The organism is Gimesia fumaroli (genome assembly GCF_007754425.1).
Lineage (GTDB): Bacteria > Planctomycetota > Planctomycetia > Planctomycetales > Planctomycetaceae > Gimesia > Gimesia fumaroli.
Genome location: NZ_CP037452.1, coordinates 6,112,835 through 6,170,505, shown reverse-complemented (window position 1 = coordinate 6,170,505; position 57,671 = coordinate 6,112,835). Strand labels below are relative to the sequence as shown.

At 49.6% G+C, this 57,671-nt stretch carries 45 protein-coding genes and 2 tRNA genes (2 of these 47 running past the window's edge); 23 read left to right on the top strand and 24 right to left on the bottom strand.

What is annotated here, in order from left to right; genetic code table 11:
- The 7 genes from Enr17x_RS23360 to aroB all read right to left on the bottom strand — a co-directional run.
- Nucleotides 1-39 carry the start of a PQQ-binding-like beta-propeller repeat protein gene (locus Enr17x_RS23360; protein ID WP_232100830.1) on the bottom strand. Its footprint begins 1,275 nt before the window's first position, so 39 of the gene's 1,314 nt are visible here — the first part of the coding sequence; its start codon is at nt 37-39; its stop codon lies off the left edge, out of view.
- A 282-nt stretch (nt 40-321) separates the two neighbouring features.
- Nucleotides 322-636: a DUF167 domain-containing protein gene (locus Enr17x_RS23355; protein ID WP_145312087.1), complete on the bottom strand. Its 315-nt coding sequence runs from the start codon at nt 634-636 to the stop codon at nt 322-324.
- Nucleotides 637-645: 9 nt separating this feature from the next.
- Complete coding sequence (locus Enr17x_RS23350; RefSeq protein ID WP_145312086.1) at nt 646-1,356, bottom strand: YggS family pyridoxal phosphate-dependent enzyme; 711 nt, start codon at nt 1,354-1,356, stop codon at nt 646-648.
- 136 nt (nt 1,357-1,492) lie between these two features.
- Complete coding sequence (locus tag Enr17x_RS23345) at nt 1,493-1,900, bottom strand: PilZ domain-containing protein (RefSeq protein ID WP_145312085.1); 408 nt, start codon at nt 1,898-1,900, stop codon at nt 1,493-1,495.
- A gap of 194 nt (nt 1,901-2,094) precedes the next feature.
- Nucleotides 2,095-2,688 carry a response regulator gene (locus Enr17x_RS23340; RefSeq protein WP_145312084.1) on the bottom strand — a complete coding sequence of 198 codons (594 nt, stop codon included), beginning with the start codon at nt 2,686-2,688 and terminating at the stop codon, nt 2,095-2,097.
- A 40-nt stretch (nt 2,689-2,728) separates the two neighbouring features.
- Nucleotides 2,729-3,118, bottom strand: coding sequence for an Hpt domain-containing protein (locus Enr17x_RS23335; protein ID WP_145312083.1), 390 nt, complete (start codon nt 3,116-3,118; stop codon nt 2,729-2,731).
- A gap of 343 nt (nt 3,119-3,461) precedes the next feature.
- Entirely contained in the window at nt 3,462-4,634 is a 1,173-nt protein-coding gene (gene aroB / locus Enr17x_RS23330) for a 3-dehydroquinate synthase (protein WP_145312082.1), read from the bottom strand.
- 216 nt (nt 4,635-4,850) lie between these two features.
- Between aroB and mfd the strand changes: the two genes are divergently transcribed.
- From mfd to Enr17x_RS23310, 4 genes are all read left to right on the top strand, one after another.
- Nucleotides 4,851-8,192, top strand: a complete 3,342-nt coding sequence (gene mfd / locus Enr17x_RS23325; protein ID WP_145312081.1) for a transcription-repair coupling factor — start codon at nt 4,851-4,853, stop codon at nt 8,190-8,192.
- Nucleotides 8,193-8,376: 184 nt separating this feature from the next.
- Nucleotides 8,377-9,630, top strand: coding sequence for a peptidylprolyl isomerase (locus tag Enr17x_RS23320; protein WP_145312080.1), 1,254 nt, complete (start codon nt 8,377-8,379; stop codon nt 9,628-9,630).
- A 397-nt stretch (nt 9,631-10,027) separates the two neighbouring features.
- The gene (locus tag Enr17x_RS23315) at nt 10,028-15,028 is read left to right on the top strand and encodes a hypothetical protein (RefSeq protein WP_145312079.1); all 5,001 of its coding nucleotides are present in this window, start codon (nt 10,028-10,030) and stop codon (nt 15,026-15,028) included.
- Nucleotides 15,029-15,297: 269 nt separating this feature from the next.
- The gene (locus Enr17x_RS23310; protein ID WP_232100829.1) at nt 15,298-15,927 is read left to right on the top strand and encodes a peptidylprolyl isomerase; all 630 of its coding nucleotides are present in this window, start codon (nt 15,298-15,300) and stop codon (nt 15,925-15,927) included.
- Between the two features lie 22 nt (nt 15,928-15,949).
- On the opposite strand, the gene Enr17x_RS23305 is transcribed toward Enr17x_RS23310, so the two are convergent.
- Nucleotides 15,950-16,372: a GNAT family N-acetyltransferase gene (locus Enr17x_RS23305; RefSeq protein WP_145312078.1), complete on the bottom strand. Its 423-nt coding sequence runs from the start codon at nt 16,370-16,372 to the stop codon at nt 15,950-15,952.
- A gap of 361 nt (nt 16,373-16,733) precedes the next feature.
- Between Enr17x_RS23305 and Enr17x_RS23300 the strand changes: the two genes are divergently transcribed.
- A complete protein-coding gene (locus Enr17x_RS23300) occupies nt 16,734-17,153 on the top strand; it encodes an FKBP-type peptidyl-prolyl cis-trans isomerase (protein WP_198000756.1) in 420 nt (139 codons plus the stop codon).
- Nucleotides 17,154-17,213: 60 nt separating this feature from the next.
- Nucleotides 17,214-17,756 (top strand): inorganic diphosphatase, encoded by a 543-nt coding sequence (locus Enr17x_RS23295; protein WP_002647797.1) that lies wholly within the window; start codon nt 17,214-17,216, stop codon nt 17,754-17,756.
- A gap of 91 nt (nt 17,757-17,847) precedes the next feature.
- Here Enr17x_RS23295 and Enr17x_RS23290 read toward each other — a convergent pair whose 3' ends face one another.
- The 5 genes from Enr17x_RS23290 to Enr17x_RS23270 form a co-directional block, all read right to left on the bottom strand.
- A complete protein-coding gene (locus Enr17x_RS23290; protein WP_145312076.1) occupies nt 17,848-19,053 on the bottom strand; it encodes a PDZ domain-containing protein in 1,206 nt (401 codons plus the stop codon).
- Between the two features lie 153 nt (nt 19,054-19,206).
- Nucleotides 19,207-19,872 (bottom strand): hypothetical protein, encoded by a 666-nt coding sequence (locus Enr17x_RS23285; protein WP_145312075.1) that lies wholly within the window; start codon nt 19,870-19,872, stop codon nt 19,207-19,209.
- Complete coding sequence (locus Enr17x_RS23280) at nt 19,859-20,389, bottom strand: RNA polymerase sigma factor (RefSeq protein ID WP_145312074.1); 531 nt, start codon at nt 20,387-20,389, stop codon at nt 19,859-19,861. Before Enr17x_RS23280 ends, Enr17x_RS23285 begins: the two co-directional genes overlap by 14 nt.
- A 395-nt stretch (nt 20,390-20,784) precedes the next feature.
- A complete protein-coding gene (locus tag Enr17x_RS23275) occupies nt 20,785-21,603 on the bottom strand; it encodes an NIPSNAP family protein (protein WP_145312073.1) in 819 nt (272 codons plus the stop codon).
- Between the two features lie 62 nt (nt 21,604-21,665).
- On the bottom strand, nt 21,666-23,336 hold the full coding sequence (locus tag Enr17x_RS23270) for a CocE/NonD family hydrolase (RefSeq protein WP_232100828.1): 1,671 nt from the start codon (nt 23,334-23,336) through the stop codon (nt 21,666-21,668).
- Nucleotides 23,337-23,715: 379 nt separating this feature from the next.
- Between Enr17x_RS23270 and Enr17x_RS23265 the strand changes: the two genes are divergently transcribed.
- Nucleotides 23,716-23,788, top strand: a tRNA-Thr gene (locus tag Enr17x_RS23265).
- Between the two features lie 888 nt (nt 23,789-24,676).
- Here the strand turns inward: Enr17x_RS23265 and Enr17x_RS23260 are convergent.
- From Enr17x_RS23260 to Enr17x_RS23250, 3 genes are all read right to left on the bottom strand, one after another.
- Complete coding sequence (locus tag Enr17x_RS23260; protein ID WP_145312072.1) at nt 24,677-25,111, bottom strand: hypothetical protein; 435 nt, start codon at nt 25,109-25,111, stop codon at nt 24,677-24,679.
- An 82-nt stretch (nt 25,112-25,193) separates the two neighbouring features.
- Nucleotides 25,194-25,646, bottom strand: a complete 453-nt coding sequence (locus tag Enr17x_RS23255) for a DUF695 domain-containing protein (RefSeq protein WP_145312071.1) — start codon at nt 25,644-25,646, stop codon at nt 25,194-25,196.
- 200 nt (nt 25,647-25,846) lie between these two features.
- Nucleotides 25,847-26,083, bottom strand: a complete 237-nt coding sequence (locus tag Enr17x_RS23250) for a PF20097 family protein (protein ID WP_145312070.1) — start codon at nt 26,081-26,083, stop codon at nt 25,847-25,849.
- Between the two features lie 108 nt (nt 26,084-26,191).
- Between Enr17x_RS23250 and Enr17x_RS23245 the strand changes: the two genes are divergently transcribed.
- The 3 genes from Enr17x_RS23245 to Enr17x_RS23235 all read left to right on the top strand — a co-directional run bounded on the left by Enr17x_RS23245 (nt 26,192) and on the right by Enr17x_RS23235 (nt 28,511).
- On the top strand, nt 26,192-26,479 hold the full coding sequence (locus tag Enr17x_RS23245) for a hypothetical protein (RefSeq protein ID WP_145312069.1): 288 nt from the start codon (nt 26,192-26,194) through the stop codon (nt 26,477-26,479).
- A 764-nt stretch (nt 26,480-27,243) separates the two neighbouring features.
- Nucleotides 27,244-28,005, top strand: coding sequence for a hypothetical protein (locus Enr17x_RS23240; RefSeq protein WP_145312068.1), 762 nt, complete (start codon nt 27,244-27,246; stop codon nt 28,003-28,005).
- Nucleotides 28,005-28,511 carry a hypothetical protein gene (locus Enr17x_RS23235; protein ID WP_145312067.1) on the top strand — a complete coding sequence of 169 codons (507 nt, stop codon included), beginning with the start codon at nt 28,005-28,007 and terminating at the stop codon, nt 28,509-28,511. The genes Enr17x_RS23240 and Enr17x_RS23235 overlap by 1 nt, the downstream gene beginning before the upstream one ends.
- Nucleotides 28,512-28,762: 251 nt before the next feature.
- Here Enr17x_RS23235 and Enr17x_RS23230 read toward each other — a convergent pair whose 3' ends face one another.
- Together Enr17x_RS23230 and Enr17x_RS23225 are read right to left on the bottom strand one after the other, a co-directional pair.
- Entirely contained in the window at nt 28,763-29,110 is a 348-nt protein-coding gene (locus Enr17x_RS23230; RefSeq protein WP_145312066.1) for a hypothetical protein, read from the bottom strand.
- A gap of 220 nt (nt 29,111-29,330) precedes the next feature.
- Nucleotides 29,331-30,125 carry a ZIP family metal transporter gene (locus Enr17x_RS23225; RefSeq protein ID WP_145312065.1) on the bottom strand — a complete coding sequence of 265 codons (795 nt, stop codon included), beginning with the start codon at nt 30,123-30,125 and terminating at the stop codon, nt 29,331-29,333.
- 366 nt (nt 30,126-30,491) lie between these two features.
- Here Enr17x_RS23225 and Enr17x_RS23220 point away from each other — a divergent pair, with 366 nt between their 5' ends.
- On the top strand, nt 30,492-33,068 hold the full coding sequence (locus Enr17x_RS23220) for a DUF1592 domain-containing protein (protein WP_145312064.1): 2,577 nt from the start codon (nt 30,492-30,494) through the stop codon (nt 33,066-33,068).
- A 36-nt stretch (nt 33,069-33,104) separates the two neighbouring features.
- A complete protein-coding gene (locus Enr17x_RS23215) occupies nt 33,105-34,448 on the top strand; it encodes a DUF1552 domain-containing protein (protein WP_145312063.1) in 1,344 nt (447 codons plus the stop codon).
- A 17-nt stretch (nt 34,449-34,465) separates the two neighbouring features.
- On the opposite strand, the gene mgtE is transcribed toward Enr17x_RS23215, so the two are convergent.
- Together mgtE and Enr17x_RS23205 are read right to left on the bottom strand one after the other, a co-directional pair.
- Nucleotides 34,466-35,857: a magnesium transporter gene (gene mgtE, locus Enr17x_RS23210; protein ID WP_145312062.1), complete on the bottom strand. Its 1,392-nt coding sequence runs from the start codon at nt 35,855-35,857 to the stop codon at nt 34,466-34,468.
- Nucleotides 35,858-36,197: 340 nt separating this feature from the next.
- The gene (locus tag Enr17x_RS23205; RefSeq protein ID WP_145312061.1) at nt 36,198-39,254 is read right to left on the bottom strand and encodes a redoxin family protein; all 3,057 of its coding nucleotides are present in this window, start codon (nt 39,252-39,254) and stop codon (nt 36,198-36,200) included.
- A gap of 372 nt (nt 39,255-39,626) precedes the next feature.
- Between Enr17x_RS23205 and Enr17x_RS23200 the strand changes: the two genes are divergently transcribed.
- The 5 genes from Enr17x_RS23200 (at nt 39,627) to Enr17x_RS23185 (ending at nt 43,352) form a co-directional block, all read left to right on the top strand.
- On the top strand, nt 39,627-41,492 hold the full coding sequence (locus Enr17x_RS23200) for a hypothetical protein (protein ID WP_145312060.1): 1,866 nt from the start codon (nt 39,627-39,629) through the stop codon (nt 41,490-41,492).
- Nucleotides 41,493-41,649: 157 nt separating this feature from the next.
- Complete coding sequence (locus Enr17x_RS23195; RefSeq protein WP_145312059.1) at nt 41,650-41,817, top strand: helix-turn-helix domain-containing protein; 168 nt, start codon at nt 41,650-41,652, stop codon at nt 41,815-41,817.
- Between the two features lie 150 nt (nt 41,818-41,967).
- The gene (locus tag Enr17x_RS30290; RefSeq protein ID WP_261343397.1) at nt 41,968-42,093 is read left to right on the top strand and encodes a hypothetical protein; all 126 of its coding nucleotides are present in this window, start codon (nt 41,968-41,970) and stop codon (nt 42,091-42,093) included.
- A 444-nt stretch (nt 42,094-42,537) separates the two neighbouring features.
- Nucleotides 42,538-42,924, top strand: a complete 387-nt coding sequence (locus tag Enr17x_RS23190; RefSeq protein WP_145312058.1) for a type II toxin-antitoxin system HigB family toxin — start codon at nt 42,538-42,540, stop codon at nt 42,922-42,924.
- Nucleotides 42,921-43,352 carry a helix-turn-helix domain-containing protein gene (locus tag Enr17x_RS23185; protein ID WP_145312057.1) on the top strand — a complete coding sequence of 144 codons (432 nt, stop codon included), beginning with the start codon at nt 42,921-42,923 and terminating at the stop codon, nt 43,350-43,352. The genes Enr17x_RS23190 and Enr17x_RS23185 overlap by 4 nt, the downstream gene beginning before the upstream one ends.
- Nucleotides 43,353-43,492: 140 nt before the next feature.
- Here Enr17x_RS23185 and Enr17x_RS23180 read toward each other — a convergent pair.
- Nucleotides 43,493-43,566: transfer RNA gene (locus tag Enr17x_RS23180), tRNA-Val, on the bottom strand.
- Nucleotides 43,567-43,750: 184 nt separating this feature from the next.
- Here Enr17x_RS23180 and Enr17x_RS23175 point away from each other — a divergent pair.
- From Enr17x_RS23175 to Enr17x_RS23150, 6 genes are all read left to right on the top strand, one after another.
- The gene (locus Enr17x_RS23175) at nt 43,751-44,728 is read left to right on the top strand and encodes an NAD-dependent epimerase/dehydratase family protein (RefSeq protein WP_145312056.1); all 978 of its coding nucleotides are present in this window, start codon (nt 43,751-43,753) and stop codon (nt 44,726-44,728) included.
- Nucleotides 44,729-44,900: 172 nt separating this feature from the next.
- Nucleotides 44,901-45,224 carry a hypothetical protein gene (locus tag Enr17x_RS23170; protein WP_145312055.1) on the top strand — a complete coding sequence of 108 codons (324 nt, stop codon included), beginning with the start codon at nt 44,901-44,903 and terminating at the stop codon, nt 45,222-45,224.
- A 118-nt stretch (nt 45,225-45,342) separates the two neighbouring features.
- Complete coding sequence (locus Enr17x_RS23165) at nt 45,343-46,953, top strand: CehA/McbA family metallohydrolase (RefSeq protein ID WP_145312054.1); 1,611 nt, start codon at nt 45,343-45,345, stop codon at nt 46,951-46,953.
- A 118-nt stretch (nt 46,954-47,071) separates the two neighbouring features.
- Nucleotides 47,072-48,820, top strand: coding sequence for an amidohydrolase (locus tag Enr17x_RS23160; protein WP_145312053.1), 1,749 nt, complete (start codon nt 47,072-47,074; stop codon nt 48,818-48,820).
- A 264-nt stretch (nt 48,821-49,084) separates the two neighbouring features.
- Nucleotides 49,085-50,365 carry a serine--tRNA ligase gene (gene serS / locus Enr17x_RS23155; protein ID WP_145312052.1) on the top strand — a complete coding sequence of 427 codons (1,281 nt, stop codon included), beginning with the start codon at nt 49,085-49,087 and terminating at the stop codon, nt 50,363-50,365.
- A 309-nt stretch (nt 50,366-50,674) separates the two neighbouring features.
- The gene (locus Enr17x_RS23150) at nt 50,675-53,812 is read left to right on the top strand and encodes a tetratricopeptide repeat protein (protein WP_145312051.1); all 3,138 of its coding nucleotides are present in this window, start codon (nt 50,675-50,677) and stop codon (nt 53,810-53,812) included.
- A 22-nt stretch (nt 53,813-53,834) separates the two neighbouring features.
- On the opposite strand, the gene Enr17x_RS23145 is transcribed toward Enr17x_RS23150, so the two are convergent.
- The 3 genes from Enr17x_RS23145 to Enr17x_RS23135 form a co-directional block, all read right to left on the bottom strand.
- On the bottom strand, nt 53,835-54,143 hold the full coding sequence (locus Enr17x_RS23145; RefSeq protein WP_145312050.1) for a putative quinol monooxygenase: 309 nt from the start codon (nt 54,141-54,143) through the stop codon (nt 53,835-53,837).
- Between the two features lie 100 nt (nt 54,144-54,243).
- A complete protein-coding gene (locus tag Enr17x_RS23140; protein ID WP_145312049.1) occupies nt 54,244-54,651 on the bottom strand; it encodes a thioesterase family protein in 408 nt (135 codons plus the stop codon).
- A gap of 45 nt (nt 54,652-54,696) precedes the next feature.
- A protein-coding gene (locus Enr17x_RS23135) for a S8 family serine peptidase (RefSeq protein ID WP_145312048.1) crosses the window boundary here: on the bottom strand, nt 54,697-57,671 show its 3' portion. It continues 757 nt past the right edge of the window; only the last 2,975 of its 3,732 coding nucleotides appear in the window; its start codon lies beyond the right edge, outside the window; the stop codon is at nt 54,697-54,699.

Genomic DNA, 57,671 nt, shown 5'->3' with positions numbered 1-57,671 from the left:
GGCTCCCATGAGCAGGCGAACGGGCATTGAATAACTCATAGTCAAATAGTCCTTTTGTGAGATCTTGTAGACCAGGTGGGGAATTAAATCGAGATTCTCGCAGGCACTTTCTGTATGTGGGCTTTCAGAAAACAAAGCGAGGGCCTCTTGGGGAAAGATACGGACGCATTACTGATGATTATATGAGCCCGTTCATGTCGCTGCAATCTACGGTTGAAAATTCCTGATCAGGACGCCATTGGTTCGTGCTTCAGCTCAGCGCCCCAACAGTGGAATAGAGTCTATGAGGACTCCGTTTTAGACCGATCCCGGCTAGCGAAGTTAACCAGATTTGTTCAGGGCATCCCGAATTTTTTGATGCAGTTCATCGGGCGTGATTTCGGTGATGCGGAATACTTTCAGCCCCGCCGTTTCCCCTTTATGCAGTTCGATTTGTGAACGTCTGAGGTTGAGGCCGTCCTTGATCACTTTCAGCAGTGCTTTGTTCGCTTTGCCTTTTTCCGGAGCCTGCGTGACACAGACTTTCAGTCTGCCGTCATGGATTCCGTCAATCCGGTTCTTGCTGGATTTAGGCTGTGCCCGCACGGGAAGCAGAACGGCTGTACCATCAAATTCAAGCTGTAAGTCTGTGGTCACGTCGTGTACTCAACTCCCGGATTCTAATCCTTCATACAAGGCACTGCCGATTCGGATTAGCGTAGCCCCTTCTTCAATGGCAACTTCGAAATCTCCACTCATACCCATCGAGAGCTCGTGCAGAGAGATCTGCGCGGGGGAGATCACCTGGAGTTGGTCGCGAAGCTGTGATAATTCTCGAAAGACAGGGCGAGCCAGTTCAGGGTCGGCTGTATGTGGTGCCATCGTCATCAGCCCCTCTAACTTAACGTGAGCGTGATCGCACAGGGAACTCCAGTTGGATACGAGTTCCTCGCGAGAGAATCCTTTTTTATTGGTTTCGCCGGCAAGATTGACCTCGATCAGTACTCGTGGTTGTAAATTAGATTCTGCGGCAATACGATCGATGGTCGAGAGTAGCTTCAGGGAATCTACCGAATGAATCAGGCTGCTGTGCTGGACCGTCCGTCTGACTTTATTACGTTGCAGTGGGCCGATGAAATGCCAGTGTAGATCAGCGGGGAGAAGAGAAGCCCGTTCTTCCAGTTGCGGAGTGCGGCTTTCACCCAAATGAGTACATCCCAGTTCTAATAACGCGTGGACCCATTCCAGGCGGGCATATTTTGTCACTGCAATGAACGTGACTGATTCCGGGGAACGATGTGAGCGCTGGCAGGCCGCATTGATGCAGCTTTGAATCTTGGAGTAGTTTTTGTGAATGATACCAGTCTGGTCGTCCATTCCCGGGTTTTCCACAGTTGGGGACACACGTCTCTTGTCCGTTGATCAGGATAGAATGTCTCGTAAAAAGAAGCAGACAATCATACGTTGATATTTTGTCTGAAATCAACAGACAGCAAGGAAAGAGGGAAAGGTCTTATGCGATCACTTTTCCCTGGAACCGGACCCCATATTCCCAGAAGTGTTCTTCTTCGATTTCCTTTTGTCTGACGATCTCTGCTCGGAACCACGTAACTTGATCGCCCTGGACGGGAATACCCACGTGAATGTTTTTCTGATAAATCGGCAAGGGATAAATGAAAGACAGACCAGATTGCGAAATGGAGCGGGACCAGACTTTGATTGAATTGACTGTGCCCTCTTCGGCATACTCCTCATCGGGAATGGAGATCCAGACGATTCCACGGAAGTCTTTGCGTTCGTGCGCACGCTTATTTGAGTAATGGAGGTTCATTCGTCTATCGAGACGATCCAATGAATCCAATACGCGCGAAATCGCACGGTTCTGCTTCTCTGAATATTGTTCCAGGTTAATCAGGCTCATTCGCCGCGTCCAAATAAAAGTTGTCAGGTTGAATACGATTTTCAACCAAGATGGTTTGGTTTCCTGTTAAGGTCAAGGTTTGTATAGATCTCTGATATTGGAACTATAGGTCTCGTTTAAAACGAGTCAAATCCCTCCAGTAGACAAATCAAAGTATTTGCATTTGTTCGTTCGATGTTGTGTTTTGTAAACGTTTAATTTTCAACGGTTTCCAGCTTCTCCAGAAAATTCTGCAGACTTGTCACTTCTTCATTTAAGCATTCAATAAACTGCTCTGCGGCGCCCCCATTTCCAGAGTCAATGATTTCTTTGACGGCGTCTTTCAACTTTTGAGTTGGAGTAAACAGATCCAGAGATTTCCCACTGGAGGCAGTGCTGGGGGCTCCCATGGCCATGTCTTTTAAGGTGGCTTCAAGTTCATCCTGATCGAGTGGCTTAAACATGATCTTCGACACGCCTAACTCTTTCGCCAGTTTCAGACGTTGGACATCTTTATCCTGCGAGTTTTTTTCCATACGTAACGCGGTCATCAGAATGAACTGGGGTGGATCGAGTTGTCCTTCGTCGGTAAAACGTTCCAGATTCTGTGCTTCCTGAAAGAGGTCCACTCCATCCATGCCGCGCATCATCAAGTCTGAGACCACGATGCTAATGTCATTGTCGGTCTTTAAATAGTTTAAAGCTTCGTAGCCAGATGTAGCCGAGCAGGCGGTATAGCCAAACTTTTCAACAAGGCGTGAATGGAAATGGCATGTGTAACCAACATCATCTACAACTAAGATCTTCATTTTATTGCCTTTGGGTTAAACCTACATGCGCTGACGATGATCAAACATTGCTACACTCTTGCGCCATCAATGTCTTTAATTCAGCAATGAGTTGTGAAATTTCTTTTTCAAGTGAATTGTATTTGATCTGAGATTCATCCAGTTGTTCTGACTTCCCATCATTCTCCAATGCTTGTAGCAGGAGGTAGGGCTCCAGTTTGGTATAGTTTCCAACGGTTCCCTTACAGGCGTGTGCCGCTTCTGCCAGCTCTTGAGAATCATTATTTTCAACGGCCTGCTTAATATCATTCATCTGCTGCGGGACATAGCTGAAGAACAGTTCGATCATTTCAGCGAGGAATTCCACATCCCCCACCGCCATATCCAGAACCTGCTCCCGGTTAATTAAACGCCATTGCCCGTCAGTAGAAGCCAAGTCTAAGCTTGTCATGGATCGATACCTTTTTCCTGTGATAAACGCGTCAAAAATGATTAAATCTGAAGCACGATCATCGGATTGACAGCGCAAACTCTTACATGAAAGAATTAAATCAGCAGGCTTAGAATAAAGGTTAGGTTCTATTTTTGAGAGAAACCAACGCTGATCATCAACAAGGCGAATTGGAGGGGGTTTTTATATCGGTTCTGACAGGTATACCGGTTGATAGAGTGGAAGGGACCTGGAAATAAGGAAATTCTGTATGTAGGTAGGTATTAATACACTGTTCGTGATTTGAAAATTGAGGTGAATGACCTACGCTCAAATTCAGTCATTTTCTATAAGGAATCGAGACTTAGATTTGAAAGTCATCATTGCGGGCTTTGGTTTGTGCTAATTCTTCAAGCACTTCTCGTACAAGTGACTCCGAAATATCTTTGAAGACTTCCACCCGTCCGATACAGGTGGGAAGAACAAATCGCAATTTACCACCAACGGTTTTCTTATCCAGTTTCATGCGGTCGATGATTTCATCGGTTTCCAAACAGGTTCCTTCCGGCAATGAAACTGGTAATCCCAGAGCCTGGAGGAGCTCAATCTGGCGTTTTGTGTCTGAATGAGGGATCAAATTCAGCTTTTCAGCCAGGTAACTGGCGTAGACCATCCCAATGGAGACCGCTTCGCCGTGCATCAGCTCTCCGTAGCCACAGAGCGCTTCAAATGCGTGGGCAAAGGTATGACCATAATTCAAAATGGCCCGTAAGCCGGTCCGTTCATACTCGTCCTGTTCGACCACTTCCGCTTTTAACTCACAGCTTCGGGCAATGACGGTTCGCAGTGCGTCAGGCGATCGTTGATTCAGTGCTTCAATATTCTGTTCCAGGTATTGAAAGAATTTGGAATCCAGAATGACGCCATATTTTACGATTTCTGCAAGTCCGCTTCGATAATCCCGTTCGGGAAGCGTTTCGAGCGTTGAGGTATCAATGAACACGCCCAGTGGTTGATAAAAGGCGCCGATGAGATTTTTCGCCTGTGGATGATTCACGCCGACTTTTCCTCCAACGGAACTGTCAACATGTGCCAGCAAGGAGGTTGGTACTTGAACAAAAGGTAGTCCACGGACATAGGTGGCAGCAACAAAGCCCGCGGCATCCCCGGTCACGCCTCCCCCAACTGCGATGAGAACGGTCTGGCGATCTGCCTTCAGCTCCACCAGTCGGTCGTAAAGACTGGAAATTACGGCCAGAGATTTCGATTTCTCACCAGATTCAATGACCGCGGTTTCCCATTTCCAGCCCTTTGTTTTAAGACTGTTTTCAATTTTGGGGGTATGTAATGTCGACAGGTTCCGATCGGTGACAATGAATGCGGTTTTGTTGCCTTCCTTCACGGAATTCCGGAATGCCGGGTTATTGTTCATCCAGGTTTCCAGTGTTTCTGCGAACTGGTCGAACTGGTCACTCACAACGGAAATATGATAACTGCGCGGCCCCAGAGCAACATTGACATCGTAACTATCAGACACGTTGTTTCCCTCTTTATGGTAAAATCAGGCAAGTCTGTACGCCGTTCTTATGAAATCGGTCTTCCATTCCGCCTTGTAATCAGTGACTCAAGTCCTTCTATCCTAGCTTTGCGCTGCCTTGAAGTCACGCCGGATGGTCTGGAAAACGTGACGCAATCATGTTTTTCGAGTTGAGCACGTGACAATTTCACACTGCTTGCTAAAATTATTTTGAACATGACCAAACCAATCGACAGTCAGATTCAGTCGATGCAGGATCTGGTTCCCGTTTTAAGCCGAAGCGAAGGATTCGCCGCTGTGGTTGCGGCTCTCCAGTCAGGTCAAAGCGGGACAATTGATGGAGCCTGGGGAGGATCGTGCGCGCTGACTGCAGCGACGATTGCAGAAACAGTGAAATCTCCTGTTTTAATCGTCCTTCCTCGCCTGGGAGAAATCGACGAATTCAGTGGCGACCTTACCAGTTTTCTGGGAAGAAGCCCGGATCTGTTCCCTGCTTGGGAAACCTTACCTGACGAACATGATGTCGCGGACTCGGTTTTTGGTGGTCGCCTGAGGGTACTGAATCAACTGGTACCACTCGATCAGAATGCGGATAGTATCCCGCCGGTGATTGTGACTTCGTTTCCCGCTTTACTGCAGCCTGTTCCCAGTCGTCAAAAACGTCGCGAAGCAACTCGCAGGATTCGGGTGGGGGATGAAATTGACACAGATCCCTTCATGAGTTGGCTTATCGAGCGTGGATTCGAACGGACAACGGCAATTGAACTGCCGGGCGAATTCAGTATGCATGGCGGCATTCTGGATATTTTCTCTCCCGATGCCACGCTTCCTCTGCGAATTGAATTTTTTGGCGACGAAGTCGAGTCGATCAGACAGTTTGATGTGGAAACACAGAGAACTGTCGAGACTTGCGAATCGGTTGATCTAACGCTGATTTCCCCGGTCTCCGCGGCTGAGGAACATTCGCAAGGACGTACGCTAGCCAGGGATCTGGATGAGTCCGCTTCGGAAAGCCTGCTGGACAATTTACCGAAGAATACCTGTATTGTTCTAGTGGAACTCCCAGAACTGGTTGATGAAGGCAGACGATATCTGGACCGGCTCGAAAATCCGCGAGGATTATTCAGTGTGCCCGCGATGATGTCCCGCTGCACCGATTTTCCATCCGTAACGATCGCGCCCATTTCTGCTGAATCAACAGAGATCTCTTGCCATTTACAGATTGAATCGATTGAGCGTTTTACGCGCGCGAAGTCAGAAATGATTGAAGAACTGGCTTCGATCACCGGTCCTCATGATCGCGTTGTCGTCTGTTGTCATAACCAGGGCGAAGAAGATCGGCTGCGTGAGATCCTGAATGAGTCTGAGCTGGAAATCAGCGGCCGCGTGACAACCTGTATTGGGAATCTGGCTTTGGGCTTTCGGATTGTTTCCGAACATCTGGTCGTGTTAAGTGATCATGAGCTCTTTGGCCGCGCTGATATCCGACACAAGCCGCGCAAGCGAAAAGTCGAAAGCCGGGCCATCGACAATTTTCTCGATTTGAATGTGGGCGATTTTGTCGTACATCTCTCACACGGCATTGCCCGTTTCAAAGGTTTGGAGCTCCTCGAGAAGGATGGCTGTCGCGAAGAACATCTCTCTTTGGAGTTTCGTGATAAAGTGCAAATGTATGTGCCGGTCTCTCTGGTTCATCTTGTGCAAAAATATATCGGGGGTGGAAAACACATTCCTCAACTGTCCAAGTTGGGGGGGAAAAGCTGGGCGAACAAAAAGGAAAAAGCGGCGCAGGCCGTCAGGGATATGGCCAGCGATATGTTACGCATGCAGGCTATGCGTTCGGCTCAACCAGGCATCGCTTATCCTCCCGACAGTCACTGGCAAAAAGAATTTGAAGCTTCGTTTCCCTATACAGAAACCACCGATCAACTGCATGCCATCAATGATATTCGACATGATATGGAGCGACCTCAACCCATGGATCGTTTGATCTGCGGTGACGTTGGTTATGGTAAAACCGAGGTTGCGATCCGTGCTGCTTTTAAAGCCATCGATTCAGGAAAGCAGGTTGCCGTGCTGGTCCCCACAACGGTTCTGGCCGAGCAGCATACGCGGACCTTCAGCGAGCGGATGGCCGATTATCCAATCACCATTGAAGGTCTCTCGCGTTTCAAAACAAAAAAGGAACAGCGAAAGACACTGGAAGGCATGGCCTCGGGTAGTGTCGATCTGGTGATCGGCACACATCGCTTGATTCAGAAAGATATCAAATTTAAAGATCTAGGTCTGCTGATTATTGATGAGGAACAGCGGTTTGGTGTGGAAGCAAAAGAAATGCTGAAGTCCCTCAGACTGCAGATTGATGTGCTCACCCTGAGCGCGACTCCGGTGCCGCGGACTCTGCATATGTCGTTATTGGGGATACGCGATATTTCCAACTTGACCACAGCGCCCCGTGATCGCGTTCCGATCGAAACACGCATCTCCCGCTTTGATCCCGAACTGATCCGGCATGCGATGGTGCGCGAATTGAATCGAAACGGGCAGGTTTATTTTGTGCATAACCGGGTCCACGATTTACAGAAGTATGCAGACCGGATTCAGCAAATTGTTCCTGAAGCCACGATCGGGATCGGGCATGGGCAGATGAAAGAATCCGAACTCGAAGCGGCCATGTACGACTTCGTATCCGGTCGAGTTGATATCTTTGTCTGCACCACCATCATTGAGAGCGGGCTGGATATACCGAATGCCAATACCATGTTCATTCACGATGCCGGCAATCATGGACTTTCGGATCTGCACCAACTCCGCGGACGTGTGGGGAGGTCGCATCATCGGGCCTATTGTTATCTGCTGTTACGCGATGGGCAGATACTGACGCCTGTGGCTGCGAAACGGCTTAAAGCGATTGAAGAATACAGCGAGCTGGGGGCCGGGTTTAAAATCGCGATGCGCGACCTGGAAATTCGAGGGGCCGGGAATATCCTGGGAACCGAGCAAAGTGGCCATATTTCCGCAGTTGGGTATGAACTGTATTGCCAACTGCTGGAAAATGCCTGTAAAAGACTGAAAAACGAGCCCCTGCGGGAACACCATCACGTCGCCATCGATCTGCCTTGTACCGCCTACCTGCCTTCGGATTATATCCCCCCTGGCCGCATCAAAATTGAAATGTATCGGCGGTTATCCGCGATTCGTTCTCTGGATGAATTGGCGGATCTGGAGACAGAATTCGAGGATCGCTTCGGGAATATTCCCCACCCTGTGCGACAATTATTGATTTTGAAAGAATTACAAATCCTGGCACAGCAGTGGCAGGTAGATAGTATTCGCCTGGAAGAAAACTTCGCTGTTTTAGGCTATCGGGACAAAAATCATATCCTGGCACTGGCAAAAAGCAATCAGAATCGGATTCCAGTTCGCATTGTAGATCATAAATCGGCGTACATACCGTTGCCGGTTTCTGCCGTTGATGTGGAAACAATCATGTTAGAGCTCAAATCGGTATTGCAACAAAGTTTTGATCCGACCTATAATCTCGCACCATCATCCTGACGGGGTGAAAAACGAGTCGGTTTTGAATTCGTTTTCTGTCTTGATGGATGATATTGATAGTGTGTCAGTCAACGTTCCCCTCCTTACAATTCCCATGTAATTCTGACTGTTACAGTATCGCCTGTTGATTGTCTCTCAAATTCCCGAATCGTAAATTCGTTCATCAGCTGCAGGATGCATCTTGATGCGCTACGCGCAAGTATATTTTTTGTTTCTTGTTTCGCTTGGCATGGTTGGTTGTGAAACTACTCCCAAAGTAGACAACCCTGTGCTGGGACCGCCCCCGCCGCGCCTGAAATCCGCTCTGAAGCAGCAAAAGCTGAAGCATGCTGAGATTGCCAGCCGGGCGAATGACAGGAAGAATATTCTGGAAGGGGACTTCGAGGATTCTGAGAATCCTTTCGAAACGCCGGTCATCACTGCATCTACCACTTCAGCCGAAAGCGCTGTTGAAGATACCGAAGATATTCTCTCTGACAGTACTGTGGTTGCCATGGTCAATGGAACACCGCTGTTTGTGTCGGATGTGATTGGCGTTTACAATTTCCAGCTCAAGCAGGCAGAGCAGAGAATGCCGCCTGAAGAGTATCAGAAATTACGACGTGCTCTGGTGAAACGTGACCTCAAAGGACACGTTGAACGCCAGCTTTTGATACATGAAATGAAGAGTACGCTCAAGAAAGAACAGCTGGATCAGCTGCAGGAAGTATTGGAAACCGCGTTTGAAGAAGAACGCATCCCCGAACTGCAAAAAGGACTGGGTGTAAACTCACCCCAGGAAGTGGAAGCAAAACTGAATGAGCAGGGGCGTTCTCTTTATAGTGAGCGAGAACTGTTTTTGAAGCAGCAGTCTGCGATTCAGTTTATGGCCGTGAAAGCGAAAGCAACCAGCAAATTTAGCCGTGAAGAAGTACTGGCACGTTACAAAGCCAATATTAAAGACTATGAAGTGCCATCCAAAGTTCGCTGGCAGCGTATCCGAATCACTTATGCAAAGCATGGGGGCAAGGACCAGGCTGTGGGACTGTTGGATGAAGTCATTCATAAATTACAGGCCGGGGAAGAATTTGGCGTACTGGCTAAAAAATATTCCGATGGCACACGTGCAGAAAAAAATGGTCAATGGGGTTGGACTCGTCGAGGCAGCCTGGCAGAACCGGAAATCGAAGAAGCACTGTTTACACTTCCGATCGGTCAGACCAGCCAGGTGTTTGAAACATCAACCTCATTTCAAATCGTAAAAGTAAATGATCGAAAAGAGGCTGGACATATTCCGTTTGCCGATGTTCAGGGCAAACTTGAGCAATCCATGATCAATGAAGCTCGTATGAAAGCCACAAAAGAAATACTTGAAGAGTTACACGCGAAGGCTGTGATCGAAACGATGTTCGATCTGGATGAGGATGATGTAAATTCTACAAATTCTGCTGGTCCATAAGACCGCGAGATTAACAAAAGATTAAGATTGTCCTCGTAAAAAACAGTCTAAAAGTTTTTTTGAAAACCATACAAACTTTTTTGAAAATATTGTCATACTCATATTGACCTGAAAAGCAAAAATCGATTATTAACCGCACACACTTCTCTCAACTCTCAAAAAATCAAATCTACATTTCATATCACTGACAATCGTCTGTTACTTTTGCTTAACGGCAAACGTTCAATTGCATTTCGTTTTCTAGAATCCTGGTTTGTCATACGGAACTCGTATAGCACTAAATCCGGATTTCGGACTAAAATCCTACCCACTTTTAGATAGCGAGTTGGAAGTCATGATGACTCCTCAAAATAAACATAATCAAAGTTGGTGTTCTGGCTTGAAGGAGGGACCTACATTGGGCAAGGCATTTGGAGTACTAGCCTGTACGACGCTGATCGCAGCGTCAATGTGGCTGGCCAATCTTGGCAACACGACCAGGAAGGTCGCTGCTGATGTCGAGAAGAATGGCCAGTCGATTGCGGGGCGTCAACAACGCTCGGCTCGTTACTATCTGAGTCTGGGGACTCAATATTACGAGAGAGGACAATTCGCTGAAGCGGTAGAAGTGCTTGAAAAAGCTTCTGTCTCTCCAGGTCGTTTGTCATCTGCAGAGTTTCGCAAAATGAACGACTATCTTGGTCGTGCTCGAAAGCGAGCTGCAGCACCTCGAGACAAACGGATTGTCAGAGCACAGTCACCCGCGGCTGACTCTAGTCCGATGAATTTCTCCAGTGGTGCAGGAAAGTCTCTTGAAGAGCAGAAGCAACTGGCTCGTCAGTTACTTCAGTCTGCCCGTGAGGATATTAAGCTCAATGAACTGGCAAAAGCCCGTCTGAAAGCAGGGCAGGCAGCCTCAATGAAACTGGAATATGGTCCGTTCGATGAACGACCGGAACAGGTTCTGGCTGCCATCGCTCGCGCAGAGCAACGAAACAATACGACTTCTCCGATTCAGCAAGCCGGTGGCTTTTCGAATCGTCGGTCAAATATTATGCAGGTTGCTAACGTCGAAGAATCTACTGAAAGCAACCCATTCTCCAATCCCGGTGCCAATCCATTTGATGGAAGTCAGTCGAGAAAGCTGACGGAAAAAGAACAAGCATCGGTTCTGTTAAAGCAGGCCCGTCAAGCCTTGAGTGCAGGTCACTATGATGATGCCCGAAGCCTTGCCATCCAGGCACAGGATTATGATGTTGCATACAAACTGTTCGAAGAACGTCCGCAACACATTCTGGCTGAAATTGAACGTAAAACCGGTGCCAAGATCTTCGCTGGTAAGTCGACTCCTTCAATGCCAGTCGCGCAGTCCGATGCACCATCTTCAGATAAACAACAGTCTGCAAAACTGTTAAAACAGGCTCGTGCTGAATTACAGTCTGGACGCTTCGATTCTGCTCGTGAACTGGCACTGCAGGCAAGTCAGTTGGATGTCGCATACCGACTGTTTGATGATCGTCCTGAATTGATTCTCGACGAAATTAAGCGGGCTCAGTCAGGGGGTGCCCTGGCAGCCACTGGTTCCAGCCGTCCTCAGGCAACGCCTGTCGCTGTTCCTCAAGGTGCATCCAAAGAACAGGCAACCGAGTTACTGCGTCTGGCACGCCTGGACATTAAAAAACGTGACTTCGACAGTGCTCGTCAGAAAGTAAATCAGGTGCAGCAGATGCCGGTCTCTTATGATCTGTTTGATGACCGGCCTGAACTGGTACTGGCAGCCATTGATCGAATTTCCGATGAAGCAGCCATCATCTCAGGCATCAAAGGCCTGCAGCAAAACCAGGACGCGGTTCGTCCTCGAATCAACCGTTTGATGGAACAGGCTCAGCTGGCTTTACAGCAGGGGAATAAAGACGAAGCACTCATGCTCGCTTCTTCTGCACAGAAGCTGGCTCAGACTCTGGATCTTCGCTTCTCGAATCCAAATGAATCGCCGGATGCTTTCATACAACGTGTCGGAACCAGTTCTGAAACCAGACTGAATCCTGGTACTTCAAAAAACATGGATGGAAAATCGAATGCGGAATATGCACGTCAACTATTGGCCTCTGCCCGCAAGGATCTTTCCAGCAATCGAGTGGAAGAAGCCCGACAAAAAGCGGAAGCCGCACAGAAAATTGATACAGCATATACGCTGTTTGAAGATCGTCCTGAACAGGTTCTGGCAGACATTCGTAAAATGGCCGGCCAGCCTGGTGGACTTTCACAGGAACAATTATACGCTGCTGAGAATGAGCGTAAGAAAGCATTCTCACAAAAGCTGGTTGCTCAAGCTCGAACAGATCTGAAAGCAAGACGCTATGAGGATGCTCGTGCGAATGCCGAAGAAGCCTTGCAGGTTGGCGTACAATTCAAGCCGGGTGAAGACAGCCCGCAGGCCATCCTGCGTGATCTGGAAGCCAGAATGGGTACTCAACCCACTCAGGTAGCACAAATGAAACAGAACGATGCCAGTGAGATCGCCGTAATTCATCCCGGTGCCTCTGCTCTGGAATTGTATAACCTGGGAATGCAACGCCTTTCCGAAGGAAATCGCGGAGCCGCTTATCAGGCATTTTTAGCCGCCTATCAGTCTGGTGAAAAACTGGATAACCATCGTGCACAACAGCTGCAGGATGCCGTTCGAGAACTGGCACCTTCACGGGCTGACAAAATTCGCCTGGTCAAGAATCAGAGTCCTTCCACGGATCCTCTCACAGGTACGAAGGAACCCAGCACGATTGATCTGGTTGAACAGAAACAGGCGATTGAGTTCAGCCGCCTGCGATCGGACGTTCTAAACGCGATCTTCAAAGCCGAAAGAATGCGTGAAAACGCTCCAACGGAAGCTTTGGAAATTATCGATCAGACAATGTCCAAAGTAGAAAGTTCCAGTCTGAATAAGAAGTCGACAGCGGCTCTCATCGGCTCACTGCAACGAACTCGTGAATCCATTGATTCCTTCCGCAAACAGGTTGCTCCTCTGGAAGAATTAAAGAGACGCAACCAGGAAGTGGAAGAACATATCTCTCAGGAAATCAAAACCAGAATTCGTGTTGAGCAGGAACTTGCCGAGCTGGTTCAAAAGTTTAATGAGCTGCTTGATCAGCGTCGCTATGCGGAAGCCGGTGTGGTTGCCAAACAGGCTGTCGACCTCGATCCGCAAAACCCGGTTGCTGTCACAATGAAATGGAAAGCACAGTTCATTCAACGTGAAGCATCAAATACAAGTATGCGTGAACGCAAAGAACAGAATGTCTGGAGTCAGCTGAACGATGTCGAAGAAGCATTGGCAGATGCCTATACTCCGGACATCAAATTCGGTCATGACGCCAAAGAGTGGGCAGAGCTTACGAAACGTCGTGACAAGTACCATGCGAAAAATCATACTCAGAAGACAGAAAGAGAAATTCAGATTGAAGAAAGCCTGGAACGCCCGGTCAACCTTCTGTTTGAAAATGAATCGCTGGCGAACGTGATGAACAAGATTCAGACGCTCACTGGGATCAACATCTTCCTGGATACTCTGGGACTGGAAGAGGAAGGCGTTACAACTGATGCTCCTGTGACGATCAACGTCAATGGCATCAAACTCAGAAGTGCGTTGAACCTGCTTCTGGAACCGCTGAATCTTTCCTACACAATTGATAACGAAGTATTGAAAATCACCAGCCGCATTCGTCAGCAGGGAACATTGAGAACGGAAACGTACCCGGTCGCCGACCTGGTAGTGCCGATTCCCAACTTTGCTGCCAGCGGCAGTATGGCAAGTAACCCTTACAGCCAGATTGGTGCCGTCAGCTATGGATCAGGCATTGGTGGAAATCAGGCTGCTCCCGGTAACTTCCAGGTAGCAGACCCTGTGATGGGCGGTGTGCCCGGTTCCAATCCCTGGAGCAATGGCGGTGCGACCTCACAGGTTGCCGGCGGTGGTTCTAATATCGACTTCGATTCCTTAACCGAACTCATTGTCTCTACCGTCGAACCAGATTCCTGGGAAGAAATCGGTGGTGCCGGCAGTGTGCGTCCTTTTGAAACCACGTTGAGTCTGGTGATTCGTCAAACACAAAAAGTACACGACGAAATTGCCAACCTGCTCGATCAGTTGAGAAGACTGCAGGATCTCCAGGTGACAATTGAAGTACGCTTTGTGACTGTCTCCGATCGATTCTTCGAACGAATTGGTGTCGACTTCGACTTCAATGTCGCAGATACCGTTGGTGGTCCGACTGTAGATGATAACGGAAACCCTGTTCCCGCCTTTGGTCAGGTCGACCTGCTTGGGAATGCCAACCAAGGTGGTGGTAACAACCAGGGTGGTCAGCAAGGTCAGCAAGGGCAAAATACGACATCAGGTCAGACGGGTGGGCAGGGAGTGGCTCCCTTTAGTAATCCACCTACGAGAACGTTGCTCAACTTCGATAACTGGCCCAAAAAAGGTACAGTCGTCGGGATGGCTTCTCCTGAGTCGTTTACACCAGACCTCGACGTTCAGTTCCGCCAGGGATCATTTGAAATCGGTGTTCCTGAATTTGGAAGTTTCAATGCAAACGCCGGTGTGAATGTTGGTCTGGCGATTCTGAGTGACATCGAAGCCTTCTTCTTCATCAATGCTGCTCAGGCCGATGAACGATCAAACTTGATGTTTGCTCCGAAAGTAACACTCTTTAACGGTCAGGTTGCCTTTGTGACCAGTAACGTATCACGGCCTTTCGTGATCAGTCTGGTGCCTACAGTGGGTAACTTTGCTGTCGGGTTCACACCTGTCATCGCGAATATTCCTGAAGGGGTCTCACTGACTGTGTCAGCTGTGATCTCCGCAGACCGACGTTATGTACGACTCTCCGTTAACCCGAACTTCACCAACGTGACCGACGTGTTTACCTTCTCCTTCCAAGGGGGAACCGGTGGCGGTCAACAAGGTCAGCAGGGGCAGCAAGGTCAGCAGGGTGGCCAGCTTGGTCAGCAGGGTGGCGGAAACTTTGGTAACGGTGTCGGAACCGGTGTCGGTGGTATCGGCGGTGTCGGTGGAAACACGGGTGGCCAAGGTGGCCAGCAAGGTCAGCAAGGCCAGCAGGGGCAACAGGGGCAGCAGGGTGGTGGCTTGGGAACAACCACGATTCAGCAGCCGGTTGTGGAACAGGTCACGGTGACCACGACAGTCAGTGTGCCCGATGGTGGTACGGTGCTCCTGGGCGGTGTCAAACGACTCCGTGAAGGACGCAGTATGGCCGGTGTTCCGATTCTGAATAAACTTCCTTACATCAGTCGTCTGTTCAAGAACACTGGTGTCGGTCGTGAAACCGAAAGTTTGATGATGATGGTCACACCCAGAATTATCATTCAGGAAGAAGAAGAGGAAGCTCTTCTCGGATACTAAGGAAAAGGGATCATCTGTTTGATCAGGTGATCCCGGGAAATTGCAGATCGCGGGATCTGCAGAGGGGCTGATCGTCAGCAGCCCCGGGCTCTGGCCGTCGCGAATTCTCCCCCCCTGATTCGCGGCGGCTTTTTTTCTTTCTCAATTCATGGCGGGCTCAAGGCATTCTGTCCTGCAGAATCCCTCTTGTGATAAAAACCGAAAATCAATTAGACTTTTATCTCTCTTAAAGACTTTCGAATCCGATCAATTAAACAAGGGGTATCATCGTGTTCTCGATTAAAACGTTTCTGGTCTTTTCCTGGGCTCTGGGAATCACTCTCTTATCAGGTCTTTCTGAAGAAGCATACGCTGCCGCCCCGCAAACGTATCAAGTGAAAATGGAGACAACCAAAGGAACATTTTATATCGATGTAAATCGAAGCTGGTCTCCTAATGGAGCTGACCGGTTTTATGAACTGGTGAATTCCGGTTTTTATAATGACTGTGCGTTTTTTCGCGTGATTGAGGGCTTCATGGCGCAGGTCGGCATCAATGGTGCTCCCGCCACACAAGCAAAATGGCGAGATCAAACCATTCAAGATGACCCCGTCGTGAAATCAAACCTCAGGGGCTATGTCTCGTTTGCGAAAACAGGCGCTCCTAATTCAAGAACAACTCAGATCTTCATCAATTTTGGCGATAACCGCCGCCTGGATCGACATGGTTTTACCCCCTTTGGGATCATTTCACCGAAAGGGATGAAAGTCGTCGATGCCCTCTATTCCGGCTACGGCGAAGGGGCTCCTTCCGGACGTGGTCCCTCTCAGCAAAGAATGCAGCTGGAAGGAAATCAGTATCTGAAGCAGGACTTTCCCCGTTTGGATTACATCACCAAAGCGACTATCGTAAAAAACTAAGCCAGAGCCAAAACGAGAACCATTACTCATTCAAATGAGGTTGAATAAATAACGCCTTTTTTTCACCCGGCAAAGTAAAATCGAAACCACAGTTTTGGAAAAAGACATCGGAGGACGTGACGACCATCACTTCCAGAATATTTCTCTGGCGGGCTCGTTCCAGACAGGCGGTGACCAGTTTTTTGCCGACCCCGATTCCCTGTCGATGTTCGGCGACGACCAGACTGCGAATTTCTGCTAATTTCCGCGAATAAATTTCCAATGAAGCAAATCCGACAATCTCGACATCCTGTTCGACAGCTACAAATCCTGTTTCGACCAGTTCATCCAGTTCTTCTGAAGTGCGAGGGAGAATTTTTCCCTGCTCTACGAAAGGAACAATAAACTCAGCCAGGAGCCTGATATCCTCTTGTTTGGCGGAACGGATGTGAATTTGCTCTGTCATTTCAGGGAAACTTCATTTCATACATCAAATCGGAAAACCGGTCTCGTATTCGGTTAATAAATAAACAGTGACCTACAGATACAAGCCGGGAATACGCTTTTTTAACAGTGAACAATAACATCGTTGCACTCTTTTTCTGAAGTCCAGAAAAGGCGGACTTCCTGATGGTGCAACTCAGAGGCCGATTAGTTATGGTATCTTAAAGACCATTACTGTAACTAAGGCCGCAGTATAATTGATTGCGGAAAGATAAGGTAATGAGTCTATGAAAAAATCTTACTTTTTAGTTTTATGCAGCTGCTTCTGTCTGACATTTGCTGGATGTAAAGGCTATTTTCAGCAGAGAGAACAGGCAGAGCCGATGACCTCCACCAGTTCGAGTAGTCGGGCAGCCAAATCAAGAGTAACAGAAACGGATCTCAACGTGACTGACGAAGCAACACCGGGTTATTCATCGACCCCCTCCGGCTTAAAATACCGCATTGTTCGAGAAGGGGATGGTAGTAAACCAGGACCCCAGGATGAAGTGACCGTCCATTATCGGGGTACACTGGAAGATGGAACCGAATTTGACAGTTCATACAAGCGGGGACAAACGATTTCGTTTCCTCTGGGCGGGGTGATTCCCGGCTGGACCGAAGGGCTACAACTCATCGGTGAAGGCGGCGAAATTGAGCTGATTATCCCCTCTGAACTGGGATACGGAGCGGCAGGTTCGCCTCCCGTGATTCCCCCCAATGCAACGCTTCACTTCAGAGTGGAATTGTTTAAAGTGAATTAGCTTATCATGCGCAACGTGAGCTGATTCTTTATTTTATTAGCGAAATTCAGGAGAGTAACAGTGACCCACTGTTGGCATGATGTGACTCCGGGGCAGAATCTGCCTCGCGATTTCACTGCCGTAATTGAAATTCCCACTTTTTCAAAAGTGAAGTACGAATTGGATAAAACAACGGGCCTGCTCAGGTTGGACCGCATGCTTTATTCCGCCGTTCATTATCCTGCCAACTATGGGTTCATTCCCCAGACTCTGGCCGAAGACGACGACCCGCTTGATGTGTTAGTGCTCTGTCAGGAACCCGTCGATCCATTGACGATTCTTGATGCTCGCGCCATCGGCGTGATGACCATGATCGACAGCGGTAAACCCGATCATAAAATTCTGGCTGTTGCCGTCAATGATCCGGAGTATAATCCGTTCACCGAAGCGTCAGAACTTCCGCCACATCGTCTGGCGATGCTGCGACGTTTCTTTCAGGATTATAAAATGCTCGAAGGGAAGACCGTTGAAGTAGAAGAGTTTCAGTCTGCTTCCGCTGCATTTCCCATCATTGAAGACTCGCTGCAACGATATAGCAGCCAGAGACGTCGCGGCTTTCTATAAGATCTGCCTGCGTTTTGCCGGAAAGCAAAAAGCAGCTATTTCCGTTTGAGAAATAGCTGCTTCAGAAGTGATTGGGTTTTCAGTGCCATGATTAAATCGGGTTATCAACACGCACTTGAGCCGTTGGTATGCGGACTCTCTGTAACGTCACCTTAATCTGTTGCTGAATCGTCGGGTTAAGCTGATTGAGTTCCTGGGTGAACACCTGATTTCCAAGAATCTGATTCACATTCAATGCCGGCCGATTTCCAAGATGATGATCAAGCTCGACCATTCGTACTGATTTATCTTTCGTTCCCCGGCTCAAGAAGACCCGAATAAAGCGGGCGTTACCCTGCAAATGTCCTTTCATCTGGAAGCGAAACGGGGGATTACCCTGCAGCGCCAATTTCAGCTCTCTCAAACGCTCGTTAATCATCATCTGCACATGATCGGGCATATCAACAACCTGATTGCGGATCTCTTTCAGGTTCCCTTTGAATTTCTGCGTCTGAAGCGTGTCGTTGACATCCTGGTAACTGACTTCAACAGAATACCCCTTCTTCAGGTTGCCGATATATAATAAGGAAAGGTTTTGAGTTGAGGTAACCGGGAGATGACTAAAACCCAGAGGAAGTTTCCGTCCCAATGGGTCTGAATCGGTCGATCGGGTGGCAATCGGACCTTCCTGCTTAGGCTTGGGTTGGGAAGGTATTTTCTTTTGGGGGTTCGATGCCTGCGCGGAGTTTTGGCCAACGGGACTGACCGAAAATTTATGAAAACGAAATAGTTTTTCTGTGAGAGTGACTTCGATCAGCTGGTGCTGAGAGGCACGAATGACCCCCAGTTTTATCTTACTCCCTTTGGGGGAATCCATGACAAATTTACGTAACGCATCTGAGGATGTGATGGCTTTACCGTTGAAGGTGGTTAGAACATCAAAGATTTTGATTCCTGCCTGTTGAGCAGGGGAGTCAGGTAAAACCAGTTTCACTCCCACACCCTGACCGGCCTTCATCATGGAATTCAACTGGGCAGCAAGTGCGGCGGGAATTGGTTCAGTCACAATGCCAACAAAGTTGCGTTCCTCTGCTTCTCCCGTCGGGTGGCTGGTGATACGGAACTTCCCTTTGACTGCGTTCGCATTCGTACCATTAGCGGGACGCATCTGATTGGGTTGAGCGGCAACGCGCTTTTGTTTTGTTTCAGCCTGACCGGGTCTCTCTGCCTTTAGAGGCGTCTCATCAGCCAACAACTGTTGTGCTGCGAGTAGAGAGAAAACGATCCCACTGAAAAAGAACCATTGATACTTCTTCATTATTCTGCCTTGGAAATGTTTCAAAAAAGAGCACAAAACCGCACCAGAATTTACAATCAAATTCTGACTTGAAAGTCTCTTCTTTGTGGCCCGTATTAGAATTCCTGCTTATCCGCTAACTGATCACTTTATGTTTTCCGCAATGAATTAACGCTATTGACCATTCCTGTCCGACTCTTCCTTGATCAAGGAAAGGCCAGACTTATTGACGGGAATAAAATCAATCGTTAATTCGGGCATTGACATCTTCACATTGGCCCCCGTTTCCGGATTTTGAACAGTATAGTTCGTCCAGGAACGTTCTGTTCGTTGTTCAACAGGGCCAGATTCCGTGTTGTATAGTGTAATATCAATTGAGTTTTGTACGGTTTTATCGACTTCGGGGGTCAACTCAATTGGTGTACTGCCATGATCAACCACGGCCAAGGCATCTGATTCAATGGGCTTTGTTTCTTGAGGAGTATGTTGTAGCTCTGAGGGCCGAGCCGGTACTGGCTCAGTCGGCGTTTCATTGTTCACAACAGGAGCCTGAGGCGCCGGTTGAAATTGGGTCAACGCAACCACTCCCACAATCACGCAGGCGCAAACCGCGGTGATTAGATAACTCAGCTTGAACTGCCCGTGGCGTTGGTGCTCATTTCGAACGGGAACCCCGTTTCCCAAATGTATTTTCTGCGAAAATCGTTCTTCAAACTCTTCATCAGAAATCTCGGGAAGCTCCTGCAGTTCGAGAGGCATTTCCTTTTGGAAATATTCGCGCAGAACACTCTCCAGCTCATCGTCATTCTCGAGCATTCCTGAAGTGTCATACGGTTTCATGATCTATCCCCACTTTTTCCAACTCTTCACAAAGCCGCTTTCTCGCACGAGAAAGCCGCATGTCAATCGCTGATGTTGATGTATTCAACGCAATTGACATTCGTTTCGATGACCATCCTAGTGCATATCGAAGTACGAGAACCTCACGATCCTCGGCTCGAAGTTGTTGAAGTGATTGCCGGATTCGGCTGTTTCTCTCTTCTTTTTCCAGATCTTCTGACGGATCTGAAGGTTTACCTACAATATTATCCAAAAAATCTGCAGGCCTTGCTGCATGATTTTGCCGTCGGGCATAATCACGCAACCAGTTTTGAGCAACAGTCAAAACCCAGGCCCGGATATTTCGAATTGACTTGACTTCTTGAGATTGTAAACGTACGAACGCTTCCTGCAACGCGTCATATGCACGATCCGCGTCTGAGCATTGAGCATATAGTAATGCCCAAATTTCTCGGCCTTCACGCAAATATACCGCCTCTATTTCTGCCGACCACAGTTTGGCCTGCTTATCAGGCATGCAAATTCCAATACGCTAGAAGAGGGAAATCTAAGTCTATTGGAGAGTGTTAATGGCTTTGCTTCATTTACCAGCTTAACAACACTCGTCTAACTCACATGCACTAGAATAGACGGAACGCCTATCAGAATCTAACGTCGATTCAGGATATTTCCCGTTTCCCGGCAGATTCGACAGCCCTCCGCCACTAGCCTTTAACAACTGTTTCCCGTAATTGTCACCATGCAAGGTACATATCCCGTTGAAAAAAAACAACTTATGATAAATTGCCCAGCTTAAATGTAGAGTATCCCTGCAGATCCGGATTTTCCGGGAAGTTCAGTTATTCCGAGGGGATCACTAAGAATGTCAGTTGGTTTATGAGAGCCAACCTCACATCCAATCACCTGATTCCACTATTGAATCTCGGAGTAAGGCAAAGGCTCCAGGTACCACTTGGTGATCTTTGAAACGGTTCCCTTATATTTCTCCATCTTCTTCATCCGGTCCCACTCGGGATGCTTGATGAATCCCTGCCAGTGCTCGTCATGGACTTCACGATTGGGGCCTGAGAGCATATAGGTCAAGTTCGGCACGTCGTCGCCAATCAGCATTTCCCCGAAGAAAACCGGCCCCAGTTTGACCTCCTTCATAATGTCAATTTCGCCGGAATTGAACATGTCCACTTTTAGACGGGCCAGATGGGCATTACTGCTCTCATATGTTCGCAGCTCAAACAGATGGGGCTCATCCCCTTCCGGCGTTTCGAGGACCGGCATGCCACTGAAGGCTTTCATCAAACGACTTTCAATCCGACTGTACGCAGCCGATTTGTTCGGCAGGGCAAAAAATGCCTCCGCTGCTTGATGATACGCCTCGTCTTTTTCCAGCAGATCATTCACAGCAGAAAACTGTTCCAGGGATTTAAAAGGTATCAGCACATATAACGAATGATCGTTTTTAGGATCTTTTTCCTGGCGGTTACTCTCCGACAGCTTAAAGACGCCAACGCGGTCGATGCCCTGCCGTTTCAATGCCGGCAATAAGGCATTCTTCAGATAATCGCTCACGAGCTTCTGGTTGGCGGTATCGTGAATCCGATACGTGCGCAGTTCATAAAATTCCTGCTTCTGCTTAGGAGCCGCAGAGTGAGCCTTCTGTCCCAAGCCGAGTGCGACGGCTGCTGCCACGCTGCCTGCCAAAAACTGTCTTCGATCTGTTGTATGCTGTGTCATGATGTTCCTCGTTTCGAACTCAGTTGAATATATGTGTTTTCTTCCTGCATGAAAGTGACCGGTTAGGGATTGACCGGTGCGAGAATACGGGAAGCCTGCTTTGGACTATGATGAATTTTGTTCTTCGCCACAACCACTTTTTCCGGAAATTCAATCGTGATTGGCTCTCCGGTATTCGGGTTCGGCTCATAAAACGGTGCGCCGGTCGAAGCAACTGTTACTCGGATTTTGTGGCCTTTGTTAAAGATCTGGCTCAACCAGCCAATATTAAAACCTACTTTGTAAACGTGGCCCGGCTCCATCAGTTTCTGTTGTTCAAAGCCATCCCGATAGCGGGCACGGCGGATCATATCGATGATCAGAATCGAACGGCCATCCGGGTACACATCGGTCACACGCACAATAAAATCGGTATCTTTCGCAGAGGAAGAGACCAAAAGTTCCGCTTTCACATTGCCGGTCCACTCGACCGCTTCTTCCAGTGTATCCGTTGTGAAGGTCAGCACGTTTTCCTGCTGTTCCACTACTCGTGCATCACGTGCACCAGGGAAACCACGTCCTTCAATCTTCGCCGGGTTCAGCGGGTCGGCGATCAACTGGGTAAAGGAATCACCGGCAGTCGGTTTCTTGGTCGATAATTTACCACCGGGCTGCAGGTAGTAAGGTGTTTCTGTAACCGGGATCGGCCAGTCATCTGCCGACCGCCAGAAATTTCCGGGTGCACTGGGCTCACCCACCGCACCCATCACGTAGTACCGCACGTTGGGATCTTTTGTGATGCCGTTCTCCACCCCTTTCAGATAATGATCAAACCAGCGGATCATCTCCGCCACCACATCAAAACTCGCATTTTTCGGATACAGCATCTCGGCGACTTTGTTCCCTTTGTTCGTACGCCCGTGCAACCAGGGGCCGATATACAGTTTCTGCTGACCGCGCGAATTCGGTCCCCCTTTGTGCTGGCGACCGATGTAACTTTGAATCGAGCCAACGCACATGTAATCGTACCAGCTGCCCACTGTGAAACAGGGGACGTTCATTTTATCGAAATGCAGCGTGCAGTCTTCGTCTTTCCAGTACTCATCATAGTCAGGGTGCGAAAACCATTCTTTCATCAACGCCCGGTTATGAGCAGCAACGCGGCAGACACGGTCCATACCCTTGAACCGATTCGGCTTCGCGGCCCCGCCGATGAAGTAACCTTCGTGGTAGAGACTCAGTCCTGTATCAATCATAAACTGGCAGACCAGATGTGGTGGCTGAGTGACGGCCAGATAGTTCTGAGCATAGCCCCCCTGAGAACTGCCAAACGTTCCAATCTTTCCGGTCGACCAAGGCTGTTTCGCCAGCCATTCAACGACGTCGTAGCCATCCCGTTTCTCGCCCCACTGCAGATCGCGATAGCCCACCCAGGTCCCTTCAGACTTCTGAGAACCGCGAAAGTTCACCGCGCACACGACATAATCGTGGCCCGCCATCTCAGCAAACGCACGCCGTGCCCCGGTGCTCCGCAGACTGGCGTACCGCTGTTCCATCAACACCGGCCAGGGGCCTTTACCTTTGGGATAATAAAGATAAGCCGATAGCTTGACGCCATCCCGCATCGGGATCATTACATGTTTTTCGTTGACCCCTTTCTCAAATTCGAGTGGCGGGGCTTCCTGCGCCGAAAGGACAGGGGTGAAGAGAAGCAGTAACATCATCATCAGGCAGGCATTGGCCAGTTTTCGCATGGGAATGTCTCCGGCTGGAAGTTCAAGGCGGGAAATGATCTCCTTCGATTGTGGCTAACCGCCGCCCATTCAGCAAGCATAAACGCCGCTCGATCTGAAGACCGGGCCGGGATCCAGCAGAATCGTCACAGTTGATACCCCCGCTGTTTTCATGAGATCAGCGTGAATTGATCCTGCTGTTTCCGCTGTCTATTCCGGCCGGGAAATCCATTTTTCAGCGATGAAATGGGGGCTGAATCCTTTCGAAAACCGAAAAAAGGGGGTATGCTACCGCCAGAGCGGGCCTCAAATGTTTTTCAGCGAGCCCCCTCAAATCGTTTCCCCCCAGGCGAACCAAAGTCGCCGCTGATGAATCTATCTTGATATCAACCGGGAACACGCCGCCGTAGCTCAGTTGGCAGAGCGACGCATTCGTAATGCGTAGGTCAGGAGTTCGACTCTCCTCGGCGGCTCTTTTTCTTGCCTCTTTTCTTTCCACCCTTGTAGCTCTTTGGCAGAATAACTGACTCTCCATCCGTAAGTTCCAGGTTCGATGTCTGGATCGGGCAGCTACTCATTACGCGATCGCTTGTGCTGTTTACTGAACCAGCTCACCAGCTTCATATCTGAACATCCACAACCTCCTGCTGAAGAAATTTATCTTGACGGCAACCCGCGCATCGGCATGATCATGCGGAGATAACGTCGGGCGCGCGAGTGAGCACTACGAGTTCAGTTAAGATTCCTGTACGACTGCGAAAATCAGCACCATAAAACCCGCTCGTTTCAGCACGATTTTCAAAACGCCTGCTCCCATGCACCTCAATTATCAAACGACATCGCACCGCATCACGCCACTTTCTTGGGGCTTCACAAAGACTTTCCAGTTGATCGCGTGTCGTTTGCAGGAAAAAGAAGCGACTCCCGCTTGACGCATCCACGCCCCTGAAGATGATGTGCATCGCAAAGTTTCTATTTTCATTCCATCCATGGGTAAGATCGAATGCACATCCGAACTGAGCGCACCAAGTAGGAAACCAACAGAGCAACAAACAAAACCAAATCATAAATTTCTCCATCTGGCGTAGGTGCGGTAACCATGTGACCGCCCGCCTGGCGAATCACAATTCGAAATCGCTGCTGAAATGGAACCAGAACCACCGCACTACTATGAGCGTTCGGTGGAACTGTTGGCTTGCCAACAGTGATCGGATCCAGCAAACAAATCCTACCAGATATCACCGGCAGTACTTCAGATGAACATCCAGCAGTGGTGCAACGAAATGTCGGCAGGAATGGAAATCAAAGTATTGGGGCACCTTTATCTTTCTGTGAGCCCTTTTGGGTGCAGTTCCCTTGTTTCATTGATCGACATCCAATACCGATGCCGCTTCGATACCCGCCCCCCGGATCACAATCTCACCTTCAGGAAATGTTGGATTCTGCAAATATGCTTCGTCGTCGGTTGGCGGTGGTTGCTTCCACTTCTGCCCGGAGTTCCATACACCTTCAATTTTCACCGTTCGTCCTACCATTTTTCTTAATGTTTCCGCTGGGACGGCCTCGGTTGGTCGGATCGGTGTTTCACCAACCATGAATTCATGCCCCAGCCACGCCTCTACGCTCTTCACATCCTGAGGGTAGTACTCCAGAATTCCTTCAGCAGTTTTGGTTACAGTTGGTTGAGCAGCGGTTTCTGCCGCTTTCTCTGGTTCGCGCGGGACATCTCCGTCCTCTCTAGCGCATGAAACCAAAAGCCCTGTCGCAAACACAATCAGAATTTGGCGCGCGTTCATTGTTGGTTCTTTCGGCTAACTCAAATCAAAAACTCCTGTCCCCTTAATCTGTCTGAAGTTTTGATTTGAGTTCAGGCAATGGTTATGTTTCCCAGTGTTTCAGGTAGTAATTCGCGAATTCCCAATCCTTATCGAGTTCCATTCTGAAGTCGAACGGCCGGATGTGCTTGTCATTTTGAATGATGTCCGTCAAGAACGCATTCACAACTTTGGGATCATAGACACGATAAAGGAACTGGCGGGTTCCATTCCATGTGATTCGCGCGAGAAAAAGTGCATTGCCATCGGCCTTGATGTTTTCGTCGAAGTGATCACCAATCTGGTCGAGGATGACATTTTCGTCGAGTGTGGGCATTCCGTTGTCAGCGAGTTCGGCGCAATCCACGATGATGGAAAGGTGCCACGCAAACACGATCTTGGGATCGAAGTTGGCGAGCGATTGATTGACAACGCAAATCGCAGGCAGGTCGTCCTCGGTCCATTCGAGGACGGCGAAAACCTCATCAGGAATGACGACTCGGTATTCTTCTGACATGGGAACGACCGTGATTTGAAAATATCACTATTGAAAGACAGAATGAACTTCTATCTAAAGTTATCAGGATATTGTGCAGTGTCAACTGAAACTCATTAGAAGGCAAGAAAGGGGGGCTGGACTCTATAATCTAAGATTCCAAACCCCTTTTTCTGTCCACGGCAGGAATGGAAGTCTAGGCTTCTGGACACTTTTTTCTGTCACTCCGCGTAAGACCGCAACAGGCCACACTGGGGACAGCGATAAGCAATGACCGGCCGAATTTTCGACTTGTCCAACTTGAGATTCTGCTGATTGACCTTCAGCCCAAAGAACGTTTCCGGCTCCACTTCGCCGGGATGCCACAAAGACTGGACCGCACGATAGTACGCATTGTCCGGCTGAAATCCTTTTTCCATCGCACACGCACAATCAGGACATTGAGGAATCGCGTTCATGGGATACTTTCGGTTTATTTAAAGTGCTGCTTAAAAATTTGTGAGCAGTTAATTTCGCTGATTCTGATTTGGTTGGTAATCAGAATTCAAACTTCTTACGATAAGTTCATGAAAAATAAACTCAACAATATTATAGGCGGGCTCAGTGCCTTATTTGATAATCTTTATTTTCTTCTCGTTCTCTCTGCGGTGCCTCTCATTTTAAGCTACTTTGTACCGGAGTGGGGCGATTTCACTTTTCGATTACTGCTCTGGGGGATCTTTCTTACCTTTCTCGGGTTTTACTCCTACAGATTCCGCAGCAGTAAGCCGGGAGATGCACTGGTTCTGACCGGTTTCGTTTTTATCATCACGGCACTCATCAAACATTTTATCGTTCCGTTATGGCCCTTCTAAGAAAAAGAGCCCCAACAAATCGACCAGTCTCTTTCAAGGTCATCTCAACGATCACAGGTATGAAATCCCCGTCTTCAGAGGCATCCCGTCCCTGGGCTTGTACACTTCCCACCTCATTAGCGAACCATTCCCCGAAATGGCATCAAAAGCGGCGTCCGGTCAACGGGGTGATATCTGTGGCGATCACACTGAGAAATGAATTTGTGACGTTTCAGGATGTTTATAGACGTGAGTAACGAAGTTCGATTCTGTCTTAGGGAGAGGCATAAGGAATCAAAGGTGATCCCGTCGTGTACTTCTTCAACGTGCTTCTTAATGGCCTCGAAGACGCGGTGATTTCTTCTGTTTAAAATTCGTACAAAGTGGGGCATGATCTCGCCTCGGTGCGCAGGAGTAAAGACTCAATCACAGGCGCGCAAAATTCCCGTGATTGACTTCCTTGGTTGTGATGGTCCAGATTCCGAACAGACCAAAAAGAAACGCGGATATGAATTATCGATCGTGATCATCTACAGCAGATCACACGCGGCCGCCACCTGGCGAATAGGGGAGTAGGTTGGCCCAAAGTATATCAAACGTTCAGAGGTCCGCAATGCAAAACTGAAATGATTTTTCAGATTGTTTTCTGGTAGGTTGAGAGCCGCATTATTTCCTGGGAAATAATCCAGTACACCTGAGACTTGAAATGTACACATTCAGACTGAACAATAAAGCTACATTTCTCAATAGCAAAAGCAGGCACGCTTTCAAAACAGGTGATTGTTGTGAGTGAAGATATCGAGTTACCCGGAAAAGGAGATCTTAGAGATCTTCCCTTAGCTTCAATAGCAGTCTATGCCATTCGTTGCGCGTTGAGGGTTCAACCGGTGTGGGCCCTATGGGAAAAACCAACAGCAGAATACAAAGAGGCCATTATTCAACTGAGAGCGGCATATAGAATACTGGCTTACTCAGGCTACACCGAAGCTGACGCCAAAGCCGCATATGAAGCCGCTTATGTCGCCTACGAAGCTGCCAACGCTTCCAGCGATTCCAACGCCATTGCCTCTGCCAACGCTGCCAATGCTGCCGCCAGCGCAGCAAGTGCTGCTTACAACGCTGCCAGGCACAATGCTTCTGACGCCGCGAACGCCGCGAACGCCGCCGCTTTAGCATCCAGAGCATCTCATGCCGCGATCGCCGCCAGAAAGGATTACTTACGGTTGGCAGAAATGGAAACAGAAGTTTCCGATGCCTCAGAAACCGGTCCGCTGGGGGATCTCTGGGGAGGGGCTGCACCTGATTGGTATATCAAAGCTAAAGCAATGTTTAACAAAACGATAGCTGGATGGGGGGGGGAGTCGGGTGAGAATATAGAGATTGATCTTGGAGAAGAACTTTCAGTTTATATTGATCCAGGTGACGCACCCTCTGAGTTAATCACTGATTTATATATTGCTCTAAATGCGTTATTTAAAGCTCATGGGGGACCTGGATTAGAAATTGCTGGTGAAAAATTTCGTATACTGAAGGGGGAGTTGATCTGATGAGTATGACTCCCTATGAAGATGACCCGGTCTTAAATGACGGCGAAGTTGAAGAGTTACAGATCGTTCAAAAAAATGAGTTGATTTCCGTCGATGAAAATCAACCTGTCGCTAAAAATAAAGGATTTATCGATACGATACGAAGTTTATTTGGAATGAAATCACTCTATCTCGTAGATCGATTTGCAGAAGCGAAAGTCCGGATAGAAGAAGTAGAACACGAGGCGAAATTAATGGATGCCAAAGCTAGGTTGCTGGAAGCCAAGGGGAACTACGAAATGAAACAAGCTGAAGCAAAAAAAATAATTGCAGAAGCTAATCAAATTGACTCCGAAACCGCGAAAAAGGAAATCCAACAGAAAGACGATCAGCTTTATCATATGGTAAAGGATTATGATGTAGAGGAAGCAGTGGAACTACTGCAGGATGTAATTGATGAACTGAAATATAAATATAATGCTAATGTTGAAGTTATACCCCCCAAATCAATTGAGGGGCCAGATTAAGTTCACAAGGTTTCTCCTATTTCAAACCCAAAATTCAGACTCAAACCGCTGTCTCACCATAGTCCGCAATTCTACCGTCCTTTCATTCTGCTGATTCACTCGACAACATTAAAGGGGTCTGGACTCAATTCAAAACTTCGGAACACTTTAGCAGCCCCCAGAGGCTGGCAGCTATATTCAAAGTCAGGTTAAAAACGGGGTGGTGGAGATTGGCATGATGAAGCACCGTGCTTCCTGGTATGCCCATTCATTCAGAGTTTTGCTTCAACTAAGAGAATCACCTCGCGGGGTACCCACGTGGGACGCCTTTCTGTGCCAATCACAAGACCTTTTGAATCTACGCATATTAATTTGCCAGAAATACTTGTTTTTGCACCATTTAACGAGCTTGTTGTCGGGCTCACCGGCAATGGTGCAGCGACTCCAAGTGCATCACGTCTGAACTGGATGTTTACTTCCTTACCAATCCATTGATGCAGTCCGTCACGCGATATCTTAGAGGATTCACTTTGCGACGTCTCAGAATTTATTTTAGAGACACATCCTGAAAGGGCAATCAGTAGACCAAAGCTGGTAAATAGCAACCGTTTATTATTCATGTTTTTCTTTCGTCAAAAATTCATTGGTGTTTCAGGGCAAGATCATGAACACCGTTTATGACTACTGTTTAAAAAACGAAACTAAAGTCACATTGGATCAATTAGAAATTCATAAATGTGCAATTTCTGTCGGGAAATATGAAAGGGGGCTGGACTCAATTCAATAATTCCTGACCATTTTTCTCTTCTCATAGTCTGTGAATCCCGATTAGCCAGACGTTTAAAAATGATGTGCTTCGCCCATCACGAAGCGCACGAAAGCTGTGATAATCAGGCCGGCAACCATCGCCAGAAAGCAACTTCTTTTTCCACAGTGTTCAATTAACGAAGCATGTTTCATTTCGTGCAGCGTACCCATATAGAGGAACGTGCCGGCTCCCAGTGAAAGCACGATGGCTTTGATTATTGCGGCAGAAAGGGAAAGTTCATTGTGAATGAATCCACCAAAAAGTATTCCCAGCGGAGTGATCAACGCAAAAGCAGTAAATAGAATGACTGTTTGCGATCGAGAGAGCGTGCTGCGAACCATTGTGAGCATCAAGGCAAAGGCCGCTGTTCCTTTATGGAGAATAATCGCGAAGAAGATTAATGTCGCATCGGTATTGTCACTCATTCCCAGGGATGTGCCTAAAAAGAATGAGGGAAGTGCGATCATCGTTGTCATGACCAGCGGGATGCGTGCAGGCAGCCGTCCATTTTGGATCTTGATTCGTTCTCTCTCGATGGAATGCATCGTCATGTGCTCCATCGCAAGCAGTCCTAAAAAGGCAATGATGGCAATGACGGAACCGATGGGATAATTGATTTCGGGAAGCTGCTGTTGAAAAATGTGAAAGGAGGCGGGGAGTAACATTGTCAATGAAAGCGCAAGAAAAACGCCGGAAGAAAACGCTTCCCCTCGCGGGAAGCCCCCATTCGTGCGGACCTGTCCCGGTTTGACAAATGGAAAATACCCCCCGGCAAAAGCAATCAACAAGATAATGAAGAGATGAACCCATTGGATTACTGAAAGCATAAAGGCGGCGATTCGAAGTGTGGTTTGATGGATTTATTTAAAGTATGCCTGTTGCCAGACTTGGAAACAAGAAAGGGGGCTGCGTTCAAATCAAAATTTCCTGACGTCTTATTCTATTCATCAGAATCAGCTCATATCAACAATGCTGATCCTCTACTGCTAAGTTAATGGAAATTCAGTTGATGCCCTATCAGACAGTTCTCTTCGAAAAGTCATCCTGATATTCATATTTCCCCAAAAAATATGATGAATTTGTCGCAGAGTGATTTAGAATGACGAATTACCTGCGGTGGTTCCTTTTTACGCGGGAGGTGCCTGGGTGTTTTCCTTTTCTTGATCTGGTCTGATAATACAGGAATGCGCTTCATGTCCTGGTTGTTTCGATGTTTGGTTCTGGCTGTTTTCCTGCTGGCAGGTTGTGACGGACGGTCTGATCTGGCTTGGGGGCAGGCTTCGGTATCCGCCGTTGATGCGGGTGGGTTTCGGAAGACGGTGACGCCGTTTTTTCAGTCCTATTGTTTGAAGTGCCACAAGGCGGGGAGTAAAGACAACGAGTTTCGCGTGGATGCGAGCCTCGCGAATGATTTTTCAGATCCGGCGAGTAAAGCGAAGTGGGAAGAGATCGTCAATGTGCTCAACGGTCACGAGATGCCGCCCGAAGGGGAGCGGGCGCCTCGGGCCGCTGAGGTCGCGCAGGTCGTCGACTGGATCACGGGGCAGATTGTCAAAGCCGAGCTATCCAAACGGGATTCTTCGATTGTGCTGCGGCGGCTGAATCGGGCCGAGTATCGGAATACGATTCGGGATCTCGTCGGCGTGGACTTTGATCCGGCCGGTTTCCCGCAGGACCCGCCTGCCGGAGGCTTTGATAATAACGGCGGGGCACTCACTCTCTCGCCCCTGCATCTGGAACTCTATCTGGAAGCCGCACGGAAGATACTGGATCTGGCGCTGGTCGAAACGAGTCAGCCCCCCGTTTTGAAATGGCGGATTCAACCCGATTCGGGCGACTCGGATCGGAACCGGGTTAATTACGATGGCCAGCGCATCATTGTCAACGGCGGTAAGAATCCGGTAGAGAACGGGTTCAAGGTTCTGCATCACAATCGTTGGGATAAAAAACTTAATGCGCGGGATTTCAAGCTGCCTTACGCCGGCTCTTATCTGATTCGCATTCGCGCTGCCGGGAAAGTTCCTGATCGGGCGGCAGTGGTGGCTTCTGCGAAAGCGGCGCTGCAATATCGGATGGAACAGCAGAACCGTAAGAACCCCAAAGGGGCGAAATGGACGGCACAGCAGTTCGAACGCGACCTGGAACATTTCCGAACCGATCCGATGTACGACTATGGTGCGCCACGGTTGAAATTCACACAGCATCTGGGGGGACAACCGAAAGTGCTGGCTGAGCTGGATGTCGACGCGCCGCTCTCAAATCCCAAAGTGTATGAGTTTCCCGGCTACTTCACGACTGAAAAGGCGGGGGTGACGATTGAATATGCCTATGATATTCCCCGCGTACTGGAGAATTTCTGGATGCAGACCGGCGATGAGTTCGCCCGCCCGGAACTGTATGTGGACTGGATCGAAATTGAGGGGCCGCACTATGAAATGTGGCCGCCGGCCAGTCATCGGCAGATCATGGGGAAGCATGCGAACAAGCCCCGCGATGAGCGGGCTGCAGCGAAAGAAATCCTCGGGCGGCTGATGCGGCGTGCCTATCGTCGGCCTGTGACTGAAGAGGAGATCGACGCGAAACTGAAACTGTTTGTCGCTGCGCGGAAAGAGGCTCCGTCCTTTATCACGGCCCTCAAGGTGCCTTTGTCGGCGGTGTTAATCTCTCCGCATTTTCTGTATCTGGCGGAAACGCCGCGAACGACGGGAGATGGTCAGACGGGATCAAGAAAATTAAACGACTATGAACTGGCCTCGCGGCTGTCGTATTTTCTCTGGTCAACGATGCCGGATGAAGAACTGCTGAGTGCCGCCGCGAATGGCAGGTTAACGCAGCCGACAGAATTAAATCGACAGGTCGACCGGATGCTGGCCGATCCGCGGGCGAGCGCGTTCACGAAAAACTTTGCCGGCCAATGGCTGGGTCTGCGGGAAGTGGGCGCGAATCCGCCGGCCGCCGATTTATATCCCCGCTATGATCGCCATCTGGAAACGTCGATGGTCGCGGAGTCAGAGGCATTTTTCTCTGAGATCCTGCAGCATGATCTCAACGTGATGAATTTGGTGAGCTCCGAGTTTGTGGTGATCAACGAACGTATGGCCCGCTTTTACGGGATTCCGGGAGTGAAAGGAGATCACTTTCGCCGCGTGAATGTGCCCGCAGGCGTCCATCGCGGCGGGATTGTGACGCAGGCGTCTGTGTTGACAATTACGTCGAATGGAACACGGACTTCGCCGGTCAAGCGGGGGACATGGGTCATGAAAAATCTGCTCGGTCTCGATCCAGGGCTACCGGTGGCGAACGTGGGAGACATCGCGCCTAAGGTGCCCGGCATCGACAAGGCGACGGTACGGAAGCGGCTGGAGATTCACCGAGAGCTGCCGCAGTGCGCACGCTGCCATAATAAAATTGATCCACTGGGATTCGCCCTTGAGAATTTCAACGCCGCCGGTTCATGGCGCGAGCAGGAAGGCTTTGGCTATAAAGGGCGCGTTGGTCGGAATGATCCGGTCATCGATGCGTCGGCCCAGATGCCGGACGGAATGAAGTTCGAGGGCGTGGATGGTTTGCGGGACGCGTTGTCGAAACAGGAGACGCTGTTTTTAAAATGTTTAAGCGGGAAACTGCTGACGTATGCGTTGGGACGCGAGTTGGGAGTTGCCGACAATCCGACCATTGATCGGGCGGTGAGCAAGATGAAAGAAAACGATACAACACTGAGGTCGCTGATCAAATTCGTGGTGCTCTCAGAGCCGTTTCGATCAAAATAATTAAACCGCCGCATGTCGGCGCAGGGAGACACGTTAATGACTGCATTTCCACAAGAGCCAATGTCGCGGCGGCATATGCTGAAAGGGCTGGGAGTCTGCTTGAGCCTGCCGCTGCTGGATGCGATGATTCCCTCTGCGTATGCCCGGCCTTCCACATTCAAGGCCTGGACGCAGTCGGCGGGAAAGCATCCGCGGATGATCTGCTGTTATGTACCTAATGGCGTGAATATTCTGGAGTGGGTGCCTGCGACGTCGGGGAAGTCGTATCAACTTTCACCAACACTCTCAGCACTCAAAGAACATCAGCGCGAGTTCAGCGTTATCTCTGGAGTGGGGCATCCGTCTTCCAAAGGGGGACACGCGGGCGCGGACACCTGGTTGACCGGCGCGGATTTATCGGCGGTGCCCGGCAGCGATTATGCGAATACGGTTTCCGCCGATCAGATCGTCGCAGAACATCATGGAAAACAGACGCGATTTCCATCGCTGCAGATTTCCGATGCATCGGGCACGGGTAGCGCGGGGCACAGTCACACACTGTCGTTTGATCGCAGCGGCACGCCGATGCCCGCGGAGAACTCGGCGCAGCGTCTGTTTGAACGACTGTTTGTTCCTGAAACCAAAGCAGGCAAGCAGGCGACGCTCAAACGATATGCCGAGCGGAAATCGATTCTGGACAGTGTGCTCTCGGATGCGAATGCGCTCAACCAAAAACTGGGGAAGAAAGACCAGCAGAAACTGGACGAGTATTTCAATTCGGTCCGTGAAACCGAGCAGCGGGTGACGCGTCTGGAATCGTGGATTGATGTGCCGAAGCCGAAAGTCGATCCGGTGGGATTGCAGCTCAACAGTCAGTCGGGCAATGCGCATGACCGGCCGATGTGGATTGATGTGATGCTCGAAATTTCCTATCTCGCTTTTGCGACCGATACCACGCGCGTGATTACGTTTGAATGGTCGCGGGAAGCGGGCGGCTATGGCGGGGGCGGAGAGAATCACCACGAACTGTCGCATCATGGTGGTGATGCCGGGATGTTGAACAAGCTGGCGGTGATTGACCGATTCCATCTGTCCAAGCTGGCACGGTTCATGACGCTGCTCAAATCAACGCAGGAAGCGGGGAGCAACATGCTGGATAAGACGATTGTGATGTATGGATCGGGAATGAACTCGGGCAAAGGGGGCGAGCACTCTCCCAAGAACCTGCCCACACTGATTGCCGGCGGACAGCAGCTGGGATTGAAGCAGGGGCAGCATCTCTCCTTTGATGTGGAGAAGCATCCACCGTTGAGTAATCTGCTATTGTCGATGATTCAGGCGATGGGAGTCGAAACGGATCGGTTCCAGGATTCGACATCGACGTTGACCGGGCTGGTCTAATTTTGTTTTGATCACGGTCATGTTAACCAGGGCAAAAGTGCCTGCGCGAAGGAAAGGACCAGGAAGAAGCCGCACATATCGGTGAGCGTCGTCAGGATCGGGCCGGAGGCGAGTGCGGGGTCAAGCTTGAAGCCTTTCAGGATAAGAGGGATCAAAGCACCCAGGCAGACCGCCATCAGCGTGTTGAGGGCCAGTGCACCGCCGATGACCAGACCGAGGTAGGGGTTCCCTTTCCAGAGATAAGCGACGCCTCCCAGTAGAATACCGAGGGCGATTCCATTGACCAGACCGAGTCCAAGTTCTTTACGAAAGACGTGAAACCAGTCGCGGGGACGAATCACGCCGAGCACCAGTTCCCGGGTACTGACGGCGATCGACTGATTTCCGCTACAGCCGCTCATGTCGGAGACGATGGGTAAAAAGACCGCCAGTGCGATCACGCTTTCGAGAGTTTCTTCATACATGGCGATGATGCTGGCGGCGACGATATTCAACAGGATATTAATGCTGAGCCACGATAACCTTCTCGCACTGCGAATCTTGAGCGGCAGACTGCGGAGTTCTTCCCCGCCCATAATCCCGGCGAATCGGAGAAAGGTACGGCCCGCCTGTTCTTCGCCTGCGTGCTCGACGTCTTCACGCCGGACAACGCCGACGAGTTTCTGGTCGGCATCGACGACCGGCAGACCAAACAGGGGATGGGAATCGAAAAAGTGCTGCAGATCCTGCAGAGTGGTGGAATCGAGTACGCTGGTGGGATTGGCGATCATCATTTTATTCAGCCGTCGTCCGGGCGGCGCCATCAACAGATCACGCAGGCGGAGCACGCCCACCAGTTGTTCGTCTGCATTAATCACGTAGATATATTGGACGTTGTAAGTCGCATATTCTTCCGCGTTCTGACGCAGTTCGGTGACCACATCGTCGACAGTTTGTGAGTCTTCAAAGGAGAGGAGTTCAGTGATCATCAATCCGCCGGCAGACTGGCTGTCGTACTGGGCGAGAAACCGAACGTTCTCGGCTTCTTCGGGGTCCATCTGTTCGATGATGGCTTCGGATTGTTCTTCGGTCAGTTGATCAAGCAGGTCGACCTGTTCGTCACTGTTCATTTCATCAAAGATAAGCGCGGCTTTTTCTGGCGGCAGAGTGGACAGAAATTGACCGGCTTGTATTTCCGGCAGCGATTCCATCAGGCGTGCTGCATCTTCATCGTTGAGTAAAGCGATGAATTCGTGCTGTTCGGCGTCTGATAATTGTGCCATGACGCGCGCATCTTCGCCGGGTGGCAGTTCTTTCAGATAGCTTCGGGCGGCTTCACTGTCTTTCGCAGCGACAATCTGCTCCAACTGCTCCCAGGCATCCTGTTGTTCTGCGTTGAGTTCTTCCGTGGTTTCAGCTGGTTCATTCATTTGATGTACTCCGTTCCTGAGACCAGTGCATCGGATTCAGGAAACAGTCGATTTGGCGTTCGGATCTATGATCACAGTCTATTCGGAAGGCAGTTTATATGATTGCCGATAAAGGAACAAATCTCATTCTTAGATTTATTTCAAGATTTGCCGTTGCTGAGCGCAGTTGGGAGCCTTCTCTCTGTTTTAGGCAGCGAATCAAGATTTTAAATGGTGATTCAGAAATATTTTGCGACTTGAGAAAATGAAAAGTGTGCGCAATGCCTGTGTTGAGTCGGAAGTCCATCGTCTCGAGACAGGAGCCGCATTGGAACTGAGCGACTGAATCTGGATTTCAAAGCTATTTTTCAGGCTCTGGGTTCAGTAAGCGATCGACGGTGCGTAATGCTTCTTTGAAGTCACCGACAAAGGCGACTTTTCCCTGTTGATCGATGACGGCTGCTTGGGGAATGCCACGTACGCCATAGTCCTGCATCGTTTTGCCGAACCAGCCTTTCTCGGTTGAAGGGCGGTCGATGGCGAGTTGATATTCCAGATTCTCCTTCTTCGCAAATTTCTGCAAATTTGAGACGCTGATATGACTGTCGTGCATGCCGATCAATACAAACGGTTGGTCGGCATAATAACGGGCTGCGGTCCGGACTTCGGGCAGTTGTCCGATGCAGGGACCGCACCGAGTGCCCCAGAATTCGATGAGCACGACTTTGCCCTTCAAATCCGGGTGTTCTGATTCCCCTTTGCTCGTGACCCATTTAGACGGTTTGATCTCGGGAGCTCGTCTGCCGTAGTGAATTTTTTGTTCGACTTGATGGCTGTGCCGGGGATGGCGTTGCAGATAGGCCGCAAAATCGCTGATTGGTCCTCGCATTGTGGTTTGGAAGGGACGCATAGGCCCCGTTCGAGAAGCACGCGCTGGAATGTGGCGGGAGTCGACAATCATGGCACCCGATGGCAACGGAATGGCAAACGCATCCGCGGGTAGTTGCTTGAAGACTTCGACCTGTTTGATCTCGTATATTTTCAGCAGACCTAATTTGCCTTTTCTGAGATTCCAACTGAGATAGAGCCTAGGCAGGATCAGGCCGTTTGCATGTGTTTGCGGGGCGAAAAACAGAGAGACTCGTTGGATTTCATATTTAGGATATTCGGCAAAATTTTCAAAGATAAATCCGGTCTCCCGATCAACCACACGTCGATGGCCATACTTTTCAGTCTGTCCCTCATAGATGGTTCGTCGTCCTGCCTGGCGAATGTTAACGTCTGGTTTTTTGCTTTTGGAAGAAGAGGGACGCTGGGTGCGCAGGGAAGGCCAGTCGCTGAATTCGTCTGGTGAAGCGATATGTAGATATCCTCCGTTCCCACCTCTCCGAGAGACAGAGGCCTGGTTGTTGGCGGTACTGTAGTTAAGCGTATCCCACTGGTCAGTGAATGTGGCCGAGTCGGGGAGCCGTGTGTTGTCTTCCCGATAAAAATGATTTCCTGTTTGATGATAACGCATTTCACTGCGCAGCTTACCGGAAGAAGTCAGGACCGTATTGCTTCGAAACGAGTTATCTATCTGATACTTTTTGAGGAGTTGATCAACATCCGGCAGTTGATAAGGATCGAGTGATCTCAGGTCTTTCAGCAGCGCATCTGTATTAACCTGTTGCCGCGAAACCAGAATCATATCCATGTTCACTCTAAGGTGAGAGTGCCGTAGCAACTCGGACTGCTTGTGCCATTTGAGTTGCAGATCTGTGGGATAGATCGATTTCGGATTTGGTTTAGGATCCTGGTCGGCAAGATGCGAAGGGAGAAACTGGGGCTGTGCCAGTTCAAATACGACTTCCGTCAATTCGCCGGCGGTGAGTTTGACGCGTTCGCCCCGACTGCCGTCTGCCTGCGCCAGTGCGAGCGGTTCCGTCACCACAAACCGGCGCATGCCAGGCACCATGAATGCCTGGATCTCTCCTGCTGCGTTGGTGGCCGGGTAATCCACAAATACCGACTGAGTCGAGACTGGCAACTGCTCGCTGGTGTCATGCGTTTCATAGTTGAAACGCACGCCGGGAATCGGCTCGCCTGTTTCCGCATTCACCGCTTTCAAAATGACAATCGCCGCTGGGCGCAGTTTGACCGTATGTTGAACGGTTTCTGATTGATCGGTGACAATAAATCGCTCGCTCTGAAAGTTAAACGGCAGATCGGGGGCCGGCTCGGCAATTAACGTGTATTCGCCGGGCAGTAGTTGCAAATTCGCATTTCCCTGACTGTCCGAACGCGCGTGTATACCGGCGCGCCGAATTTGCCCTACCGGGTGGGCGGTGAGTTGCACATTCGCGACGGGCTGGTTTGATTTTTCCAAGACCACCTGCACTGTCACTCTGCGGGGCGATTCAAACTCGTGATTGAGTTCTCCCTCATAGCCGACGGCGATCATGTCTCTGCGAGCTTTGTTTTTTGTGGTTGTGGCCAGTCTGAATTGCCAGGGATCAAACGTGGGACCGGGATCGATCTTGGACAGATAGCTGGTATCGCGACGGAGTTGAGTGAATTCGTATTCGCCATTTTTGTCGGTCCGTGTTTCACGGAATTCCGCGGGTAGTGTGACAATTCCATCAAAAGTAACGGGCTCGTCAACGGGATGGTTCTCATTTCCCAGAAAACGACAGGACCAGGTTCCCCACTGGTTCCGATTGCGCAGATCGTCAACCAGACCGAGCTGCACTTTCGCATCAGCCAGGGGCCGTCCCTGTTTGTCGGTGATACGACCTTTGAGTTTGGCAGGGCGTTCGAAGATCAGATCGACGACGATCGGTTCATTCAGATAGAACGCCCGCGCAGTGACTTGTTCATTTTTATCGCCATTTTCGGTTCCTTGCGGACGTGTATCCGGTCGAAACAAGCGGCTTTCATGCCAGGTGAACCCGTAGCCCTCTTTGGTTCCAAACACCGTGAATTTGCCTTCTGCCGGCTTGGGGATGGGATTGGGCCTTTGGCGTGCGACGATGAGTTGAATGTCTTTGAATTCAAAAAAACCAAATTCGTCGCTCTTCGTATGGCCGCGCAGCCGTTCGAAATCGCCCGGCGTGACCATGGCATAATTGGAAACGTAAATGTCGGCGTCTTTGATCGGATCGCCGGCCGCGTTGCGCGCAATGCCGGTAATCGTGACACGGTGCAACTCCTGCCCATAACCGCCGCCGTTTTCGATGGTACTCAAAATTTCGACTTCAGGCCGCCGGTCTGGTTGCGACTTTCCTTCGTCCGGCGCGAGTGCGAGTTGGTTCTCTTCCGCCACATTGGTCTGAGAAAATACAAAGTTTGCTGGAACAACGCCGAGCACAAGCAAGAGAATCAGAGCGGTGCGAAATTGTTTCAAAGACCAGAACCACTGACTGCACGTACCGACCATTGGATCCTCCCGGAGACAATATTTTTTACCGAATGTGACTGCCTGGGGTCAGGGCATGAAATGACGCGATGTTTAGTATATACTATTTAAATGTTTATATGCAAACGGGGGGATGAAAAGAATGGAGCCAGGACAGAGGATGAAGTGCCCAGAAAAGAAAAAACTGCAAGTGGACGATCAGGGACAGGAACTTATAGCATAAACTAACTAGAAAAGTGATAATTTCATAAAAGCGATGCATATTTGCGTGCAGTACAAACCGTTTGAACTCTGGTCGGGTGTGTGGAGTAGCTACCCTTTCGACTGGTCTTTGATGCGTTCTATTGCCTATAGCATTGACCAGTCGGCCCGATCCTACAAAGGCAATAGGAAATGAACGATTCTTTATGGTCTGGTCTGCTGGATGATTTCAAAACATTAAGAGACTTACAAAAGGGGAACGATCTTAGGAGTGTTCTCATTGAGTTTGCTTCCCCTGAGTTGATAGCCATAGGTGAGACAAATATTCCCAGTGAGCATTACCCGGAAAAGTGGGCAAAAACTTGGTTTAAGTCACTTATAGAGCAAAGGACGGTCACTGATCCCAGACCAGAAAGCCAGCGGATCTATAAGCAACTGGTGTTTCTCTATCGAGACAGACACCAGATATTCCAGGACGAGGAGAACAACCCCTTATTGCCAGAACGAATGCAAACCATAAAAAAACGGTTGGTTGACTCTATCGAGATGGCAGGGAGAGAACTGCTGAACCATTCAGGGGCAGACACTTTGCCTGATGAAATCGCAGGTATAAACAACAATATATCAGCATGGCTGCTATTTCTACATTACATCGGAAAGCCAGACCGGAAGACATGGAAGCGTGTAAGCAGGCTCGCTTTTATGGCACAGGTGTTTATAAATTCTACCCCACCAGAAGAAAGAGAGCGAAGACGGAATGAGGAGTTAGAGACATTACTCATGGAGCCAATGACAGAGAGTAAGCTAGCCAACGCTTTTGAAATCAGCGTAGGCGAGATGAGGGAGAAGCTATCAAATATGGAAGGAACAAAGCGAGACGGTAAACGATGGCAGATACCAGCGAAAGAATACCCATTCAATGAATCAGTGACTCACCAGGAGACGGAAGAATTTGATTTTGGTCCCCCGAATATGGATACATTCGATATCGTCGGTCAATTCACATTCGGCCCATTGCCAGAAAACAGCTATTCAGAGATTAAGGATATCACAGCAGCCAGCATAGAGGCGATTCGTCGGATTAAAGACGGTTTGCTTTCTCCTGACCAGGAAGAGAAGTCGAGCAAAACCGATCAGGAACTCAAGCTGCTTTCTAATGCAAACGAGTGGGCTAATTTATGCCTAGAATGTATTTCATGGATATCCACTAAGCTTGAATGGTTATCGGAACAATTCTCCGATATCGACAAAGTGTACCTTGGTGTTGAGCATCCTGCGCGAGTCCCTAAAGGGGTAACCATCCCTGCGGCAAAGTTCCTGCGAGTGTTCTTTCATACTGACATGGATAGTTATGACCGATTGTTTGAACTGTCTTATAAATACGGCAGGGTATCCAAGATTGAAGAGACTCTTCAGGTGGCGAATGCAAACGGGAGTCCGTCAATTGAATTCAGAGGACATCTCTATATTACCGCTATTGAATTAGTTAATAGCTTGAATGGCTTAATCTTGAATCGATTGAACGATATCCGACTAAATGCCAAAAAATGGATCGTAGCAGATAAACAGAACGAAATAACAGAGGATTGGTTGAGGCAAGATATCGAAAGTATTTTGACAGTGTACGAGTCAGTCAAAGACATTGACCATAGACTGATCAAGCTTGTTAAGTCACGGTTGACCATCGAGCAGGCAGGGTGCAAACGCTGGATATATGCCCGATACGGGTTTCCAGAATCGCCCGAGAAAACACATCAACAACCACAATTCATTATGCCCTCGGAAATTGAGGAAGAACAGCCAGAAAAACAGACGCAGAAATATGAGTTTTCAATTGATGATCTGTGCGATCAGTTCGAATATTCCAGAGATGGTTTAAATCCTTATATATTGAAAGCCGGTGAATTGGTAGCAGAGCGGGGCAAACCATCATTGAGCTACTCATTAAAGGGTGCAATAAAAATTGCTCAAGCGATTATAGACAAGCAGGGCAACTCCAAGACTGCTACCCAAAAGGCATTAGTATTCATCGAAAATCACTCACAGGAACGGAATTGAAATCCGAAAATCCGTCTGTAAATCCGATAATCCGAACCTTTGAAATTATAGAGCAATCCAGATTTCCTTCAGAATATCAGTTGTTATTTTTGTTCGTATGTGGTCGATCTGACACGACTCAAACGGAACATTTTAGCACAGAATTCAGGAGGAAATCATGGTCACTTCTACTGCTCCCCAGCCAGCGGAGCCCACAGGTTTAATCACAGAGAAAGCAGCAGCTCAACTGCTGGGAGTCTGTGAACGCACAGTATGGAAACTGCGCAACGAGAATAAGATCCGTTGCGTCAAGATCGGTGCAGCAGTGTGTTACACACGCGAGTAAATCAGCCGGTTCATCGAATCACAGATAAACCAGGCCGGCGACTTTGCTAACGGTAACACTGGCCCGTGTGCCAGGAACACTTGGAGCCATTTTGAATTGAACTTTCAAAATATGATGCTTTCAAAGATTTTTTTAGATCGGAGCTTTTCAATGAATTATGATTTTGCACTTTTCATGCTTGTACTCCTGGTGTTGGCGATCATCGGGAAACCGGATGTGCTTAGAGAAGTGGCAAAACTGGCTAAGGAGATCGCATCAGTATTTGGGAAAGGGTAATACTTCGCATTAGGACAGGTAAGAGGTATCGAATGATCGTTGGATTGCTTAGGCTGTACAATGTTCTCTGGGATGAAATGCTGTACAATGTTCTCTGGGCTGAAATAACGAGAATCGGATCTGAACACAGCGCAAAGAAAAACCCTGAAATAGATTCTACTAATATTCAGGGGTGAACGGAACCGTTTCAGTGCGCAATGAGAGACCCCACATATCTAGGGGCAAAGAATTGATAATAAGGGGCTTACGAAATCCAACCAGTTGCTTATCTGATCCCTTGACCGAATTTCGGATAAGGTTTTTGAAGAATCTAGCTGATTGAGGAGAGTTACTTTGTATGGTTGGTGGTTCGTGATTCACGAACTTTTCTCTTGTCTGTTCGTGTTATACGAACTATGATTGGTTTCAGATCCCGATAAGTCAGAGAAGAGTAAAGGTATCAATATGCGTGTGATTTCAAAATCACGACTTCGGCAGTTTTGGGAACTTGCCAATCAGGGAGATTCAAAAGGTCCCCTCAGCGCGTGGTACACGCACGTTAGTGATATCAGTGTTGCCTGGCAGAACTGGGGTGATGTGAAAAGCACCTTTGGCAATGCGGACCTCGTCGGAAATTGTGTCGTCTTCAATATTGGTGGCAATAAATACCGTTTAATTACTCGTATTCTCTATCCGAGTCAGAAAGTATTCATTTTGAAAGTAATGACTCACAAGGAATATGATCAAGACAAGTGGAAAGAGGAATGTGGTTGTTTTTCTGGCCCTCCTGAGAAGCCTGAGAAACGATCAACAAAAAAGGCCTCACCTAAACGAAAAGGAAACAAGAGATGATCACGGCCCGTTCAAATCGCTTAAAAGGTAAGGTTCGCGATGAATATCTGGCACTGGTAACGCAGTTTCCACTGACATCGGTTCATTCGGAAGAGGAGCTTCGAGCGGCTCAATCCGTGATGGACGAGTTGCTTTCTCAAGAAACACTCTCAGTCGGCGCAGAACTCTATTTAGATGCTTTAAGTGATCTCGTCGCCGCTTATGAGGATGAACATCATCGGATCAACCCTGCCTCTGATGCAGAGATGTTGCGTCATCTGATGGAGGCAAAAGGGATCAGCCAGGCCGAATTACACCGTAGCACCAGGATTCCCAAATCGACGATTTCCGAAATTCTGTCCGGGAAGAAATCGTTCAGTCGGCAACTGATCCGCACGTTAGCGGTGTACTTTGATGTGGAAAAAAGCGTTCTGGCACATAATCTATGAGGCCGTTCTTTTGGGCACTTACAATTGAATAGTGTTCTTTTGATAATTCAATGAATCGATTGACCGCGAAAACCAACCAAAGAAATTCGCAAACACCAATAAAAAAAGCACCTTGCAAAGAATGCAGGGTGCTTGATAAATGGGCGATGAGGGACTCGAACCCCCGACCCTCTCGGTGTAAACGAGATGCTCTAGCCAACTGAGCTAATCGCCCGGAATTTTGATTAACATCGGAAATTTCGATATTATTCTTGCGTCATTGTGTATGACACGCTCGTATTATGGCAGGTTCGTAGCGAAATGCAACTCTTGCGTGTAAACTGTTTTAAGCCTTCGCTGACTTTGGGCCGAATTTCGCATTTTTGCGGTTTTTTCCTTTCTTGAGAAAGATTTGATTTATGTCTCATTGCCTGGTCACCGGTGGTGCCGGTTTTATTGGCAGCCATCTCTGCGAGCAATTAATTCAACAGGGACAACAGGTTACTGCCGTCGATGACCTTTCGACCGGATTTTTGCATAATCTGGATGCGATCATCGATCATCCCCATTTCACCTTTCGGACCGGGTCGATTACTGATCCCGTGTTGATGGCAGAAATGGTTCAGGATGTTGATACGATTTATCATATGGCAGCCGCGGTGGGCGTGAAACTGGTCGCAGATAACCCCGTACGAACCATCGAAACCAATATCTACCCGACGGAAGTGTTACTGCGACACGCCGTGCAGGGAAAGCATAAGTTTTTCCTGGCGTCGACCAGTGAAGTCTATGGGAAAAACCCCAAAGAACGCTGGACCGAAGAAGACGACTTGCACTTTGGTCCCACGACCCGACCCCGCTGGGCCTATGGGGCGTCGAAGGCCATCGATGAATTCCTGGCGCTGGCGTATCACCAGAAATATGGTCTGGATGTGCGCATCGGGCGGTTCTTTAATGTGGTCGGGCCGCGTCAGGTGGGGCAGTATGGAATGGTGATTCCCCGCTTTATTGATCAGGCGCTGGACGGCGGTCCGGTCGTCGTGTTTGATGATGGCTCTCAGGTCCGCTGTTTCGGTCACGTTTCGGAAATCGTCGACTGTGTGATTGATCTGACAGATCTGGATGCAGCGCAAGGGCACGTGTATAACATCGGCAGCGATGAGCCGGTTTCCATTCGGGGGTTGGCAGAAAAGATTATTGAGAAGGTGAATCCCGGCGTGAAAATTGAGTATCTGCCTTACAACAAAGCATACAATGAAGACTTTGAGGATGTTCAGCGACGGGTTCCCGATTTAGAGCGTCTGACGGCGACATTGGGACGCAAGCCGCATGTGAAGCTGGATGAGATCCTGGATGATATCATTGCCTTCAAGAAACAGGTCCGCGGGCTTGCCTGAGAGATGCTTAAAACTGGTAGAGCTGGAATAACCCGTACAATCTGAATTCGATTTCGAGCGGATTCAGGTCAGAGGCATTGGTCTCTCATTTCCAAAGCGGTTCTGATCCGATGAACAATGGTAAGTGTGGTTCACTTACCTCATCACACAGAACAAGGGAATGGAGAGTACGATGAAGGGATTTCAGATCAAGCTGTTTGCTGTGACCATCTTATTGGGAATGTTGAATTCCGGCCTGGCTGTCCAGCGGGCAGATGCGGGGAACGGCCGATTTTTTCTTTCCAAATGCGAATTGTGTGAGGAAGAATACGAGGGACGCCAGTTTAATGGCAGCACATATCCCTGGCCTCGTTATTCGTACCACATGTATCGCGGCAAACACTGCGATTCACGTATGCGGGCCGGACGCTATCGGCGTTATGAGTACGACCGCTATCAGGTCAAGAGCATGCAGCCCTTCCGTGGCGAAATGCTGCCTCTGCCTGAACCGGAGTAAGCAGCTTCCAACGGTGCGCTCAAAAATAGACTTTTGGCTATGGAAATGATTCTTCTGCGTGTAGTCTAAAGGGTGAGTTTTATAACTGACCCTTCTACGAATGCAGGAGAAAAGTTTCATGTATCGCCTCGCACTGCTGCTTTCTCTGTTTGTGGTTCCTTTTCAGTCGGTGTCTGCTGCCGTATTGAAAGGGACCATCGTTGATTCTTTGACCGGGAAGATCATTCCTGCTCGGCTGTCGATTCAAGCCGCCGACGGCACCGCTTACTATGCGAAAAGCGCCGACGAAGCCGGCTCGGCAATTCTGTATGACAAGCAGCGCAGCCCGACGAGTATCGAACGGCATGTGACGCTGTCGGCGCACCCGTTTGAAGTCGAGCTGCCCCCCGGTGAATATCGCCTCACCGCTTATCGGGGGAAAGAATATATTCCGCGGATGCAGACGGTTGACGTGGAAGATCAGCCGCGCGAAGTACGCCTTAAGCTTAAACGCTGGTCGAATATGGCGGAGGAAGGCTGGTATTCGGGCGACACGCACGTGCATCGACTGGTGAAGGAACTGCCGAACGTGATGCAGGCGGAAGACTTGAACGTGGCACTGCCACTGACCAACTGGGTTTCGATTGCCGGTCAGCCGCCGTCACGCGGGGATATGAATACCGATCAGGCAGCAGTCAAAGCAGCGCCCGTGTATGTCGATCCGACGCACGTTTATTATCCGCTGAATACCGAGTACGAAATTACGAAGGTCGGCAAGCAACGTCATGTGTTAGGCGCTGTGTTTGTGTTGAACCAGAAACAAGTGCTGGAGCTGGGAGCACCGCCTGTCGCGCCGATCGCTGAGGCGGCGCACAAACAGGGGGCACTGTTAGATCTGGATAAACATTCCTGGCCGTGGTCGATGATGCTGGTGCCCGTGATGGACGTGGATCTGTTTGAATTAAGCAATAATCATCTCTGGCGAACGGAATTCTTTTTCAAGAATTTCTTTGGGAAAGCACGCCCTGAGTATCTCAATCTTGAGAGGGATGAAAAGGGGCTGACCGAGAAGGGCTGGATGCAGTTTGGTTTTCAGATGTATTACACGATGTTGAACTGCGGATATCGCATGCGGCCGACCGCGGGAACGGCGTCGGGCGTGCATCCGGTGCCGCTCGGGTTTGGTCGTGTGTATGTACATCTGCCGGACGGATTCAGTTATGAAAAATGGATGGCCGGCCTCAATGCAGGACGGAGCTTTGTCACGACGGGTCCGATGTTGACTCTGAATGTGAATGGCTCTGATGTCGGCAAAACCCATCAGAAATCCGGCGATGCAGAATACGAATGCCATCTGCAGGGGACCGCTCGCTACTGGAAGCCGATTTCCCGAATTGAAGTGATTGTGAACGGCGATGTGGTGGAGACGATCCCGCTGGAAAAACAGAGGAAGGGGACCACATTCATTTTTCCCATCGATCATAAAATGAAATTGAGTGGTTCCGCGTGGGTTGCCGTCCGTTGTTTTACTCAAGCGGAAACCGGACGCACCCGGTTTGCGCATACGGCGCCGGTTTATTTTGATGTGCCGGGTCAACCCGTGCGTCCCAAGCGGGCGGCGGTGCAGTATCTGATTCTACGGATGGAAGAAGAAATCGCACGCAATCAGGGAGTCTCAAGTGAAGCGTGCGTGAACGAATATCGGAAAGCGCTGAAAATCTATCAACGATTGTTGCCGACGGCCCGGTGAGCTGTGTAGACTGAATAGATCAGCGAACGTTGATGGACGTGCGCTTTGGATCAATCAAAGCCGAGTCCGATTTCGTTTTCCATTTTTAGCCCACCTGAATCACCCCACTGGAGTCAGCATGTTTGTCCCGCTCAGAAATTTAGTTCATCCCGTTACTGTTTTGCTCGTTTTTTGCTCAACGGTCAGTCTGCTTTCTGCAGAGACGGCAACGACGATTTTTCAAAACGGGAAAGTGATCACGCTGGACGATCAATCGCGGATTGTGGAAGCGATTGCGATTCGCGATGGCAAGATTCTGGCGGTGGGCAGCAATGCCGAGATGAAGCCGTATCAGGGAGATCAGACCAAGGTGGTTTCTCTGGATGGGAAAACGGTGATTCCGGGATTGATCGAATCTCATGTGCACGCGTTGCGAGCGGCGCGTGGCGAATTAATTCAGCCGCATCAGGAATTGAATTCGGTAGCAGAGATTCAGGCCTGGATTCGAGAGAAAGTGAAAGATGTGCCCGCCGGTCGTTGGATCACGGTGCCGCGCACGGATATTACGCGTTTGAAAGAACGCCGCCGTCCGACGCCTGCTGAGCTGGATGCGGCTTGCACGACACACCCCGTTTATATGAATATCGCTCGCAAAAATGTGTTGAATACACGGGGCTTTGAATTATTGGGAATCAAGAGTGACAAGGATCAACTGGCGGGAGCCCGAATCATCTTTGACGACAACGGCAAGCCGCTCATGATGGAAGGGGGGAGCAGCGCGATTCGCAAACTGATTCCGCGGCAAACCGTTCCGGCGGAAGCAACACGTGAAGCATTGAAGAAACTGCATGCCATTTATAATTCGGTAGGGATCACGAGCATTCTCGAACGGGGTTCGGGAGTCGAAGAATATCGTGAATACGAGTTGCTGAAAGCACAGAACGAATTGACGGTACGGATGACGATGACGATTCGCCAGCAGTTACGCAGTGCGGCCGCCGTTAAAGAATTTACAAAGAAGCTGGGGCTGATCACCGGCGACGGAGACGACTGGGTACGAGTCGGCCCATTGAAGATTTCTGTAGATGGGGGCATTCATTGGGGGAACACGCGTCTTTCCGAACCGTACGGCGAAAAGCGTCGTCAGTTTTATGTATTGCAGCAGGATGCCGACTATCGGGGGGATCTGGCATACTCGCGCGAGTTGATGGCCGAAATCTTTGAAGCAGGGCAGAAGCTGGGCTGGCAGATGTGTTGTCACGCGACCGGCGATGGAAGTGTGAATGAAATTCTGAGTGCGCTGGAAGAGGTAAACGAACGGCTGCCCGTCGATGGACGCCGGTTTTGTATCACGCACGCGTACTTCCCGACAGAGGAATCGGTGCGGCGTTCAAAGGCGCTCGGGGTCTGTTATGATACGCAGACCTATCTGTTCTATCGCGATGCCGATGCTATCAATCAGATTTACGGCCCCTCCTGGGTGAACCGTTTTATGGGACTCAAGACTTTTGTTGACGGCGGCGTGCCGGTGGCGATCAACAGCGACCATATGAACGGCTTTGATCCCGATCATTCGATGAACGCCTTCAATCCGTTTCTGGCACTGTATATTGCCGTCAGTCGGTGTGATATTGATGGGAAGGTTTATGGCCCGCATCAGAAATTGTCCCGCGAGCAGGCACTGCGTTGCATGACGAGTGACGCCGCGTATATCAGCTTTGAAGAAAAGGTGAAAGGGACGCTGGAGCCAGGAAAACTGGCCGATCTGGTGGTGCTGGACCGGGACTATCTGACTTGTTCTGAAAACGAAATTCTGCAGATCAAGCCTCTGCTGACGGTGTTGGATGGACAAATCGTCTACGAGGCAGCAATGTCGAGTGATCCTTAATCGCTGTAACAGGCAAATTTGCATTATTCCGGCTGGAATATCCATTTTTTCATCCGAAAAAGCGTTACCCTTGGACATTAAAATTGTCATTGGATATGATGCGGGCTCGGATTGAAGCCGAATTCTTGTTTCTAAACCATTTCTGGACTGTGTCCAGTTTTATTGTAGCGTCTCCAAGGCCATTTGGATCGAGTCGATTAGATTGAGGCACGCTATCGTAAAATGTGACGCGATCCAGGCACTGCACGGAGTAGTTGATTTCTTATGTTGGATTTGCAGTTCATTTGCGAGAATCAGGACGCCATCCTTGAGAATTGTCGCAATCGTGGAATTGAAGTAGACCTGGCACGACTGTCAAAACTGGATCAGCGTCGTCGCGAACTGATCGTTCAAGGCGACAAAGTACGGCAGGAACAGAAGTCGATTTCCTCTCAAATTCCCAAAGCTGCAGACAATGATGCGAAACAGGCATTGATCGCACAGGGGAAAGAACTACGTGAGCAGGTTTCTGCCCTCGATATTGAGCTGCGTGAAGTCGAAGCCGAATTGAGACAGGAGCAGGCCCGGGTGCCGAACCTGGCGCATCCGGAAGTGCCCGTCGGGAAAGAAGACAAAGCTAATACCGTGGTCCGGATGTCAGGGGAAAAACCGACGTTTGATTTTGAACCCCTCGATCATGTGGCTTTGGCCGAAAAGCATGATCTGATCGATTTTGAAGCGGGGACGCGCGTTGCCGGGCACGGGTTTTATTATCTGAAGAATGAAGCCGTTCTGCTGGAGATGGCTCTTTGTCAATACGCAATGCAGAAGCTGGTGCAGGAAGGCTTCATTCTGCACAGCACGCCAGATCTGGCCAAGAAAGAAATTCTGGAAGGAATCGGGTTCAATCCCCGCGGAGACGAGACGCAGATTTATTCTGTGGAGAATACGGATTTGAGTCTGGTGGCGACGGCTGAGATTACGCTGGGCGGATCGATGAAAGATCAGATCATGGACCGCGAAACGCTGCCGCTCAAGATTGCCGGTCTGTCACACTGTTTTCGTACCGAAGCAGGCGCGCACGGCAAGGCGACGCGTGGCATCTATCGCGTGCATCAGTTTTCCAAGGTCGAAATGTTTGCCTTCACGGAGCCAACCAACGCCGCCTCCGATGCGATGCACGAAGAAATTGTGCGGATCGAAGAAGAGATTTTTCAGGGGTTAGGCCTGCATTACCGTGTGGTTGATACCTGCACGGGAGATCTGGGGGCGCCCGCTTATCGGAAATACGATCTGGAAGCCTGGATGCCCGGCCGTGGTGAAGGGGGCGCGTATGGCGAAGTCACGTCTGCTTCGAACTGCACGGATTACCAGTCTCGACGCTTGGGGACTCGTTGTAAGACCAGCGGTCAGAAGGGAACGGAGTTCGTGCATACTCTGAATGGAACGGCTGTTTCGATTGCACGGGCCATTATTGCGGTTCTGGAGAATTACCAGCAGGCAGACGGCACGATTCTGGTTCCCGAAGTACTCCGCCCCTGGATTGGAAAAGACAAGATTGGGTAAAAAAGCCGATTTGGAACAAACGGTGTCAGACCAGATCTCGTAAAAGGAGCAGGGAAAGTTTGTGAAACACAACCATTCCCAGAGGAGAAGAGATCTTAGGGAGATGCTGAAGATTGCTGGTTTTCGCCCGTGTTCGGGCTGGTTGCTGCGTTTCCAGAGTCATCTGGGCGTAGTATAATCGACTGTTGGCCGCTACGAACTTGCGGAATCCGCGCTTACAGAACTCTCTGAGTGTTGACCCGCCCTAATAAGTCTCGGTGTGCTGTTCACTTTTGTTTTTCAACCCTGTTTCAGATTTTGAGAATTTCCGTGAATGATCATCCAGACAACGATTTGCCTGACGAGAACGCTCCCGATAAAAATGATCCCCAAGCCGATCAAAATCTGACTCCTGATGAGTCGAACAAAAATCCGGAAACGACTCCGGTACCAACCGATGCCGCGCAGGAGAATCAGGCGAGTGAAGAAGGACTTCCCGAGTGGGAACCACTAACGCCTGAACTGGTCGAAGATGAAGCGATCCGCGGGGACTTCATGTTGCGTTGGGCTGCGATTTTATTAGCCTGTCTGTTTGCTGCAACGTTCATTTCAGAAACACAAACCCTGGTACATGTCAAAACGGGGCAGTATCTGGCCGAGCATGGGTTCTGGCCTCCCGCGACGGATGTATTTTCCTATACCGCCGCCGACCGCCCCTGGCAGAATAACGCCTGGTTGTTCGATTTATCACTCGCGGCTGTGTACGGTGTGCTGGGTGCGACGGGACTGACGTTAGTCAAAATGCTGTTACTGGGCATTACTTTTTACGTGATCGTCCACCTTTGTCAGCGGGAGATTTCGACCTGGTGGGGTTCAATTCTGGCGGTGCTGGCTTTGATCGCCTGTTTTCCACAACTGACAGTGACGCCGGAAATCATTACGATTCTGGGGCTCGTGCTCACGCTGCGTTGTCTGCAGTCCTGGCAGGAAAATAATTCGCCTCGTGCCTTGTGGATGCTGGTACCCTTGTTCTTAGTATGGGCCAATTTTGATCCGCGGGTTTCGCTGGGAATCGTCCTGCTCCTGTTGTATGCCCTGGGGGAAACCGTGGCGGCGTTGATGGATCGGTCTGTGTTGAATGACGACACCGACTATAAGGAACTCTGGCTGGTTTTGGGGGGCAGTCTGGTTGCGACCCTGCTGAACCCGACTGGCTGGCATTCACTCACCGCCGGTTTGAATTATTACCTGGTTGATTATCCAATCATGCGGTCGATGTTTGTCGGCAAAGTGGGGCCGGAAGAGCTGGGCTATTTCTCGATGACGTCACCAGTGTTCTGGGAGTCACTGAATCATTATGCTGTGGCTGCGTTCATTATGATTTTACTCACCTTTGTCAGTTTTATATTGAATCAAACGAAGATGAGCTGGGGATACCTGTTTGTCTTTCTTGGTTTTTGTGGACTGTCTATTACGGCCAGCCATGAGCTAGTGGTGACCAGTGTACTCTGTGCGATTTTTGCGAATACGAATTTTCAGATCTGGTACCGTGAGAATTTTCGACAGACTTACAGTGTGGAGACGTCGGAGCTGTTGTTCTCGCGTGGCGGACGAGCGTTGACGGTGCTCACGTTTTTTGCTCTGGCGTATCTAGTGGTTTGCGGTCGTTTTCAGGGACAGGGGGCAACCAGACACGCCGTTGGTCTGGGCTTCAGTCCGGCATTGACGCGAACGATTGACGGTTATCAGAGTGCGTTGGCAGAGTCGCTGGATGATCGCCCGTTTCATTTTGTTCTGGAGCAGGGAGACCTGTTGATCTGGCTGGACCAGAAGTCGTTCGTGGACAATCGAATTGCTCTGTTTGCCGGTGAGGGAGAAGAGAGCCTGGTCGATTTACACGATAAAACACGACGAGCATTGCGAGTTCAACGCGAAGATCAACTGGGAAGCGGAATTCCCGATGTCTGGAAAGAAACCTTTGATGAATATCAGGTAACCCATGTGATTCCGCGCCTGTCAGGAGCGAACCCGGACTATCGGACATTCTTCGATTTATTGACAACGCCCGACTGGCAATTGACCGATTTGAACGCAGCGACGGCCGTCTTTTATCGTACGGACACGGAGAACGCAGAAACAAAATCCTATCTGGCGGCGCATCAACTGGACTTTAAAAAACGTGCCTTTCAGGAGCAAAAAGACTTTCCGGAAATCCGGGCAGACTGGGCACGTCCCAAATCGTTTTACAGTCGCTATTTTCTGCCTCAAACGGAAACGCTGGAAAACGACGTGCAAACCGCGCGGCACTATCTGGGGCTGATGTCTCAGTCTGGCAGGAATCACGAACTGGGTTCCTGCTTTGCGGTTTTGGCGATTCAACTGGCCAATCGTGGCCTGATTGAAAATCCTAACAGTGCCGAAGCCTATCGAATCCTGGGAAGTGCCTATGGTTATCTGGCAGGTCTGGAAGCACAGTTAATGGTTCCCCCGGCGGCACGAAATCAACAGCGGCAGCCATTACAGATTGATCGAATGCGATATTTTCAAATTCTGCACGCGTATCATCAATCGTTAATTATCGAACCGGACTATGCACCCACTCATCTGTTTCTGTTTGACCTGTATTCGAATATGGGCAAGGTGGATCTGTCGCATCGTGAATTACAAACCTATCTGTCGATGGTGGAAGATCAGGAGCAACTGGAAGATGACGCATTGGCACGATTGAGAGCCTACACGGATCATCTGGAAAAACTCAAAACACAAATCGACCAGATTACTCAGGAGCTGGATAAGCAGCTGGCAGACGGTGCTGACCGGATGCAGCTGGCAAGCCAGGCTTACCAGAATGGATATGTCCTGTTGGCTCATCACTATCTGGATGATCCCGTTTTTATTGCACAAAACCCATTGGCACAAAATCTGAAAGCAACCGTCTTAATGGAAGTCGGGCTTTCAGAAGAAGCGGACTCGCAGATGGCGCAACTGGAATCGCTGGCACAAAACGATCCACGGATTCCCTGGCGTTCCCAGGCCGCGTTTACGAGTTTGGGAAATGGCAATTATCGGGGCAGTTTTGATTTGTGGAAGCAAGAACTCAGATCGCATGAAGAAGCACGCATTGCCGGTGTATTGCAGTCGTTGCCTTTGATTCAGCCACCTTCGAACAGCTTCTGGCCTGCCCAGCATACGGCCTCTGTTGCCAACTATCTGTATGGACTTTCGCAGCAGCAAACTCCACTCAAATTGAATCTGGCCCGCTGTGAAATCGAAGCGGGCCAGCCCGATCAGGCGGTTGCGGTTTTACAAGAGATTGTGGATGAACAACCGGAAACACCTTACCGGCCGCTCATCCGCTTTTATCTCTATCAATTAACGGGCGAACTGATTCCGATGCAAGTGGAAGCACCCGCCGGACAGACCGAACCGGAACAAGCCGAAGCACCGCTGGTGGCGCCCAAACCATAGTCGGGATGGGGAAAAGAGCCGGTTAAGCCGGCTTCAGCACTTTGATGGTTGTCCCTTTGACCAGATCCGCGACCTGTTCCCGGTAGGTTGTCATGTGGGGGGCAGCGAGGTGTGCTTTCAGGGCATCGACACTTTCCCACTTTTCCATGACGGTGACGATCTGGCTGCCGTTTTTGACCTGCACGGGAATGTCGGTTTCTTCATCGACCGCGGGCCCGTATTCAATACAACCATCTTCGGCGAGAACTTGAGGCACCAGCTGGTGAAACGCTTCCAGAAACGCGGCCTGTTTTCCTTCGGCTAACTCAATATCTGCGATGACAAAAATCATGTTTCTTCTTTCTACTCAGGTTTCGATGATTGGGCCTGTCTCCCGGATCATTAAAGCGTTTCCAAAGCCATCTAGTCCGAGCCATATCGAATGAGAGAGACTATGATTTCTTGGAATGCGATCCAGTCTGGAGCCGTTTGATTAACTGGCGGGCTTGAATGATGCGGCGGGAGTGTAGGCCTTTCGCGATTTTCTCATCCCCGGCGTATGCTTCGACGCTAAATCGATACACGGGCCCATCCTGGTAGATGAGCCGTGCGGTGCAATTCACGGTGGCGCCAACGGGAGTCGGCGCCAAGTGCTCCACATCCACGTGCGTACCGACACTCAGGGACTTGTCTTCAAGCCACGCTTGCAGGAATTGTAACGCAGCCTGTTCCAGAAACCAAATCAGTGATGGCGTCGAAAGCACAGAAATATCTGCTTCCTGCGAAAACGTAATCGAGTGGCTTTGCTCCACTTCGAATGAAATCGTGTTCGAAGAACCTATACGCGGTGCCTGGTCCATGAGAGGCAATCTCAATTCTAAATGGTGTTGAGGTTGTCCGGGGAACTATTGCGAAATTTCAATCGGGATCGATTTGGAAATCCGGGAGTCACTCGTCGAAATACTGAGCGTCGAACGAATTAACTGTTTGGATAACGTTGATTTCACATCAGGCGTTACCGTCACCGGTAAAGTCACTTTGATCTTGGAGACACCGCCAATTTTTGTGGGAATTTCCAGAGTCGCCTGTGATGAACTGCTGTTGTTGGTTTTCGCAGCAGAGGCATCGATCAGTTTTTGAGGTCCTTTGAGTTTCAGAATGTAAACGTCAGGTCTGCCGACAGACAGAATACTGAGTCCGACGGAACCTTCCATCTTCACAGGGATGCCCGGGAAATAAGCGTCTAACGTGATAGTTCCCTGACTGTGTTTTAAGCCTTCATCGTAGGGAACCGTGAAGTAGGTATCGACGGCGGCGTACAACGTTTCATAAGGTTTACCAGGTTCAGGGCGGGGAATGTTATTGAATGATTTTCCGCGTCCATAGAATGATCCTTTATACGCCTCCACCAGTTTGCCATCCGGGCCTTTTTTATACAGGCGATGATCAATGCGGCCTCGGAAACCTTTATATTTTTTGTCATCGGGTGGAAAGGTCAGGCGAACGCTGGTCGTTTGACTTTCGCCACTTTCCGGTCTCCATGCGGGAATGTCCAGTTTTCGGAACGTACGGTAGTTGGCCAGGATCGGAAATTTCTCCTGTGGCACAACACGTGTGAGACCACCCAGACTGGCCGTCATACTTCTGACCTGCCCTGAAGAATTGGAAAACGTGATCAGCTTTTCCGCATCTTTTCCGGAATCAACGGTTGAGAGCGCCAGTTCATCTGTCGAGGCTCGGAAACGCTGTGCTTCGATCAGCAAGTCGTATTTGGATTCATTGAGCCAGTTACCGCTAAAGGTACTGACAACCACTTCGTGAATGCCTTCCTCTTTTGTTGAAACCGTCAGGCTGGCATTGGAGCGGTCACCCCCCAGTTGTGACGTCTGTTGAATGACGCGATAACCAATTTCCTCACCATCTGGATTAAACACGCTGACCAGCAAACGACCGGAGCTGTTCGCGACAAAGCCAAGCATAACCGTCAGGCTGCTGTCACGTCGGGTGACGGCAATGGGATAACGGTGATAAGCACCGGCGGAAATCGTTTTTTGCGGAACCACAAACGCGGCGATGCGCTCTGAGTCCTGTAACGCCAGACCGGGAAGACTGACTTCTGTTTTGAGGTCCGATAATTCGATCGGTTTATGAACGACGTCCAGGAAGCTGAATTCCCGTTCGCCATGCTGCGTCACAGTGTAATAAGCCAGATACGTTTTACCGGTTTCCATCAAATCGCGTTTGCGCGTACTGTAGAAGAACGATTTACTGCTGTTGGAAAGCACCAGAGAAATCTCATTTCCCTGTGCTTCTTCTTTACCGGGTAAGGCAATGGAAAACGGAATTTTTTCCTTGTTGCCGTTCACATCGAGAATCGTGACGGAACCGTCACTGTCCTGGATTTCGACTTTTTCCAGTTTGATAATGGCAGGCGTGTTTTTCAGCAGCAGGCTGCCGCGGTCAGACACTTCACCGTCGATATTCAGATCCAGGTCGACTTTTTTATGCGCGTCAATATTATTCGAACGGTCATAAAGACGGTTGTATTTGGAATAGTGATTGATGCTGAATTCTGCGGATTGCTTTTTCGGGTCCAGCGTTAATTTCGCCAGGCGCATGAACTCGGGGTAGGCTTTGTCGATGTCGATCAAGCCGGCTCCCTGCTGGGCATAGGTGAACCCTTTCATCCGCATCGCCGAGTTTTCCAGAGCGAGTCGCATACTCAGCGCGAGAGAAGTCAGTGAGTAGCGGCTGTCCGACGATTTCTTTCGAATCGCTTCAATTTTCTTTTGCTGTCGTTCCAGGACTTCGGCATATTCTTTATCTGCTTTCACCAGTGAGAGCATGGCTGCAGCGGCACCAGCGGCAATCGGTGACGACATACTGGTTCCGTTGAACATGCTCGAACCGTCGGAATTTAACGGGGTTGAAGAGAGTGCCGAACCCGGGGCGACCACATTGGGACGCATTTCTCCGGTGTAGGAAGGACCGAGTGAGGAAAAGTACAACAAACCATGTTCGGGAGCGTGAACTCCTTCGGCGAGACGGTAGTGTTCTCTTAATGTATTGGCTGAGACATGTGCACCGACAAAGACAGCCGGGCTCGATCCTGCCAGTCCGTTGATCGTACGATAGCCTGGGCCGTCGTTTGAAGCAGAGACAAAGAACGTGGTCCCAAACTTTGCCGACAGGTCCTGAATCAGGATGCTTAAAGGACGCTTGAGATAACCTTCGTGGCTGCCCAGTGAAATATTCACGACGTCCGGAACGTATCCTTCCGGGTTAAAGAACGCGGCGATAATGCCACGCAGAATTGCCTGATCAGTACAGCTGCGTCCCGAACAGACTTTAATAGCCATCAATTGTGCTTTGGGAGCAGCCCCTTCAATCTGGAGCCCGCTACCAGCAACAATCCCTGCAACGTGGGTTCCATGTGATTGCTGATCGAAGGCGATCGTGATTTCGGTGACCTGTTTTTTGGCATTAGGACGGAACAGCAAGGGGTATGCGATGCGTTTGGTACGCGACGGAAATTCCAGCATCTTTTGATAGGGAACCTTCAGCCCGTCTTTCTGCATCTTGCGTGCGGTATTGAAATCGATGATTGGGGTCTTCGCTTCTTCTTTGCTGAATTTTCCGTCCATATCTACATCGACGAAGGCCAGCGTGTATTCTTTGGGTAAGTCATGAATTTTCAGATTAGGCTTCAGGGCTTCCAGTGGTGCTTCTGGATCTTTCGCTTTTTTCTCAGCAGCTGCTTTTTTCTTTTCTTCTTCTTTTTGCAGTTCCGGGTTCGGAATTAAGCCGACGACCACCAGCAGCTTGTCGTCCTTGGTTCCATTGCGGTTGATGTCAACACCCTCTTTTCCGAGTGTGGTCC

Bases quoted from the DNA above. Each gene is read 5' to 3' on its own strand.
- Enr17x_RS23350 (WP_145312086.1), bottom strand. From the start codon at position 1,356: ATGGACGACCAGACTGGTATCATTCACAAAAACTACTCCAAGATTCAA.
- Enr17x_RS23345 (WP_145312085.1), bottom strand. From the start codon at position 1,900: ATGAGCCTGATTAACCTGGAACAATATTCAGAGAAGCAGAACCGTGCG.
- Enr17x_RS23340 (WP_145312084.1), bottom strand. From the start codon at position 2,688: ATGAAGATCTTAGTTGTAGATGATGTTGGTTACACATGCCATTTCCAT.
- Enr17x_RS23335 (WP_145312083.1), bottom strand. From the start codon at position 3,118: ATGACAAGCTTAGACTTGGCTTCTACTGACGGGCAATGGCGTTTAATT.
- mfd (WP_145312081.1), top strand. From the start codon at position 4,851: ATGACCAAACCAATCGACAGTCAGATTCAGTCGATGCAGGATCTGGTT.
- Enr17x_RS23320 (WP_145312080.1), top strand. From the start codon at position 8,377: ATGCGCTACGCGCAAGTATATTTTTTGTTTCTTGTTTCGCTTGGCATG.
- Enr17x_RS23305 (WP_145312078.1), bottom strand. From the start codon at position 16,372: ATGACAGAGCAAATTCACATCCGTTCCGCCAAACAAGAGGATATCAGG.
- Enr17x_RS23300 (WP_198000756.1), top strand. From the start codon at position 16,734: ATGACCTCCACCAGTTCGAGTAGTCGGGCAGCCAAATCAAGAGTAACA.
- Enr17x_RS23290 (WP_145312076.1), bottom strand. From the start codon at position 19,053: ATGAAGAAGTATCAATGGTTCTTTTTCAGTGGGATCGTTTTCTCTCTA.
- Enr17x_RS23285 (WP_145312075.1), bottom strand. From the start codon at position 19,872: ATGAAACCGTATGACACTTCAGGAATGCTCGAGAATGACGATGAGCTG.
- Enr17x_RS23280 (WP_145312074.1), bottom strand. From the start codon at position 20,389: ATGCCTGATAAGCAGGCCAAACTGTGGTCGGCAGAAATAGAGGCGGTA.
- Enr17x_RS23275 (WP_145312073.1), bottom strand. From the start codon at position 21,603: ATGACACAGCATACAACAGATCGAAGACAGTTTTTGGCAGGCAGCGTG.
- Enr17x_RS23270 (WP_232100828.1), bottom strand. From the start codon at position 23,336: ATGCGAAAACTGGCCAATGCCTGCCTGATGATGATGTTACTGCTTCTC.
- Enr17x_RS23260 (WP_145312072.1), bottom strand. From the start codon at position 25,111: ATGAACGCGCGCCAAATTCTGATTGTGTTTGCGACAGGGCTTTTGGTT.
- Enr17x_RS23255 (WP_145312071.1), bottom strand. From the start codon at position 25,646: ATGTCAGAAGAATACCGAGTCGTCATTCCTGATGAGGTTTTCGCCGTC.
- Enr17x_RS23250 (WP_145312070.1), bottom strand. From the start codon at position 26,083: ATGAACGCGATTCCTCAATGTCCTGATTGTGCGTGTGCGATGGAAAAA.
- Enr17x_RS23245 (WP_145312069.1), top strand. From the start codon at position 26,192: ATGAAAAATAAACTCAACAATATTATAGGCGGGCTCAGTGCCTTATTT.
- Enr17x_RS23235 (WP_145312067.1), top strand. From the start codon at position 28,005: ATGAGTATGACTCCCTATGAAGATGACCCGGTCTTAAATGACGGCGAA.
- Enr17x_RS23230 (WP_145312066.1), bottom strand. From the start codon at position 29,110: ATGAATAATAAACGGTTGCTATTTACCAGCTTTGGTCTACTGATTGCC.
- Enr17x_RS23225 (WP_145312065.1), bottom strand. From the start codon at position 30,125: ATGCTTTCAGTAATCCAATGGGTTCATCTCTTCATTATCTTGTTGATT.
- Enr17x_RS23220 (WP_145312064.1), top strand. From the start codon at position 30,492: ATGTCCTGGTTGTTTCGATGTTTGGTTCTGGCTGTTTTCCTGCTGGCA.
- Enr17x_RS23215 (WP_145312063.1), top strand. From the start codon at position 33,105: ATGACTGCATTTCCACAAGAGCCAATGTCGCGGCGGCATATGCTGAAA.
- mgtE (WP_145312062.1), bottom strand. From the start codon at position 35,857: ATGAATGAACCAGCTGAAACCACGGAAGAACTCAACGCAGAACAACAG.
- Enr17x_RS23205 (WP_145312061.1), bottom strand. From the start codon at position 39,254: ATGGTCGGTACGTGCAGTCAGTGGTTCTGGTCTTTGAAACAATTTCGC.
- Enr17x_RS23200 (WP_145312060.1), top strand. From the start codon at position 39,627: ATGAACGATTCTTTATGGTCTGGTCTGCTGGATGATTTCAAAACATTA.
- Enr17x_RS23195 (WP_145312059.1), top strand. From the start codon at position 41,650: ATGGTCACTTCTACTGCTCCCCAGCCAGCGGAGCCCACAGGTTTAATC.
- Enr17x_RS30290 (WP_261343397.1), top strand. From the start codon at position 41,968: ATGAATTATGATTTTGCACTTTTCATGCTTGTACTCCTGGTGTTGGCG.
- Enr17x_RS23190 (WP_145312058.1), top strand. From the start codon at position 42,538: ATGCGTGTGATTTCAAAATCACGACTTCGGCAGTTTTGGGAACTTGCC.
- Enr17x_RS23185 (WP_145312057.1), top strand. From the start codon at position 42,921: ATGATCACGGCCCGTTCAAATCGCTTAAAAGGTAAGGTTCGCGATGAA.
- Enr17x_RS23175 (WP_145312056.1), top strand. From the start codon at position 43,751: ATGTCTCATTGCCTGGTCACCGGTGGTGCCGGTTTTATTGGCAGCCAT.
- Enr17x_RS23170 (WP_145312055.1), top strand. From the start codon at position 44,901: ATGAAGGGATTTCAGATCAAGCTGTTTGCTGTGACCATCTTATTGGGA.
- Enr17x_RS23165 (WP_145312054.1), top strand. From the start codon at position 45,343: ATGTATCGCCTCGCACTGCTGCTTTCTCTGTTTGTGGTTCCTTTTCAG.
- Enr17x_RS23160 (WP_145312053.1), top strand. From the start codon at position 47,072: ATGTTTGTCCCGCTCAGAAATTTAGTTCATCCCGTTACTGTTTTGCTC.
- serS (WP_145312052.1), top strand. From the start codon at position 49,085: ATGTTGGATTTGCAGTTCATTTGCGAGAATCAGGACGCCATCCTTGAG.
- Enr17x_RS23145 (WP_145312050.1), bottom strand. From the start codon at position 54,143: ATGATTTTTGTCATCGCAGATATTGAGTTAGCCGAAGGAAAACAGGCC.
- Enr17x_RS23140 (WP_145312049.1), bottom strand. From the start codon at position 54,651: ATGGACCAGGCACCGCGTATAGGTTCTTCGAACACGATTTCATTCGAA.